The 45,547-nt window shown below is 41.1% G+C and carries 77 protein-coding genes and 2 pseudogenes; 28 read left to right on the forward strand and 51 right to left on the reverse strand.

Annotated elements, in window-relative coordinates:
• A pseudogene (locus V2H77_RS11380) lies at positions 1-185 on the forward strand (site-specific integrase); the annotation flags it as partial.
• A gap of 202 nt (positions 186-387) precedes the next feature.
• Here the strand turns inward: V2H77_RS11380 and V2H77_RS11385 are convergent.
• The 14 genes from V2H77_RS11385 to V2H77_RS11450 form a co-directional block, all read right to left on the reverse strand.
• The gene (locus V2H77_RS11385) at positions 388-1,014 is read right to left on the reverse strand and encodes a tail fiber assembly protein (protein WP_341498866.1); all 627 of its coding nucleotides are present in this window, start codon (positions 1,012-1,014) and stop codon (positions 388-390) included.
• Positions 1,014-2,354 (reverse strand): phage tail protein, encoded by a 1,341-nt coding sequence (locus V2H77_RS11390; RefSeq protein WP_341498867.1) that lies wholly within the window; start codon positions 2,352-2,354, stop codon positions 1,014-1,016. The genes V2H77_RS11385 and V2H77_RS11390 overlap by 1 nt, the downstream gene beginning before the upstream one ends.
• Positions 2,341-2,997 carry a DUF2612 domain-containing protein gene (locus V2H77_RS11395; protein WP_341498868.1) on the reverse strand — a complete coding sequence of 219 codons (657 nt, stop codon included), beginning with the start codon at positions 2,995-2,997 and terminating at the stop codon, positions 2,341-2,343. The genes V2H77_RS11390 and V2H77_RS11395 overlap by 14 nt, the downstream gene beginning before the upstream one ends.
• Positions 2,990-4,114 (reverse strand): baseplate J/gp47 family protein, encoded by a 1,125-nt coding sequence (locus V2H77_RS11400; RefSeq protein WP_341498869.1) that lies wholly within the window; start codon positions 4,112-4,114, stop codon positions 2,990-2,992. Before V2H77_RS11400 ends, V2H77_RS11395 begins: the two co-directional genes overlap by 8 nt.
• Positions 4,098-4,460 (reverse strand): hypothetical protein, encoded by a 363-nt coding sequence (locus V2H77_RS11405; RefSeq protein WP_341498870.1) that lies wholly within the window; start codon positions 4,458-4,460, stop codon positions 4,098-4,100. Before V2H77_RS11405 ends, V2H77_RS11400 begins: the two co-directional genes overlap by 17 nt.
• Positions 4,457-5,128 carry a Gp138 family membrane-puncturing spike protein gene (locus V2H77_RS11410; protein WP_322192476.1) on the reverse strand — a complete coding sequence of 224 codons (672 nt, stop codon included), beginning with the start codon at positions 5,126-5,128 and terminating at the stop codon, positions 4,457-4,459. The genes V2H77_RS11405 and V2H77_RS11410 overlap by 4 nt, the downstream gene beginning before the upstream one ends.
• On the reverse strand, positions 5,103-5,948 hold the full coding sequence (locus tag V2H77_RS11415) for a phage protein (protein ID WP_341498871.1): 846 nt from the start codon (positions 5,946-5,948) through the stop codon (positions 5,103-5,105). The genes V2H77_RS11410 and V2H77_RS11415 overlap by 26 nt, the downstream gene beginning before the upstream one ends.
• The gene (locus V2H77_RS11420) at positions 5,923-6,261 is read right to left on the reverse strand and encodes a phage baseplate plug family protein (protein ID WP_322192478.1); all 339 of its coding nucleotides are present in this window, start codon (positions 6,259-6,261) and stop codon (positions 5,923-5,925) included. Before V2H77_RS11420 ends, V2H77_RS11415 begins: the two co-directional genes overlap by 26 nt.
• Positions 6,261-7,037, reverse strand: coding sequence for a phage baseplate protein (locus V2H77_RS11425; protein ID WP_341498872.1), 777 nt, complete (start codon positions 7,035-7,037; stop codon positions 6,261-6,263). Before V2H77_RS11425 ends, V2H77_RS11420 begins: the two co-directional genes overlap by 1 nt.
• A gap of 53 nt (positions 7,038-7,090) precedes the next feature.
• A complete protein-coding gene (locus V2H77_RS11430; RefSeq protein ID WP_341498873.1) occupies positions 7,091-7,375 on the reverse strand; it encodes a hypothetical protein in 285 nt (94 codons plus the stop codon).
• 174 nt (positions 7,376-7,549) lie between these two features.
• Positions 7,550-7,747 (reverse strand): type II toxin-antitoxin system HicA family toxin, encoded by a 198-nt coding sequence (locus V2H77_RS11435; protein ID WP_341498874.1) that lies wholly within the window; start codon positions 7,745-7,747, stop codon positions 7,550-7,552.
• 1 nt (position 7,748) lies between these two features.
• Positions 7,749-8,003 carry a DUF1902 domain-containing protein gene (locus V2H77_RS11440; RefSeq protein WP_341498875.1) on the reverse strand — a complete coding sequence of 85 codons (255 nt, stop codon included), beginning with the start codon at positions 8,001-8,003 and terminating at the stop codon, positions 7,749-7,751.
• 89 nt (positions 8,004-8,092) lie between these two features.
• Positions 8,093-8,869 carry a phage antirepressor KilAC domain-containing protein gene (locus V2H77_RS11445; RefSeq protein ID WP_341498876.1) on the reverse strand — a complete coding sequence of 259 codons (777 nt, stop codon included), beginning with the start codon at positions 8,867-8,869 and terminating at the stop codon, positions 8,093-8,095.
• A gap of 427 nt (positions 8,870-9,296) precedes the next feature.
• Positions 9,297-9,563 (reverse strand): Arc family DNA-binding protein, encoded by a 267-nt coding sequence (locus V2H77_RS11450; RefSeq protein ID WP_341498877.1) that lies wholly within the window; start codon positions 9,561-9,563, stop codon positions 9,297-9,299.
• Positions 9,564-9,655: 92 nt separating this feature from the next.
• Here V2H77_RS11450 and V2H77_RS23640 point away from each other — a divergent pair, with 92 nt between their 5' ends.
• The gene (locus V2H77_RS23640; RefSeq protein ID WP_041382206.1) at positions 9,656-9,838 is read left to right on the forward strand and encodes an Arc family DNA-binding protein; all 183 of its coding nucleotides are present in this window, start codon (positions 9,656-9,658) and stop codon (positions 9,836-9,838) included.
• 30 nt (positions 9,839-9,868) lie between these two features.
• Entirely contained in the window at positions 9,869-10,648 is a 780-nt protein-coding gene (locus V2H77_RS11455) for a phage antirepressor N-terminal domain-containing protein (RefSeq protein ID WP_341498878.1), read from the forward strand.
• 20 nt (positions 10,649-10,668) lie between these two features.
• On the opposite strand, the gene V2H77_RS11460 is transcribed toward V2H77_RS11455, so the two are convergent.
• The 3 genes and pseudogenes from V2H77_RS11460 to V2H77_RS11470 form a co-directional block, all read right to left on the reverse strand.
• Entirely contained in the window at positions 10,669-10,917 is a 249-nt protein-coding gene (locus tag V2H77_RS11460) for a DUF6694 family lipoprotein (RefSeq protein ID WP_445935479.1), read from the reverse strand.
• 284 nt (positions 10,918-11,201) lie between these two features.
• Positions 11,202-11,549 (reverse strand): annotated as a pseudogene (locus V2H77_RS11465) (BRO-N domain-containing protein); the annotation flags it as partial.
• A 210-nt stretch (positions 11,550-11,759) separates the two neighbouring features.
• Positions 11,760-11,924 (reverse strand): Arc family DNA-binding protein, encoded by a 165-nt coding sequence (locus V2H77_RS11470; RefSeq protein ID WP_341498879.1) that lies wholly within the window; start codon positions 11,922-11,924, stop codon positions 11,760-11,762.
• A gap of 101 nt (positions 11,925-12,025) precedes the next feature.
• Between V2H77_RS11470 and V2H77_RS11475 the strand changes: the two genes are divergently transcribed.
• Entirely contained in the window at positions 12,026-12,271 is a 246-nt protein-coding gene (locus V2H77_RS11475) for an Arc family DNA-binding protein (RefSeq protein WP_341498880.1), read from the forward strand.
• 40 nt (positions 12,272-12,311) lie between these two features.
• On the opposite strand, the gene V2H77_RS11480 is transcribed toward V2H77_RS11475, so the two are convergent.
• The 34 genes from V2H77_RS11480 to V2H77_RS11645 form a co-directional block, all read right to left on the reverse strand.
• Positions 12,312-12,986: a DUF7424 family protein gene (locus V2H77_RS11480; protein WP_341498881.1), complete on the reverse strand. Its 675-nt coding sequence runs from the start codon at positions 12,984-12,986 to the stop codon at positions 12,312-12,314.
• A 78-nt stretch (positions 12,987-13,064) separates the two neighbouring features.
• The gene (locus V2H77_RS11485; RefSeq protein ID WP_322192468.1) at positions 13,065-14,867 is read right to left on the reverse strand and encodes a phage tail protein; all 1,803 of its coding nucleotides are present in this window, start codon (positions 14,865-14,867) and stop codon (positions 13,065-13,067) included.
• Positions 14,830-15,015, reverse strand: coding sequence for a hypothetical protein (locus V2H77_RS11490; protein ID WP_341498882.1), 186 nt, complete (start codon positions 15,013-15,015; stop codon positions 14,830-14,832). Before V2H77_RS11490 ends, V2H77_RS11485 begins: the two co-directional genes overlap by 38 nt.
• The gene (locus tag V2H77_RS11495; protein WP_322192467.1) at positions 15,012-15,407 is read right to left on the reverse strand and encodes a phage tail assembly chaperone; all 396 of its coding nucleotides are present in this window, start codon (positions 15,405-15,407) and stop codon (positions 15,012-15,014) included. Before V2H77_RS11495 ends, V2H77_RS11490 begins: the two co-directional genes overlap by 4 nt.
• Complete coding sequence (locus V2H77_RS11500) at positions 15,407-15,841, reverse strand: phage protein (RefSeq protein ID WP_088374846.1); 435 nt, start codon at positions 15,839-15,841, stop codon at positions 15,407-15,409. The genes V2H77_RS11495 and V2H77_RS11500 overlap by 1 nt, the downstream gene beginning before the upstream one ends.
• A gap of 11 nt (positions 15,842-15,852) precedes the next feature.
• The gene (locus tag V2H77_RS11505; protein ID WP_322192466.1) at positions 15,853-17,364 is read right to left on the reverse strand and encodes a DUF3383 domain-containing protein; all 1,512 of its coding nucleotides are present in this window, start codon (positions 17,362-17,364) and stop codon (positions 15,853-15,855) included.
• Positions 17,365-17,367: 3 nt separating this feature from the next.
• The gene (locus V2H77_RS11510) at positions 17,368-17,862 is read right to left on the reverse strand and encodes a phage neck terminator protein (RefSeq protein WP_341498883.1); all 495 of its coding nucleotides are present in this window, start codon (positions 17,860-17,862) and stop codon (positions 17,368-17,370) included.
• Positions 17,786-18,124 (reverse strand): hypothetical protein, encoded by a 339-nt coding sequence (locus V2H77_RS11515; protein ID WP_322192464.1) that lies wholly within the window; start codon positions 18,122-18,124, stop codon positions 17,786-17,788. The genes V2H77_RS11510 and V2H77_RS11515 overlap by 77 nt, the downstream gene beginning before the upstream one ends.
• A complete protein-coding gene (locus V2H77_RS11520; RefSeq protein ID WP_341498884.1) occupies positions 18,114-18,617 on the reverse strand; it encodes a hypothetical protein in 504 nt (167 codons plus the stop codon). Before V2H77_RS11520 ends, V2H77_RS11515 begins: the two co-directional genes overlap by 11 nt.
• Positions 18,614-18,976: a DUF4054 domain-containing protein gene (locus tag V2H77_RS11525; protein ID WP_341498885.1), complete on the reverse strand. Its 363-nt coding sequence runs from the start codon at positions 18,974-18,976 to the stop codon at positions 18,614-18,616. Before V2H77_RS11525 ends, V2H77_RS11520 begins: the two co-directional genes overlap by 4 nt.
• 14 nt (positions 18,977-18,990) lie before the next feature.
• Positions 18,991-19,962, reverse strand: a complete 972-nt coding sequence (locus V2H77_RS11530; RefSeq protein ID WP_341498886.1) for a major capsid family protein — start codon at positions 19,960-19,962, stop codon at positions 18,991-18,993.
• Positions 19,962-20,450, reverse strand: a complete 489-nt coding sequence (locus V2H77_RS11535) for a structural cement protein Gp24 (protein ID WP_341498887.1) — start codon at positions 20,448-20,450, stop codon at positions 19,962-19,964. The genes V2H77_RS11530 and V2H77_RS11535 overlap by 1 nt, the downstream gene beginning before the upstream one ends.
• A 2-nt stretch (positions 20,451-20,452) precedes the next feature.
• Entirely contained in the window at positions 20,453-21,610 is a 1,158-nt protein-coding gene (locus tag V2H77_RS11540) for a DUF2213 domain-containing protein (protein WP_341498888.1), read from the reverse strand.
• 2 nt (positions 21,611-21,612) lie between these two features.
• Positions 21,613-22,476 (reverse strand): phage head morphogenesis protein, encoded by an 864-nt coding sequence (locus V2H77_RS11545; protein WP_341498889.1) that lies wholly within the window; start codon positions 22,474-22,476, stop codon positions 21,613-21,615.
• A complete protein-coding gene (locus tag V2H77_RS11550; RefSeq protein ID WP_322192481.1) occupies positions 22,460-23,758 on the reverse strand; it encodes a phage portal protein in 1,299 nt (432 codons plus the stop codon). The genes V2H77_RS11545 and V2H77_RS11550 overlap by 17 nt, the downstream gene beginning before the upstream one ends.
• A complete protein-coding gene (locus V2H77_RS11555; protein ID WP_322192482.1) occupies positions 23,758-24,987 on the reverse strand; it encodes a PBSX family phage terminase large subunit in 1,230 nt (409 codons plus the stop codon). Before V2H77_RS11555 ends, V2H77_RS11550 begins: the two co-directional genes overlap by 1 nt.
• Positions 24,984-25,385, reverse strand: a complete 402-nt coding sequence (locus V2H77_RS11560) for a DNA-packaging protein (protein ID WP_341498890.1) — start codon at positions 25,383-25,385, stop codon at positions 24,984-24,986. The genes V2H77_RS11555 and V2H77_RS11560 overlap by 4 nt, the downstream gene beginning before the upstream one ends.
• Before the next feature lie 177 nt (positions 25,386-25,562).
• Positions 25,563-25,763: a hypothetical protein gene (locus V2H77_RS11565; RefSeq protein ID WP_341498891.1), complete on the reverse strand. Its 201-nt coding sequence runs from the start codon at positions 25,761-25,763 to the stop codon at positions 25,563-25,565.
• 10 nt (positions 25,764-25,773) lie between these two features.
• The gene (locus V2H77_RS11570; RefSeq protein ID WP_341498892.1) at positions 25,774-26,217 is read right to left on the reverse strand and encodes a lysis protein; all 444 of its coding nucleotides are present in this window, start codon (positions 26,215-26,217) and stop codon (positions 25,774-25,776) included.
• Between the two features lie 9 nt (positions 26,218-26,226).
• Positions 26,227-26,628, reverse strand: a complete 402-nt coding sequence (locus V2H77_RS11575; protein ID WP_341498927.1) for a structural protein — start codon at positions 26,626-26,628, stop codon at positions 26,227-26,229.
• Positions 26,621-26,956: a phage holin, lambda family gene (locus V2H77_RS11580; RefSeq protein WP_139655476.1), complete on the reverse strand. Its 336-nt coding sequence runs from the start codon at positions 26,954-26,956 to the stop codon at positions 26,621-26,623. Before V2H77_RS11580 ends, V2H77_RS11575 begins: the two co-directional genes overlap by 8 nt.
• A 184-nt stretch (positions 26,957-27,140) precedes the next feature.
• Entirely contained in the window at positions 27,141-27,716 is a 576-nt protein-coding gene (locus tag V2H77_RS11585) for a hypothetical protein (RefSeq protein ID WP_341498893.1), read from the reverse strand.
• A gap of 14 nt (positions 27,717-27,730) precedes the next feature.
• Positions 27,731-28,651, reverse strand: coding sequence for a hypothetical protein (locus tag V2H77_RS11590; RefSeq protein ID WP_341498894.1), 921 nt, complete (start codon positions 28,649-28,651; stop codon positions 27,731-27,733).
• Positions 28,652-29,144: 493 nt separating this feature from the next.
• A complete protein-coding gene (locus tag V2H77_RS11595; protein WP_341498895.1) occupies positions 29,145-29,531 on the reverse strand; it encodes an antiterminator Q family protein in 387 nt (128 codons plus the stop codon).
• Positions 29,524-29,739, reverse strand: coding sequence for a hypothetical protein (locus V2H77_RS11600; RefSeq protein ID WP_341498896.1), 216 nt, complete (start codon positions 29,737-29,739; stop codon positions 29,524-29,526). The genes V2H77_RS11595 and V2H77_RS11600 overlap by 8 nt, the downstream gene beginning before the upstream one ends.
• Positions 29,723-30,322, reverse strand: a complete 600-nt coding sequence (locus V2H77_RS11605; protein ID WP_341498897.1) for a recombination protein NinG — start codon at positions 30,320-30,322, stop codon at positions 29,723-29,725. The genes V2H77_RS11600 and V2H77_RS11605 overlap by 17 nt, the downstream gene beginning before the upstream one ends.
• A complete protein-coding gene (locus V2H77_RS11610) occupies positions 30,294-30,482 on the reverse strand; it encodes a NinE family protein (protein ID WP_341498898.1) in 189 nt (62 codons plus the stop codon). Before V2H77_RS11610 ends, V2H77_RS11605 begins: the two co-directional genes overlap by 29 nt.
• Complete coding sequence (locus V2H77_RS11615; RefSeq protein WP_341498928.1) at positions 30,442-30,663, reverse strand: hypothetical protein; 222 nt, start codon at positions 30,661-30,663, stop codon at positions 30,442-30,444. The genes V2H77_RS11610 and V2H77_RS11615 overlap by 41 nt, the downstream gene beginning before the upstream one ends.
• A complete protein-coding gene (locus V2H77_RS11620) occupies positions 30,660-31,103 on the reverse strand; it encodes a YbcN family protein (protein WP_132348801.1) in 444 nt (147 codons plus the stop codon). The genes V2H77_RS11615 and V2H77_RS11620 overlap by 4 nt, the downstream gene beginning before the upstream one ends.
• 378 nt (positions 31,104-31,481) lie before the next feature.
• A complete protein-coding gene (locus V2H77_RS11625; RefSeq protein WP_341498899.1) occupies positions 31,482-31,664 on the reverse strand; it encodes a DUF551 domain-containing protein in 183 nt (60 codons plus the stop codon).
• 1 nt (position 31,665) lies between these two features.
• Entirely contained in the window at positions 31,666-33,072 is a 1,407-nt protein-coding gene (locus V2H77_RS11630; protein WP_341498900.1) for a replicative DNA helicase, read from the reverse strand.
• Entirely contained in the window at positions 33,069-33,878 is an 810-nt protein-coding gene (locus V2H77_RS11635; RefSeq protein WP_341498901.1) for a replication protein, read from the reverse strand. The genes V2H77_RS11630 and V2H77_RS11635 overlap by 4 nt, the downstream gene beginning before the upstream one ends.
• A 105-nt stretch (positions 33,879-33,983) precedes the next feature.
• Positions 33,984-34,319 (reverse strand): CII family transcriptional regulator, encoded by a 336-nt coding sequence (locus V2H77_RS11640; protein WP_341498902.1) that lies wholly within the window; start codon positions 34,317-34,319, stop codon positions 33,984-33,986.
• Positions 34,320-34,452: 133 nt separating this feature from the next.
• Positions 34,453-34,644, reverse strand: coding sequence for a Cro/CI family transcriptional regulator (locus tag V2H77_RS11645; RefSeq protein WP_341498903.1), 192 nt, complete (start codon positions 34,642-34,644; stop codon positions 34,453-34,455).
• 105 nt (positions 34,645-34,749) lie between these two features.
• On the opposite strand from V2H77_RS11645, the gene V2H77_RS23645 reads away from it, so the two are divergent.
• The 24 genes from V2H77_RS23645 to V2H77_RS11765 all read left to right on the forward strand — a co-directional run bounded on the left by V2H77_RS23645 (position 34,750) and on the right by V2H77_RS11765 (position 45,496).
• A complete protein-coding gene (locus V2H77_RS23645; protein WP_445935480.1) occupies positions 34,750-35,220 on the forward strand; it encodes a helix-turn-helix domain-containing protein in 471 nt (156 codons plus the stop codon).
• 74 nt (positions 35,221-35,294) lie between these two features.
• Positions 35,295-35,624: a hypothetical protein gene (locus V2H77_RS11655; RefSeq protein ID WP_341498904.1), complete on the forward strand. Its 330-nt coding sequence runs from the start codon at positions 35,295-35,297 to the stop codon at positions 35,622-35,624.
• 12 nt (positions 35,625-35,636) lie between these two features.
• Positions 35,637-36,113, forward strand: a complete 477-nt coding sequence (locus V2H77_RS11660) for a hypothetical protein (RefSeq protein WP_341498905.1) — start codon at positions 35,637-35,639, stop codon at positions 36,111-36,113.
• Positions 36,114-36,778: 665 nt separating this feature from the next.
• Positions 36,779-37,063 carry a hypothetical protein gene (locus V2H77_RS11665; RefSeq protein ID WP_341498906.1) on the forward strand — a complete coding sequence of 95 codons (285 nt, stop codon included), beginning with the start codon at positions 36,779-36,781 and terminating at the stop codon, positions 37,061-37,063.
• A gap of 19 nt (positions 37,064-37,082) precedes the next feature.
• Complete coding sequence (locus tag V2H77_RS11670) at positions 37,083-37,352, forward strand: hypothetical protein (RefSeq protein ID WP_341498907.1); 270 nt, start codon at positions 37,083-37,085, stop codon at positions 37,350-37,352.
• A 141-nt stretch (positions 37,353-37,493) separates the two neighbouring features.
• Positions 37,494-37,655 (forward strand): hypothetical protein, encoded by a 162-nt coding sequence (locus V2H77_RS11675; protein WP_341498908.1) that lies wholly within the window; start codon positions 37,494-37,496, stop codon positions 37,653-37,655.
• Positions 37,656-37,658: 3 nt separating this feature from the next.
• Positions 37,659-37,865 (forward strand): hypothetical protein, encoded by a 207-nt coding sequence (locus V2H77_RS11680; RefSeq protein ID WP_341498909.1) that lies wholly within the window; start codon positions 37,659-37,661, stop codon positions 37,863-37,865.
• A gap of 4 nt (positions 37,866-37,869) precedes the next feature.
• Entirely contained in the window at positions 37,870-38,103 is a 234-nt protein-coding gene (locus tag V2H77_RS11685) for a hypothetical protein (protein WP_341498910.1), read from the forward strand.
• 1 nt (position 38,104) lies between these two features.
• Entirely contained in the window at positions 38,105-38,248 is a 144-nt protein-coding gene (locus tag V2H77_RS11690) for a hypothetical protein (protein WP_341498911.1), read from the forward strand.
• Positions 38,249-38,289: 41 nt separating this feature from the next.
• A complete protein-coding gene (locus V2H77_RS11695) occupies positions 38,290-38,415 on the forward strand; it encodes a hypothetical protein (protein WP_341498912.1) in 126 nt (41 codons plus the stop codon).
• A gap of 3 nt (positions 38,416-38,418) precedes the next feature.
• Positions 38,419-38,676 (forward strand): hypothetical protein, encoded by a 258-nt coding sequence (locus V2H77_RS11700; protein ID WP_341498913.1) that lies wholly within the window; start codon positions 38,419-38,421, stop codon positions 38,674-38,676.
• 1 nt (position 38,677) lies between these two features.
• Complete coding sequence (locus V2H77_RS11705; protein WP_341498914.1) at positions 38,678-38,932, forward strand: hypothetical protein; 255 nt, start codon at positions 38,678-38,680, stop codon at positions 38,930-38,932.
• Positions 38,933-38,935: 3 nt separating this feature from the next.
• Complete coding sequence (locus V2H77_RS11710; protein WP_341498915.1) at positions 38,936-39,754, forward strand: PD-(D/E)XK nuclease-like domain-containing protein; 819 nt, start codon at positions 38,936-38,938, stop codon at positions 39,752-39,754.
• On the forward strand, positions 39,747-40,586 hold the full coding sequence (locus tag V2H77_RS11715) for a hypothetical protein (RefSeq protein WP_341498916.1): 840 nt from the start codon (positions 39,747-39,749) through the stop codon (positions 40,584-40,586). The genes V2H77_RS11710 and V2H77_RS11715 overlap by 8 nt, the downstream gene beginning before the upstream one ends.
• Positions 40,567-40,779 (forward strand): hypothetical protein, encoded by a 213-nt coding sequence (locus V2H77_RS11720; RefSeq protein ID WP_341498917.1) that lies wholly within the window; start codon positions 40,567-40,569, stop codon positions 40,777-40,779. Before V2H77_RS11715 ends, V2H77_RS11720 begins: the two co-directional genes overlap by 20 nt.
• 21 nt (positions 40,780-40,800) lie before the next feature.
• A complete protein-coding gene (locus V2H77_RS11725; RefSeq protein WP_341498918.1) occupies positions 40,801-40,983 on the forward strand; it encodes a hypothetical protein in 183 nt (60 codons plus the stop codon).
• 14 nt (positions 40,984-40,997) lie between these two features.
• Positions 40,998-41,444 carry a zinc-finger-containing protein gene (locus V2H77_RS11730; protein ID WP_341498919.1) on the forward strand — a complete coding sequence of 149 codons (447 nt, stop codon included), beginning with the start codon at positions 40,998-41,000 and terminating at the stop codon, positions 41,442-41,444.
• A gap of 180 nt (positions 41,445-41,624) precedes the next feature.
• A complete protein-coding gene (locus V2H77_RS11735; protein WP_341498920.1) occupies positions 41,625-41,921 on the forward strand; it encodes a glutamyl-tRNA amidotransferase in 297 nt (98 codons plus the stop codon).
• A gap of 49 nt (positions 41,922-41,970) precedes the next feature.
• The gene (locus tag V2H77_RS11740) at positions 41,971-42,141 is read left to right on the forward strand and encodes a hypothetical protein (protein WP_341498921.1); all 171 of its coding nucleotides are present in this window, start codon (positions 41,971-41,973) and stop codon (positions 42,139-42,141) included.
• 1 nt (position 42,142) lies between these two features.
• Positions 42,143-42,397: a DUF5405 family protein gene (locus tag V2H77_RS11745; RefSeq protein WP_341498922.1), complete on the forward strand. Its 255-nt coding sequence runs from the start codon at positions 42,143-42,145 to the stop codon at positions 42,395-42,397.
• Between the two features lie 98 nt (positions 42,398-42,495).
• Positions 42,496-43,356 carry a DNA adenine methylase gene (locus tag V2H77_RS11750; RefSeq protein WP_341498923.1) on the forward strand — a complete coding sequence of 287 codons (861 nt, stop codon included), beginning with the start codon at positions 42,496-42,498 and terminating at the stop codon, positions 43,354-43,356.
• The gene (locus V2H77_RS11755; protein ID WP_341498924.1) at positions 43,319-43,567 is read left to right on the forward strand and encodes a hypothetical protein; all 249 of its coding nucleotides are present in this window, start codon (positions 43,319-43,321) and stop codon (positions 43,565-43,567) included. Before V2H77_RS11750 ends, V2H77_RS11755 begins: the two co-directional genes overlap by 38 nt.
• Before the next feature lie 361 nt (positions 43,568-43,928).
• Positions 43,929-44,186, forward strand: coding sequence for an excisionase family protein (xisR, locus tag V2H77_RS11760; RefSeq protein ID WP_088373637.1), 258 nt, complete (start codon positions 43,929-43,931; stop codon positions 44,184-44,186).
• Positions 44,186-45,496: a site-specific integrase gene (locus tag V2H77_RS11765; protein WP_341498925.1), complete on the forward strand. Its 1,311-nt coding sequence runs from the start codon at positions 44,186-44,188 to the stop codon at positions 45,494-45,496. The genes xisR and V2H77_RS11765 overlap by 1 nt, the downstream gene beginning before the upstream one ends.
• Positions 45,497-45,547: the final 51 nt, after the last annotated feature.

Here is a 45,547-nt window from a genome sequence, read left to right on the forward strand (position 1 = left end):
GAGCGAACCCATCATTTATTGCTTCACAGATGGGTCACACTTCCGCTCAAATGATTTTCACCGTGTATGGCAATTGGATGCCTGAAAATAATGCAAGCCAAGTAGAACTTTTGAATGCCAAATTTAGTCAAAGTGCCCCATCTATGCCCCACAATAAAACCATGAATAAAAAAATACTTTATTAATCAAAGAGAATAGCATAATGGCTCAATATGTTTACACTGAGTTGTAATTAATCCTTGTAAGTATGCATAAGTGTGTTTATTCGTGATTTAACAGCTAATTATGAAACTGATATCACACCAGATGTGCTTATGCATGCTTAATTATGTCATTACTTTGCCCCATCTATGCCCCACAACAACAAGGGCCAAACGGCCCTACTCTTCACTTCGGCACTTCCGGCCACACCACATTCGGCGCCTGATCAACATCTACACGAGTCAGCAATACCCGGTATTTTTTCCATTCCAACAGAGCCGCTTTCTCTGAGTCTGTAGCGACTTCTAAGTCAACAGAGTCTTGTAGCAATGAAAGTGTTTCATTTGCTTGCTGTAACAGTGCTGCTTGTTGTTGCTTAGCTTCATTAATCTGATGAGATTTGAGTAAGTCTTTATCAACTACCCAGTCTTTACCATCCCATTTGTCAAAATCAGTGGGCGGTTTTTTGAAGGTTAGTGTTGCGGGTAATTCCCCAATTTCTGTGATTTCAATCGGTTCTCGCGTTAACGTGTCGTAAGCGATTTTTCCACGATAGTCTGGAAGAATTTCCCAACACTTTCCATCTATGCTACGACACACCGCTTTATCGTGAGAATCGGGAAGCTTCGGTGCGTCAGGATAAGCGCCAGCCGATAAGCTGACACCCAACATGACATATTCAATATCAGAGTTTGTGAATTCTCGTGTGATTTGATTCGAATGATAAACCTTTATCCAGCCTGCTTGAGTCGCTAGTCCATCTTTACCCAACACGGCTGTTTCATGTTCTAAAGAGTATTTCTGTTCTGTCATTATGCTGCTCTCACTATGTAGTTAAATGCGATGTTGCGGGGGCGGGTTTCGTCGCCGCCTGTATTGTTAGCAATTGATGTAGCGGTGGCGCCGCCTGTAACATCCCTACCAAGCGGATATCGGTATCCGTCTAGAGGTCCTTGGTTTATTGACAAATGACCACTACTACCAGCGTTACCGGCGGCAAGTTGTATTCTTTTTGTACTGTCAGCTTGCCACGTTCCGCATACGCGCCCCGGATCTACCCCTCTACTATCATCCCACCCCCGGATAAATTCCCCTCTTAAATCGGGTACTCTACCGTCAGGATAGGCTAAGGCTAACTTCGGATATAAAGATTTATCGAATGTTTGGCCGTTGCATGTAAGGTAACCTGATGGGGTGTATCTGTGAGGATACGGCAGCGGGACTCCTACAGGGATGTTGTTATAAAGCAGATCGTATGCGTGCTGACTATGAATAATCCAATCTTTCAGTTTTTCACTTCCGGGGAATGCTTGACGCACAGCGATTTCACCAAGGTGCGTTGTGTACCTTTGTGATATTAGAGGCCCTTGCTTGTACACTTCAAGTACGCCATATGTGTACATCGGCTCACTCGTTGAGTAACGCGGGAAATCTGCAACAGTATTAACATTTACGCCAAAAACGTGATAGAAACCACACTCGCGGCAATCTGAGAATTTACCTCCATTTTGTAGTTGTCCAACCGGGAGTGAAGGAAAAGCCCCTACATCCCCGGCATTCAGACTCACATCCCCAGTCAGCGCCTTCCCGTTCACTTTCCGGCTACTCGGAACGGCATTATTCGCCTTATTCACCGTCTCCACCAATCCGAGGTTTTTCACAAAGGTATTTTTATCGGGAATGTCTGCGCCGTTTTGGTTTTTGGACAATTTGCTATTAGCGTTGTCGTTGACAGTCTTCAGCGCTGAATTAGTTGCATAGTCTCCCTTGTCTTGCTTTGTGTTTAGTGCGTCGAGAATGGATTTTGGTGCCCCGATAAAATCTGCTATTGGTTTCCATGCTGATTGTGAATGATCTGGCTGTTGTTCCCTATTTTCATTTATTGCAACATAAAACTTCCCGGCATGCTGGATAGCGGAATACTGAGGATAATCTACAGTTGAATCCCATTCAGCCAACCCGCGTTGTGAGAGATACATCAGCCATTCGTCAACTCGTTTACCCACAGAATTGAACCATTCAAGCGGTGGTTTGCCTGCCGTTCTGTCTAGTGTGACACCCCATCCTCTCAGTACATCGGGAAAAGTTTCAATCTCGCCTGATTTGGCGTCTTGTGCAAAAACTTTATAGTCTGGTTTGTTAATTATTGACATCTACAATCCTCGTGAATTTTCCGTCACCAAAACCGAACGCATGGGGATCATTAGCCCACCCAAACGGCTGGCGATCTGTGATTACGATATATTTATATTGCACACCGATTGGACGAGATAATATGTCCAATTTTTTTATCGCGTGCAGTCGGAAAGGGGTTAAGTAACTTGAAGGAATAACAATATTCATTGTCATATCGTAATTATCGATAATGAATGCCTGTTCTCCCAACAAATAAGAAATCGATAATGTTATATTTTCAAGAGTCGGATGTTGGTAATTTTTAATAATTTTGGCTTTAATAAAAAATCGATAATCCTCGTCATCAAGATTTGTCGAATCATTCAGAGAATCCCCGTATCTATAAAAAACGCCAGCATTAAAACCCAGTGCGCTCTTTATTCCCATCCAGCCAAAATAACTTTTTGGGACAAAAGACTTCATTATCCGACTAATACCGACGTGCCGACCAATTAAATCTAACCCCCATTTTGTTGATTTATCAATATCAAGTATTTCAGTTAACTTAACTGCTGATTTGAAAACTGTCGCACTCTCAGAAAGCAAAAGCCCGACAGTCTGCCGGGCCTTGGGTTTTCCTCTATATTGCCAGATTAGGAAGTCTTTTCGTTTTTTATTCAATCAGCACCTCCACATTTTCATGTTTAATGCGAGCACATTGTCTGACACCAATAATGGCTTTATCGGAGCTATTAACTGTGATTGATTTAATGTAAAAACCTGAAATGGAATTAACTTGGCATGTTAAGCGCATGGCATAAACAGATTGACCGATTTCAAATTCAGTAGCAGCAAGTGACTTTTTAATGCCGTCAGTGTCAATATCATGAAAACCGTTTATGCGCTCTACAAGCAAACTAACTTTAATATCAACAATTTCTGCACGGTCGAATTTTACTTGCCGTGATGTGCCTGAATATCCACATGAATATGAAATATTCCCCATTAACCCACAACCACCAATTTTCTTTTTCAGGATTGTCACGGCGATATCTTCATCTTTACCGCCAATAACCACGGCATTCATTGTATGACATGGTACGCCTTTATCATCCGTTTGATTAGTGTAGTTCTCATATACTCGCGCTTGCTTCACATCGGGTAAATCAAGTAAAGCAGCTTCGATCCCCTGTCTATCATCATGATTGTTGATTGAGTGAGAACGCATAAAGCGCCTCAAGAAGTTACCGTCTGTTTCTTCATCATCACCTGGCTTTGCTTCCTTTGTCGTTACAATTTTATCAATACCAACAATTACGGTTTCACTCTGTAGCTCTTTATCTGCTTGCAGTGAGAAAACCCCTAATTCATTGCTACGTAAATTAACGCGGGCAGATCCTTTCTCATTCAGCGTTACATCATTCAATATCACCCATTTGACACGATTATCATCAATTAATACCGTATCTTTGGGTAGTGTTACGCCAGTATTGCCGGAGATCACTACATCATCAATGTAACTAAATTCCGCACCACGACGCACAAGTCCAGCATACATCGCCCTTTGTTCAAGAAATGAGCCTGTGGCTTCATATGGATCTAGCATCTGTACGATAAATGCAATCACTTGATTAATATTCGCCAGTTCTTGCGAAAACAGACCTATCATCTGCCCGTCCGGCGTATCTGCATCAAGGTTGATATCTTCACCGTAAATACTCTTAAACCCATCTGACAGCCGCTGGTGGATGTCTGAGAGTTGGTCAATGACTATTCCTTTATCAGTTATTTGGAGCATCAGCATTGACCTCTTTTTTATTGCCGTAAATATCAATATAGGTGACAGTTACCAGAGATTTTCGGCTATCTTTATCAATTCTGATGTCAAAATTGGTAATTTCTGTCACTCCATGAGTTTTCAGAACTGTGGTTTTCAATTCTGATTCCATTTGCATTAAATTTGGATTTTTCTTTAGATAACCAAACCATCCCACCCCATGATCGGGATTTAAAAACCAGTCATTACGCAAAGACAAAAGCCGAGTTTGTACCGACTGAGCGATAGCTTCTGACTTAGTAGCGTAATCACTGCGACCATTACCAAAAGTCCAATCGTGATTGCTATCTAATCGCCGTACTCTCATTTGGGTGCCCCCGTGTTGCTACCACCCGGCTGTACACCGCCGTGTACGTGGGTTTGTAGATCAATGCCACCACCTACAACCTTCGCAGCACTAACAGTCCCGCTTGACTCGCTGTTGCCGCTAGTCTGGCTCCAATCGCCAATTTGTTGATGCTGTCCGGTCTGCTGGCTGTTACCCAAATGCTCAATATCGCCTTTAATGGTGATTTTCCCGTTAGCCATGCGAATGTACGTTGAGCCGTCATCAGTCTGCATAGATGCCCCGCCCGAAAAAAAATCAGGTATTTTCTTCGGCCGACTGCAAACTCCAGGAATAAAGAAAGCATCAGAGTAATCATGTAAGCGAGCATCAAGAGGAGCGGATTTATTGCCTGTTGCATACCAACCATCAATGCACCGTTCTGAAAAGATAGCCAACCCCTCGTCACCAGCTTTCACTGGAACAGTGAAACAGAATCCACCAGCACGAGGAAACTGGACAACAACGTCAACAAGCGGCGGTAATTCGATAACTTCACCGTTACTTAATGTCTGAGTGATCATTAGCTCTATTGTTGCTGTGTGGCCGTTAAATGAAACAACGCGGGCGGGTAATGCGGTGTGAATATCTAAACGCTCGTTTTCTGCTTTTTTATTGAGTACATCAAGTAGAGTTGGATTTTTGTTCATTATTCACCTTTTGATATTTTCCACCGGTGCACGTTATCAGCGTATTCCAATCGTCTGACATAAAATCGCCTGAATGTTCTAATTCAGTGATTTTGTAGTCACCGTTGTATTCGGGAATAATTGACCGAATCCGAATCAGTCCGCCTATTCTTAATGCTGGATTACAAAGGCAGGTGATTTGTAGTCCATCATCTGTTTTCTCAGGGCTGCCTATCATTCCGGTTTCTTGTGAAAGTACAAATCCTTCATTATCTGCCAGCACTTTGTTTTTCGGCAGAACAACCATATTTCCGTCTTGAACAGACCAATCAGCACCATTGTTACGAGCTATCTTGTGCATTACATCACGAGCATTGCCTGTTAGTACTTTGCCACGCGGTAAGGCCCTATCTTTAGGCAAATCAATCACACCGTTACCGGCTTTCATTGACTTTGTAGCTTCAGCTAAAATATCAGCATCAGTCGCACCGGCTTTCAGAGTTTTATTAACTAATGCTCCGGTATAAGCTTCATAGCCATCACCGCACGTCAATTCAATAATGAAATCCAGGTCATCACGAAGAGTAACGACCTCAATAATATCGCCGGTATAAATTACCCGCAGTTCCTCATAGCCAATCGCCAGTGATATCTTGTTATAGGTTTTACTGGTAATTAGATTTCGATGTGATTGATTGAGGTTATAAACTCGAATTGTTGCCGGGTTGGGTTCGCTTGTGATTGTCTTTGATACTTCGAAAGCCACTCTTAAGTTTGTTATTTCAATACTTTCTTTTTCGTTGCCAATATTAAGTTTAAGTTGTCTCCCGAATTGTTTCACGCCACAACTCCTTATCAACAAAATATACCTTCAATCTGGTTCCTAATTCAGAGCGTCTAACAGAATTAAGTCCAAAGCCGGAGCTATCACCCATTACAATTACAAACGGTAAGTTCTTTGTTATCAATGTCGGGCTATTGACTGTGAGTCCATACATCTGAGCAATGTACTGATCTGTGTTTGTATCAAGCAAATCAAACTGCCAGCCATTAGAAATAGGGTTGAAATAGAGTGTGAAACGCAAGTTCATGTCGAATAATGTAAAAGACTGTTCTTGTATTTCTTCTGTTGATACTGGAATTTCGTATATCATTACGCTCCCCAACCTAAAAATTTTTTAAGCCCCCCAAGTGGATTACCAAATGCCTCATTGCCACTCTTGAGCATTGATTTATTATCACCAGCTTGTTTGGGTTGCGTTTTTCCCATCTGCTTTTTTTTGGGTGATTTTTTCACGCTCAGTCCTTTTGCTGTCTGAGTTTCGACAATGAATATCTCGCGCAATGTAAGCGAAAATTCGGCTGAACCATCGTACATCTGAGAAACACTGACACTCACAATCATCATATTCTCATATTGCTTTAAGCCAGTTTGAGCTGTGATTGTTTCGCCTTTTTTCTGTAAGTTAAGCAAGTCGTTATAAGCTTTCCCCACCCTATCAAGGGTCTGTGAACTATCGCCAGCTAGCCCTTGATAATCAGGTAAAAACGGCGCTATTGCTCGTTGGGATTGCTCAATAACGTTATCAGCAACAGAGATATAGCGGTTTATCATTGCTTCCGCCTGCTTTGTTTGAGCACGAATTTCAACAGGTAAGGGAAATGTATCAATCACGCTAGAATCAAAATCTGCAATATCTCTTGAGTATTGTGGCGGTTCATAACCAACAATGATCCCAGTTATCGTGATTTCTTTCGGCTCAAGAACAGCATGATCGGCAATTGCGGCCCCGGACTCTACCGGGTTCTCAGTAATGCGTAAACTTGAATCGTGATTTTCAACAGTCACGCAGTCAAACTGAAACTCACCGACTGAACGAGTTATTACCGATGCTGCCTTTGTTGTGTTAAAACCGCTGAGTAAATCCATACAGTACCTATAATAAAAGGCCGCTCAATGCGGCCTGTGATAACTTAGAGTTATTAGCGGCTTTTAATCCACTTCATAGTGCATTCACCGGCTTTTTCCGCCCACTTGTTGTATTCACTGACTAAAATGACAAGTTCGGCGTTTGCCTCGTCTAGTTCTTTGAATTTTTCATGGAAAAACTCCATATTTATCTCATGTATTCTGTCAAACGGGCTTGGGTCAGCATGGTATTGATTTTTCATGTCGCGAAAAGCATCATCCCTCTTGCGAAGGGCTTCAAGTATTTTACTCTTCAGATGATGGCAGCGACCCAATGCTTCAAAATCAATTTCAGACATAAACGTATAATCCTTATTCATTATTAAATTGCTCATAAATTATACCCATTGATTAACCAATAGAAACATTGGACGTAAAAAAACCGCATAAGCGGCCAGATATAAAAAACCCGCTCTGATGGCGGGTTATCTTTTGGTAACATGAGGGTCTTCGGTCTGGCATAAGCAAAATCATCAAATTTTTTCTTTGATTCCTGCCTGTTTCAGAATTGCATTAGCGGTATACTTAGAGACTATTGTATATGGCACACTAAATGCTTTATTGGTTATATCACTACGCCATATTTCATGACTGCCTTTACCTTGTCTAACGAAGTAACACCCATGCGCCAATAAGATTTCTTTAAGTTGTGGATATAAGCCAGATCCCATGTTAGAGCGCTATCCTTGAATCGTAAGATTGTTCCTGAACGAAACTAATTTTCATCCCATCAGGATTACCATCCAGGTTCATCTCGTATAGTTCGGGAGCTATCTCCCACACTCGTTCTGTCAATTCATCATAGGTTTTAGCTTCGGTCACCAACCCTAATTCATCACACTCGGCAATCCACATATCATCATGGATGACATTCACAACAAAATTAACTTGTTGATCACAAAAATGTGCTTTGTAAACTGTGTTCATAACACCCCCTTGCTTGCTACTAGTTAATAATAACCCACACAATAATGTAAGAAAAGGTGATTATTTGAGCCATCCTTGGCATAAATTCGTTAAACTATTGCGTTATTCAGAATCTTAGATACTTTGGCTATACCCTTGGCAGTAACTAAAACCTGTTCACACACTCTTTCTGTACCATCGTCTTTAGTAACAATAGTTACTTTATGTTCAAGTAAACCCTGTTGGATTTTATCTTGATACCCAAGCCAGCTTCTTCCACCAGCACGCTTATAAATCCAATGCTTCTCAGACAGAGTTTTGAACAACAACTTAGGCTGAATCTGCAAATGTTTAGCTGCATTGGTGATGCACATACTACCCTCGGCCTTTTTAGCAATACGATCATATGCTTCAACATCTGGCTTCATCTCAACTACCAGATTTTCTAGCTGAGCTTTTTGTTCTGCTAAGTCAGCAGCAAGACGCAAAGCTTCTGGAAGGGATTGAGGAATCATAGATTGAACAACACCAGACTCAAGCGCATACCAACGGTCGATTACTGCCGCACGGCGTTTAATATCATATCCTGTGATTAATATTTCAGTGTGACGGCGATCAAGCAGGAATTCATAGACATATCCCCTATCATCAAAAACTGGGTTAATACCCTGAATATTATGATGATCCAAAAACTGCATCATCTTTTTCTTATTAGTGTCCCACTTGTATGACTTAACGTTCTCACCCTGTTCAACTGCATAAATAGCAGGAACCATTGCGCGAATATCACGATGTACATGAGAAACTTCTTTCCCGACCAATTCCGCGATCTCACGACTTGACATAGTGACAACTGATCCCTGATTTGCTACATTCATATCAAACATATTTACTTTCCCCTTAAAAAGGTTCCATAAAAAGCCAGTAGCGAAAATACTGGCTTTTTTCTTTTGTTGATTAGATGAAATTTAGAAAAAATCCATGCGCAAAAGCCCCATGCAAAAGTTGCATAGGGTTTATCGCGTGAATTCAGGCGATGAAATTAAAATTGATTAATACAAAAAATAATTTCTACTTTAAATTAAAATAGATAATTCATTTTTGTGATGTTACTTATGTGCTTTTCAGCACAGCGGTGTTAAAGAGCGGACTTACTAAGACTCCCCACAAGGGCAGGGCATTCATTGTGTAAAGAGCAATGCACATTTTAGTGCCTCATAAGATGACAAATTAGCATACCCCAAAATAACATTCCACTTATTGCCACATGCAAAATTTTTGTAAGTACCTACAAAAGTCCCTTACGGGGCTGCTTCACTTCTTTACAAGCTTTACTGCGTTTTCTGCGGCAAGCTTCGCAATTTCTTCTAATACCTCTCGTTTAATGAGGCAATCTATTGTCTTTAGTTGCGTTCCTGATGATGATTGGCTCTGATTACTTAGCTCATGCTTTCTTACTGCATCTAACAAAATGGCAACAATTTCGGCATTTACAGACCTCTTGTTGTCTGATGCCATGTTTTGCACTGCCTCTTTGAGGTCTTGGGGTAAGCGAATGTTTATCTGTGGATCACGACGCATAAATAGAATCCGGCATAATAAATTGTTGACATGGTAGCCATTAACTACTAGCCTATCAATGGTAGCCAATGGCTATATTATATGGAGGAACCATGAGTAATATAGGAAGACCACCACAAGTAAATATCAGGATGCCAAACGAAGTAAGAGAAAGCTTGAAATGTATTGCAAATACACAAGATAGATCCATGAATTATGTAATCGTTAAAGCACTTAAGGAATACATAGCCAGAAATAGCGAAGCCCCAACTACTCGCAATAGTCAGGGCCTCTAATTTGTCCAAAACCGACTAAGGAATATAGACATGTCAAGTATAGCAACAATTAACGTCCCATTCCACGGCGATAATTTGTATGTAGTTAACCACAACGGCGAGCCATACGTTCCAATGAAACCCATAGTTGAAGGTATGGGAATGGCTTGGGGCGCTCAATTTGTTAAATTAAAACAAAGGTTTGCTAAAGGTGTTTCGGAAATCGAAATACCTACATCTAGCGGAATACAGATAATGACCTGTCTAGCTCTTCGCAAGTTAGCTGGCTGGTTAGCAACTATTAGCCCCAACAAAGTTAAACCTGAGATCCGCGATAAGGTTATTCAATATCAGGATGAATGCGACGACGTTCTTTATGAGTATTGGACTAATGGCGAAGTAACCAGGAAGAAGAAAACCACAACAGACGAACGCACCCCGTTACGTGATGCCGTTAACATGCTGGTGGGTAAGCGTGGGATGATGTACCCAGAGGCTTATAGCTTCATCCACCATCGTTTTAATGTATCTCACATTGATCAATTGCCATCTGAGAAAATCACCGAAGCTATCGAGTATGTTCATAAGCTGGCGCTTGAAGGCGAGTATCTTGGCAAAGAAACCTCACTTTCGTTAAACGGAATTCAATTCCCCGAAAATGGCAAGATCCTCATCACGATGCGAAACAATACGGTCGATAGCTGTCAGTTAGTTACTCCTGACAGCCATGTCTTAACCCTAAATACGTTCATGGAGTTAGCCCAAAAGGCTGGCTATCTCATTATTCATAGAGAAAACTTTTTGAGCATGGAAAACAGTTGGAAGTACTAATCTCATAGGCCAAGGATGGTCTACTTCTTCTCATCCATAGCAATGATCTCTTTAGCGGTTTTGCCGCCTATCAGTTTGTTGATTATTTGAACTTTTTCGTCTTCCTTATCGGTTATCATTCTTGCTGCCATTGCTACATTTAAAGTTGCTTCTTTAAACTTAGCGGCTTCCTCACCTTTCAGGGACTTATAAATAGCCTGAGTTGAAGACTTCAATGATTCAGGACTAGAAGCATCAATGGTCAGCTCCTTTTCACCGCAGCCCGCCAAAAATATACCAAAGTGAAATATATATATCTATATATTACATTACGCTACTGAATTTATTTACAGTACGCCATCCTTGGCTTGGATAACTACCAGCGGTTTTCCATGTTCATAAGGTCGTTTTTATGAATGATGAGATAGCCAGCTTTCTGAGCAAGAAACATGAATTCGTTAAGTGTTAAGACACGCTGATCATCTCTCAGTTTCTCAGCTTTAACTGTTACGCCGTTTTCAATAGTTGAAAGAATTTGCCCATTGAATGACAAATCAGCAACTAATGATCTATGGTAACTACCCGTTTTACGAATTGCCGGTAATACTTCACCAGTCACCCACTTGCGAAAACGGTAAGGTAAAGTTCCTGGCTTAATGGCGTCACGACAACGGATTGTTAGGAAATACATTCCTGACTCGCTGATAATGTTTAAATTTTGCTTTCCGCCTAGGGTGTCGGTTAAAGCGACATCCTTTTCGTCATCATCAAGTTTTGCGATAGCATCGCGACTATTTGCGATTTTCAGAGCATCACAAATATCTTGTGCAACAAACCAAGGTTCACCGTTCTTAACCAAGGTACGTATTTGTTTATCTTGAAAAGTGAATGGAGTTATGGCTACATTAATAGTGTTATGCATTTCATTAATTGCTATACTTATCATGTCTATATTCCTCACGCGGATTGTGACAATTAGAGGCCCTGACTATCCCCACGATAGTTGGGGCTTCGCTACTTTTGGTGGACAATATCATCTTTTTATTCTCGTGGAATTAGCAAACCCAGTACTTTGCTCTGTTTTTTACGTATTCTTTCCCCTTCCAACTTGAGCGATTCATCCTTTCGGTTCTTACCGATCTAGTACTCTCTCATCATTTTTCAAACTCCGCACTAACCGCTGGACTATTTCTGAATTCAAGGATCTACCTTCTTCCTTGGCTATTCGCTTCAATATTCCTTTCAGCTCAGACGGCAACCTTACTCCAGTTGGTGGAATTTCCCTTATCTTTTCCATTTATCACCTCATCAAAAAACTACACCGTGTTGAATAAATACTACACCGTGTAAGTATTAAGTCAACACCTTTTTAACTACACTGTGTAGCATTAGTTTCTTATGAGATTTTTTGCTATGCGTGGAATGAGAAATATTGGACCAACCGGCGTAAGAATTCCTGATGATGTAAAGGAAAAATTAATAAATCAAGCAGACAGAAACGGAAGATCCCTTAACGCTGAAATAGTTAGAATTCTTGAAAAATCCGTCAATGAAGAACAAAAAAGTGAGCAGCCAGTAAATTTAACTCTTGAAATAATAAACCGTCTAGATCGTTTAGAGAAGCTGATAGAGTCCCAAAAATAACAGATAAAACAGCCCCGCCACCGAAGCGGGGCTGTTTACTTTAGCTTTTTTTTGAATCAAAAGTATTATTTTCAACCAAGAATGGAACAGATCCATTTCTCATTAATGATTCTATTGACACATCCGATAACGAAAACGTTATAGGGTCCTTACCCTTCCATTCCAAATTCTGAACAATCGCTGGGTGATTGTTGAAATTTTTCCCTTTCATAAAAGCGCCTATTACTTTTAGTGTTTCCGGCTTTCCATCTGAATTAACTTTAACTGAAATACTAAAGTCAAAGCTACCAATGGCGTCTTTCTCGTGCTTTTTGATTTTCTGGATTAGATTTTTATCCATATAAACACCAGCCAGAATATCACCCTGAGAAAAGATATAAATATCAGCATCCTGTTCTTTTGCCTGTTCTCCAAATCTACCAACCCCAACAGGAACAGTGAAATGAGCAAAAGAATCCATCCTCTTGTCGTAACACTCTACGAATTGAGCGCCACGGAAAATTGATGGAATAGTCTCTTTTAATTCTTTAAGACTTTTTGATTCAATTCTTGAATCCTCAAAATCTTTACATGAAGAAACCTCGAAATTTATATCTCCCTTAGCTAGCTTATGTTCATGTGATTGTACATCATCAAGATTTACTTCAGTACTTACGTCTACTTTGCAGCCAGAAAGAGCTAGCACAGATAAGGCTACGAATGTTAGTTTTTTCACAAAACACCCTCATATAAAATAAAAACTGAATGGTAAGTTTACCTGTATAAAACACATTCATCCATTCATCTTAATGTGTCAGCCAGTAACTGTCCCTAGCTGGTTATATGCAGTGCGTTTTAATTCCCTACCAAGACCATCATTAGCGTAACGAGCGGCTTTTTCAGGTGATGGAGCAGTAATGTGCTGTGTGACATTTACATCCCCATGATTAACTGTTGTCTGATTACTGCTACTGGTAGTTGAATAGGCAACAGACTGACCAATAGTGGAGCCATCACCAGCATTGATTGTAGCTGCAATCTGCTCTAGATTAGCTACCTCATCTTTAACACCTCGTAATTTGTTTATCAACCCAACGACCTTTCCTACCGTTTTATCGTAATAGCTCATCACCCAGTCAAACGCTGCTTTAAACGGTGCCTTTATGCGCTCAATCACACCATCAAAGGTCTTACCGATATTGGATATATACTTATCAGCCTCGCTCTCGTTGACACCAAACAATCCAAGCACAAATTTGAATGCTTTCTTAAACGGGGCGGTGATGTAACCCCAGATAGCAGAAAAAATTTTCTCGATTTTTTCAGTAAAGGTTAGGTTATCATTAGTCGCGATATCAATGAGTGATTTAACAAACTTAAACGCGTTCTTAAACGGCTGAGTAATAAAGCCCCATACAGCACCAAATATAGTACCTATGTTGCTCACAAAGCTTTTAGCCTTGCTCTTTATCCAGTCAAACGCCCTGACAGCCAGTTTCTTTATCGAGCTCCAGGCTTTTGTTGCCAGTTTTCCCGCAATACCCCACATCACCCCAAAGAAAGCAAAGAAAGTTTTAAGATAAGCAATCAGTCCATTCCATATTTTCATCAGCGAGACGGTCATCCCGGCCCATGCCTTGTTGACCAGATCCATATCGCCGGTAAAGAGGCCGACAAATAGCTTAATGACGTTCCAGATATATTGGAAAACTCCGCTAAAGATAGCCCAAATCGCTTTAAATGACTGACTCCAAATCGACACCAAGTTATTGATAATGCCCTTGTATTTAGCGTAAAAGTCCTGCCCCCATTTGATGACGTCTTTTATCCACTTGATACAGGCACCCCAAAAACTACCAAACAAAGAATCACCGCCGTCAAGATAGACCATCAGATCATCTATGATGAGCATTAACCCTACTATAGCGGCGATAATCCAGGTGATAGGGTTAGCAATGAACGCCACTAACATTTCACGCTTAACTATTGCAAGTATGGTCACAAGACCAAGCAAAGCATTTTTCCACCCTCCAACAGCTTTAATGTTATTCAAGATAACCTGAACAACCTTTCCCCCAAATTTAATGATTTTTGTTATGCCATTGGTGATCAATGCCTTGTTTGCTGTCATCCACTCATTGAAACCATTAACGGCCTTGGTCAGAGAGGGCACAAGATTGAGCGCTATCTTTGTCTTGATTGAATCGATAGATAGTCCCATTTTCTTCATTGACTTCTCATACTCATCAGCCTGTTTTAGTTCTCGGTCTGATATCTTATAGAGTAGCCCTTTTTCTTTCGCCAGATCCTTAGCGCCCTCGATAGAACTATTAATAAAGCCAAGCACTTTGGTAGTCGCAACACTAACAGCCGCTACAACCCCTACAGCAAGCAATTTTAATTTACTGATTGATGCTCCGGCCTCATCCGCTTTTTTTGTGGCTTCCTCTGTACTTTGGACGGATTGCTCGCCAACACCATCAAGCGTCTTGTTAACTTTGTTGGCTTCGTTTGCAATCTGCGTGGCTGCTACACCAAGAGCAACAATGACCTCTTTAATTTTGGCCGCCTGGGATGTATCAACGCCGATAGCCACCAGAAGTTCGTCGATCTGCATCGTTTGCCCTCTTTTCAGATAATAACGTTTCAGCTATCGCTTCATGCATATCAATAACATCAGAGAGTGAGTAGACAGTGCGGAGTTCATGAAGGGTGCACATGTTTCTCATGATGGGCGTCCACACCATCCAGTCAACGTCACTCACTGTAGATTCAGAGCCGCCAAGTTCGGCATACTTACCACAGAGGCGACCCCACCGGGCAAAAAATCCGCAAAGTGGAATTTCACCCCGTCAATAATTAGCTGGAAGTAGTGAGATCGATAAGTATTGAAGTGCTGGTTAAATACATCGGGTTTTTGCAGCAATACTGTATTACCGTCTGCATCAGTCACCGTGACATATTTCAAAATAAACTGTTCAATGCCCTGCATTTCTGGTGAGCCGATATTAGAAACAATAGCGCCAATATCAATATCAACTTTATCACCGTCCAGCCTGATGCAGCCTTTCAGTAAGCCAACCAGCTTCAAAGCGTGATTTTTGGCTTCGATGAAATTAGATAATCTGTGTTCATAGTTGATGTTATCGATAATCATTAGTTATACATCCCCTTGGCTAATTTAGTGACTACACGCTCAAATTGAATGACGAATGTCATTGCGTTATGCCCGGTACCGCGCGAGATTGTCGGCGGCGTTGTAAAGAACCCGCGCGAACCCATAATTTCATCTCCGTTAAGCGTATCTTTGAAATACATCTCAATGGGCGTAAATGTTTTTGGGTTGTTAATCATCAGGTTACGCAAATCCATCAGGAATTTGTTATCTTCCGAATGCTGCAACAGTTTAATTGTTAACGTTCCTGATTCGTTACCCGTAAAGACAAAGACACCTCGCCCAGAGGCCCCAATCGTATAAGTGCCATCGTCCCCAATTGGCGCAATCGCGACCGAATCCGCCGACTCATCAAACGCAGTAATTTCGTAACCATTGAGCGTCAAAATGCTCTGGTGATGTTTGTATAAAGCCATGACTTACACCCTTAGCGATTAAATTGGATTGATATATCAACGGAGTGAATAGCGCCAGCCAGCTTAATAGCACACATAATCGGCATGGCTTTACGCGCTTCCCTGTCAGCAATAGACTGCAAATCGTAGCCATCTGAGTAGAAGTAAAAACCCTCGTCTAGCCGATCACCGTAAGTCAGCTCACCTACATCATTACCGCGCCAGAGGCCACCCGCTAAAAATCCATTGCGCACGAATTCAGCACCAATAACATTTAGCGCACCAATTAACATGGCCTGACCTTTATCAGTCTGTGGGATTTTCGTCGGGTTGGCTTGTAATGTGGTGAACGCTTGTTTCTGACATGCATCAATGAACGCATCAAGACCAACAATTTCATCAATGAACTGACCGCCAATCATCGCGCCCTCAGCAAGCATGCTCACACCGTCATAATCGGTGTAGAAGTTCACACCCAGACGCTTACATTTTTCTGCTTCTGATTGAGTAATCCGATCATCAGAACGAACGGTTGTTTGCTGCTTAAATTTGACTGTCTTAGCTGAGCTCTGCGCGTTCCAGTTTGTAGACAGTGCGATAGACAACAACGCTACGGCGGCATGATCATCCCCGGTCTTGTTGAACTGAACCATTAAGCGGCCACTATTTTTGTCATACAGCTTTTTAAGGATATTGTCGTTGTTCCACTCGATTTGTTCGTCACGCAAGGCAGTATAAGCAGCCACTTTCATATCAGCAGACACTACCCAGGTGTGAACATCATCTAATTGCTCATCAGTGACAGCATCAGCGAAATAGACGCCGTACCAGTCTTGGTAGATATTTTGTAACCTGTGTAAGGCTTCTGAGGGTAATTCTTTTTCGACTGTGATAGCAGCTTTACCAACAACAATTGTTGCTTGCCCGTCTCCAAGTTTCAGCATCTTGCCGATATAAGTACCGGCGTCCAGTTCCGTGACATAACCCAATTTTGTTGCGGGAGACGCACCGGCAGTTTGCGCCTGGATAATGACGCGGTGGCCGACTGCATCCCAGATTGCTTGTAAATTACTGTCTTTTGGTAATGCTGCTTGCAGAACGCTAGCAATATCAGAGAAATCAATCGCTTTGCTGAAATTCAGACCGGAGAGCAGAACATCTTTACCACCGACATTCAGCACCATTGATCCATCAGTAATGGCTTTGAATGCATTGATACCCACAGAGATAGTTGATCCCTTAAGCGCATTAGCAGTGGCCGGAATTTCTTGTTTCTCTTTCGCCCAACGTGCAATAAGAGCGCGTTTAGGCGTGGGACGCACTGAGAAAAGCGCCTGTGATGCTTTGTAAGCTTCTGATTTAGTACCGAATAAGTTTGCTACGTCCTGAGCGCTTGACACAATGACATATCGTGTCGTGTCATCAGTAAATGCATTACCCACTTCGGGAGTAAAAATAGCTATCATGCTCAAATCACGACGCTGTGCAGCCATAGCCTGCGGCATGATCTGAGCATTGACCACCTGATTAATAGATAAGCTCATTTGCTAATCCTTATGTACTGTAATATCAACCGTTTTCGCCTGATATAGCGGCGTTTCAATACGATGAATATGAGAGAGTGTTAAGTCAATTTGTGCCCGTTGCTCTTTGCCACCAGCAATGGCTGTTGGCAGGTTGCGAATTTGGGATTTTCTGACTAGCCCAACACCGATACGTGTTAACAGGGATTGCGCGTAACTGGTGCTCAGAACGCTAGCCAGTTTTTCGATTATCAGATATGAGTTTTTGCCAAAGGCGTTGACAGAGATAAGCGTTTCGCGGGTGAGAGTGATAATTTCGACTTCTTTCTTAGCATTGAACTTATATTCTTCACCCATCAATTCCGATGTGACCCGATTGACAGTGATAAACGAGGTCATATCAGACACATCTGTTTCACCGTCACTATCCAAGACCTGAGACTCAGGTAATTTCAAAACCGTCGCTATCGTCTGTCTGACTGCCCTCATATCGAGTTGCGAGAGAGTCGTAGTATCCATAATCATTCCAACGTGCATTGCTAATAATGCGCCAGCGGTGGCCGTTCCATGAGAAAAGATCCTTGGCTTTCACTTCTTCTTGGGTCATCACCCTGACTGTCGGGTTATAGCGATCACCTTCTGGCAGAATTTGGAGATCTTCCGCTCCCGCTGGCTGAACGATACAAACAAGCACCTGGCTTTGACCGTCAGATGTTTTGAACTCCAGTTCTTGCCGAAAGAAATCATCGTCGAAAATTTCATTAACAAAATCATCCTTCATCTCGTACCTCATACGTTATTGCAGCTAAGAGATTTCCGGTATCATGAAGTGGTGTCATCTTTCTGCCCTCTTTTGCTTTTGCTGACTTATTTTTCCGCCTTCTGGCTGCTTTTGTAGCTTCGCTTAAAGGTGGGCTTATCCCTGCCTCTATCTTTTTGCCAATCTCCCCAACAAGATTTTGACCAACCATTATTAACGGCATGGTTACGTTACCGTCAGTTGTTAATGCTTCTTTTAGTTTTCTTGACAAGAAGTCAGCGGCCTTCTCTTTATTTTCGTTCAAAGTAGAACGCAAAAAAGAACGCTCTGGGATATGCCCTGGAACACCGAACTCATGAGCCGCCGCAATAGTGGCATTACTCAATCCATCTTTGCGGGCGTGGTTAGCTGACGCAGGCACGCCGACAACCACCTTCTTTTTACCTAAAGCCCTGATTCTAGCCTCCAGAGCCTTAAGCCCTGCCCCTTTGAAATTGCCAGAGTTCTTAATCATCGCACCACCAGCATATGCCGAGAGACCAATTTACGCAGGCGCAAATACTCTTGTCCGTAAGAACTGGATGCATAACCATCATGATTAGTACTAAAGCCCGCGTCAGGCGCAGAATAGCCGATGGAAATCCCACCAGCCGATTTACTTGTCGCTATTTGTACGGGCTTTCCGTTGCTGTTACCGCTGCGGGTTAATGCTCCAGAGACATAGAGAAGGTGGGCGGCAAGAGCCTGTCGCCCCTGCTCATAGAGTTTGCCCCACACTTTGCTACTCATCTGATTAGCAGCATCTTGCAGAGCTATTTCTATGCGATTTTTGTCAACTTTGGCAAATTCAGGGTAACGTTCGATAAATTCCATGCTACCCCCTGCGGTTACTGTGGTGGTGAGGATTTGTAATCGACATAAACAGCGGACTGCGGTTGTTTCCACATTGCGCCGCCGAATGCCGAACGATACCCGCACTCGTAGGTCAGCAGGTCGCGCGCACGAACCGCAAGTAGCTCAGGCATGTGTACTTCCATTTCAACATAATCTGCTTCGTAGGTGTAAACCGCCAGGCGGGTTTTGCCGTTTTTAATTCCAACAGCGTAATTGCTTGGGATTTTCACGAACGTGATGCTGAACTTTTCGTTCCCGGAAGCTTTGCGCAGTGCCGCCATGATGCGATCCATCGCCGCAATGGGCAGTAAATCAGTACCGACAACAATCGGGTTCGGATCGAACTTTTGCATAGCAAGCATAAAATCGCTTGCGTCCATTGCGATGTGCGTCGGCTGGATGCGGTAGCTGGATTTACGCCACGCGACGTTATAGGCATTAAGCACAAGTTTAACAAATTCGTCAGACGTCATGTCCTCAATTGTTTTGTTGGTGCTGTCTGTGATCACCTGGACTTTGGAACCCGTTAGCAACCCTTCCTGCCCTTTCACGACTTCATGACCGACATAACCCGCATACTGGATAGTTGCCAGCGCGTTGGCGTACAAATCATCCTGTTTTTTGGTTTTCAGGTTGATGTTGAGTCGGGCGATCTTTTCCAGTTCCTGTTGCGTCCATGTTGCGGTTTTGGCCCACTGACCGACCGGCGCTTTCAGCCATTCAATTTCTGAATCGATGGTTTTCAGGCTGTTGGTCTTGTTGCCGACGATACCGTCTTTGACTGAGCCAACAACGTTAGATACGCCAAAATCCACAAATTCAAGTGCGAAATCCAGTCCCTCTTTAACCGGGAGGGCTTCCCCAATGTTGATTTCCGGTAACTCTTTTTCCTGCAACTGCATATCGCGTTCTGTCAGTGCTTCCTGTAGCACTTCTTCGAAATCTGCGGTTTCCATAGCCATCATTACTCTCCTGTCTTCTGTGCGTTCTGAATGTAACCGAGAGTGATAGCTACGCAGTGATTACCCGCGCTAACTTCTTCAACCCAGTAGCCCAAATCAATATTGCCTTTCGCTGTGTTGGTTACTTTGCCCGCGTCTTTGCCTGTTGCAACGATGTAAGCCTTGTCACCACGGGTGAATGTATCTTTTTCAACAGCCAACGCTCCCACGCAATCGCCGTGCGAGAAATGCCCTACGTTGACGTGTTTGTTGTGGGGTGATTTATCACCGTAGATATCACGAACCACAATACCGTGAATAACATCAGTTACTGATGCGATTGGCTTTACGCCGCCCTCTGAATTCACCGCAACGAAAGTACCGTACAACAAATCTGTATCAGTGCGGTTTTCTTCACCCCAAACTTTATCGTCTGAGCTTGATGCGCGTCTGATAGATCCGGGCTTAAACGTGCCAGTTCCGGCATCCCAATCTGTAAAACCAAATGCCATAATTATTTACCCCCTAAACGTTGAGATGCTGATTTCTTAGCTTTTGGTGCTGAGTCATTTAGCAAGTGAAATCCGATATTGCTGCGCGGCTTAGATGTGGCTTGTACCGCAGCATAAGCCGCACGAATTTCATCATCGGACATAACCTTGACTTGCGAGTCATTGAATGCACCGCAATTGAGCAAAACACGAGAGCGAACATCACGCGCGGATTTAGCATCGTTGAAGTTCACTTTGGGAAAGCGTGCTTTCGCATCGTTCAAAGTAGTCTCGGTATCTTGTGAACTTTTCAGTTTTTCCAGTTCTTCTTTAAGCGCCTGATTTTCTGCTTTCAGTTGCTCGTTCTCGGCTTCAAGTGCTGCGATACGGGCGTCTTTGTCATCGCCACCAGCAGGATCGGGATCGGCATCATTGGGAGGCGGTGCTCCAGCCCCTTTTGACTGCTCAAGCTGAGCTTTAAGCTCTTCAAGTTGCGCCACAACTTCTTGGGCTTTTGCTGTGGCCTCTGGTGTTGCGTTGCCCTCCAGCTCTTGCAATGTTTTCTCCAGTGCTGTAATCATGCCAATTAATTCTTCCTCAGTTAGAGGTTGCCCATCGGCATCGTTAGCTCGCTTACCTTTGAGCAACGCAATGACATCTTTCAATGAGAGTTTCTTCATTGGTCTACCTTTTTTATCGTTTAATCTACAATCAGCGCCTTTGCGCCCTTCCGCTACAACGGCAGTGTGATTGCCGAGGATGTTGATTTGATATAACTCGCCGTTTTTCTCGACTATTTCCGCAGGTTCATAACCGACTGAAAGTTCTCGAATACCTTTCTCTTCCAGCACCTCAATAGCCGCTGCATCTTTGATATAAGCATCACAAACGATGTACTCACCGTCCGCTCTAACATTCTGGATGTGACCAATAGTTTTATCCTTCCACTCATCAGCATTAACCTCGCCCCTATCTGGATGGGTTAGCGTCAACGTCATGCCTTCAAATGATTTCAGTGTTTCAGGTTTGGAAAGTTCTTCGATAGTGCGGTGAATGGTGATCTTTTTGTTGATATCTTTGCCGGTTAACCCGACTTCATGCCCGTAATATTCAACCGGACCTGCACGGGTAATCGTCGCAGGGGTCACAACATACCCCTGCGGAGTTTTTTTCCATGCCATAATTAATCCCAAGATATTTTCGGAAGAGCTATGCAGCGACATTGATAGTCGTCACCGGGCTTACCCTCAAATGCCCCAATGCTTTTACGCTTCTTCCAGGTCTTCCCCTCATCATCTGAATAAACTGTAGGGTCTGAGTATTTGCATGTCATATTGTTCAATACGAAATGACTGTCACGCTCTCGCTCATCACCCGCGCCGCCCCAATCGTACAAGTCAATACCAAGCGCTTTTTGCCGCTGCTCTGTCAGTGCCGAATTCAGTTTTGCCGTCTGATCACGAGCAATAAGCTTTGCTCGGCTTTCTGTTACTTGCCCGCGCTCACGAATGAGAGAAACAAGGTTTTCGTGACGTCCGCCATCAAACAGATTCGTGAATACTTTAGAGCCGATATCATTGATAAAATCAGTCTGTATCGACTTGATTAAATCAACGTTTTCTTTCACAGAATCATCAATCTGTTTTTTCACAACTTCATCACCGAGCATCCCAGTTAAATCAATGCCAAACGCCGATTTGTATGTCGATTGCGTCTGTGACTTGTTTTGCTCATTCGCACGCTTGACCATGCCGAATGACAAGCGTCTCGCCATATCGAGAATGGACATGTTCGCCAGTTTCTGAATTGCTCGTGAAAGTCTTGAAGTGATTGAAAGTGATGGGGTGTTGGGTGCGTCGTTTAAAATTGGCTTTTGCAAGTCATCTATCACAACACCCTGCATCATCTTAATAAATTCGATGAGCCTGTCGCGATACCAGACCTCAGTTCTCTTGCTAGGAGTAGGGGGACGCATTAGCCGATTGCGAGCCTTCAAACGCCCCTGCTTGTTCTCCAGCATTTGTTTCAGACTAATACCACTGTCCATTATTTACTCCAGCCATAGCTTCTATTTCCTCATTAGTCACAGTAGTCAGCACGCCCCGCGCCTGCATTTCACGTAATGCAATATCTTCTGTAACAACGCCAGATTGAACTAAAGAAGTAAATCCTGTTGCATACTGCGAAAAGCGAGCCGCTTCGTCAGCTTCGTTGATGCTGTCAATGGACGGGTATTCGTAGCTGATTGTGTCTATGCTGACGGCGAGTTTGTCGAGAATGAACTGATCAACAAAGTCCTGCATTGGCCGCAACCGCGTTTCTTGTAACCCGTTTGTTGTTTCGTAATACGATTTATTATCTTCTTCACCAGAGTTAAACCCGCTAGCAGACTGCCCGAACAAAATATTGATAGGTCTGTCAAGCGCTCCGGCCAGAACATTAGCTATCTTTGTGATCACATCAGAGAGACCGGAGAACTGAGCAGTTTTTTGCTCATAGCGACTTTGCATCGTGCTATCGCCGGCATCCATTAACATTAGGCCAGTTGACGATTTAGTTTGCTTCATCACGCGAGCATATTCGATAACTTGTGCTTCTTGCCCCGCATCAATCTGATTGTTTAGACCCGGAAGGAAAATAACATCGACATTGGCCTCCTGGATTGTGTCACCGGTACTGATGATTGCTGTGTCAAATATTTTGATAGCGTTATATGGCGCTTGCAGATCTGAGGTCCCAAATTTAGTCGCATCCTTCAGACTATGTTTACCCAGTTTTGTGCGATGACAGCGCGAGTGATGAAACTTAAGCTGCTCACTACCGATATCAAGCTGATATGTATGTGGCTGTCCGAAGTGCGGTGATGCAATATCCGAGATAACATCACTAGCTGGCGTGTACTCTCCCTTTCTCAATACCAAGAACTTAATGATGTCTTCTGACTGGAGATTAAGCGGCTCACTAATCATCTCATCAGAACAGTCAGTTATTGCAACAATTAACGAATCTCCCAGTAATGACGCCCAAGTTAGCGCGTCACGGAATATCTTGTAGACGCCTAATACTGTTTCTGCGTCTTTGATGCGTTGAACAAGAGAGCCATCAATATCACCGGAAAATTCGCGGGGTAGTTTCAACATATCATCGGCTGTCTTATCTATGTACTTTTTCACCACCCATGAGTTTTTGTACATAGCGAGCAACTCTTTGTCGGGGATATCCCTTTTCTCATTGCTCGCATATTTGATTGCAGCCACCCGTTCGCCAAGTGATGTCATCATACTGTGCAGGCCATCAGTCAGGCGGCCTATAAATGTTTTCTTTGCCATTACATGATGTCCCATACTGTTGTGCGACTCTTGATATATCCGTCCAATCCATACCTGACCGCATCCCAGCAGTGGTTATGCGCATCCGCAATGACGGGAAGTATCTCACCGGTGATGCGATCTGTTTTGTAGGAATAGAGTCGGGCTTCTTTTGCTGTCTCTTTGCAACGGGGGTGAATGATGATCTGCTTAAAGCCCCGCAGATACGTGATGCCATCCTCTACGCTACCTTGCCACTTCTTAGCGGCGGAGATATTGAAACCTTGTCGCTTGAGGTAACTGATAGTCTCCGGTCTGGCTGAATCAGCCTTGATAGGCCATTTGCGAGACTCTGGCACTTGGTCATAGAACGTGGGCATATGGTCGAGTTCCACCCCAACGCCGTGCGCCTCATATTCGATATACAGGCAGTTATCTAGAATGAACATGCGAAGCAGCGTGCTGGGGTCTTTGGCAAAACCGAAGTCGCCACCAAGCAGTAACCTGTCCGCCTGTTGCCAAAGGTTATCGGGGAATTCCTTGATAACGTATTTATTCGCCAGCACTTGCTTATCAGAGTTCTCCAGATAGGCACCTTCCCATATCCAAGCGTAACTGGCGGCATCCAGTCTTGCTCGATCGTTTACTCGTTCTTGTTCCAGTACATCAGGAAACCACGGGTTATCGCCGTAATTCATTTCAACAATGCAAGAATTATCCGGTGGCGTTTTGCGAAAGCGCTCATCAGTCGGGCTGCCGTTAATTTCAGGGTTCCACGTTACCCAAATCTCTGAGCCTTCTTCACGCACGGTTGGGATTAATTTTCTCCATGCCGTTTCAGAAACTGATTCCGCCTCATCAATCCACGCTATCAAGATACGGGCCTTTGATTTGATGCTGTCTAAATTATGGCGTAGACCACAGAACACATAGTTGACTAACCTATTCTTTGTGCGAATGTATTTTTCGCCAATATCAAAGTAATCATCCAGCCATTGAACGGAGCGGATCGCTTGCTTGACTTCCTCCATTGATGACTCTTCGAGAGAGTTCATAAACTCGCGAGCGCACAAAATAACCCCGCTGGTACCAGATTCAGCGGCTTGATAAGCTCTAACCGCACTCATCATTGCAAATGTTCGAGTTTTAGCGCTGCCCCTGCCACCGTGCGCACCGCGGTAACGGACATTTTCTTTTGTAAACACAGGTACGAGTTTTGCGGGAATCGGCAGGTCAACTGCTACCGTCATTGTTTTGGCTCGACTCCAACGAGCCTGATAGTAGTTGGATTTTGAGACATAGAACCATCCGGGGAACGGTGATCGATTTCTTGTTTATCTGAGTAGCCATGATTAGCCAGCATCAGCTTAGTGATTGTGGCATTAAATTCACCCACCAGTCCCTTGTTAATCAACTTGCTTTCTTGTAACGCCAAAATCCCTTCTAACGTGTCCGAAAACTCACTTGATTGTTTTGCATATTCGTAGACAGTAGAGCGTGCAATACCCAAATAACACGCCAAACCTGCCACGCTTGGAATAACAGCTTCGTGCTCAACATAACCACCGTATAGATATTCCTTTGCCCTATAAATCAACTCATCGTTTAGTTTACTAGGGCAACCAACCTGATTTGTTTGTTGTCCCATCTCTTTCCCTTAAATAAAATTTAGAATTTCCTTCTAAAAAGTCGGTATCCGCCCGCCGGGCGCCCACAATGAAATCACTACTATCGAGCACTCTGTCAGCAGAATGCTCTGGATTAGCTACTAGTCTTCATTGGTTAGCAACCGTAGAGATATGTCTATTGTTGATTCATGCAAATATCAAACTAAATTGTTAATGACAATAGGCTTTGGCCGCCAGTCTTTCCACTCAATCATCGTCATTTGTGTCGAATTGCTCGCTTCTATGCTGCTACGAAGTTGATCTATGGCATCAAAAATTTGCTTACACTTACTGTCAATATCATCGTTGCCCGAATTGAAAGATAAACATACTGCTTTTTGACCAAATGTTTTCAGCATAATTCCCCCATCATTGACACTGGTTTTTGATGTAGTCCTGCAAGTATTTGGTTTGCTGCTCGTTCTCAACAATCATTCTTCGCAGATCGAAATAATCTTGTTCAGTTGCCGGGTCAAGTCGTGGGGTGGCTGCATTGACCATGCCGCGGGTGGAACTGGCTTCGCCTTGATGACAGGTGGCCGCGATACGCAACCGGCGACGACCAGCGGCAACATCATTGCGAAGGCCATCAATTTCAGATTTCGCATGAGCAAGTTCCTTTGTATGCTGATTATCCAGTTCAGACAGGCGCTTTATCCTCTCTTGCTGATTAACGATTTCATTCTGTTGCTCTAGTAATGCATTCTGTAGCTTAATGCTCTTATCAAGCTGGTCTGTATATTTACTCCGATAGTGATAAGCAATAAGACAGACAAGCGCTATGAGCAGGAACCATTGAGAGTTAAACTTCATAATATCGCTCTACAAAAGTGAAAAGGCTTTATCAATAACCGAATCGCTATAAGGTTGATTACCATTTTCCATGGTAATAATGGATTTAATCAGCTTTGCCATGAATACTTTATTAAATACATCAACAACCTGATCACCAGTCACTTCCGTGTCTTTGCATACGTGGTTAATATAGGCATCAGTATTATTTTCATTATGGGGAGCCCATCGTGAAATGATACCTTTCACTGTTTTAAGGCCATGTTTTCGATTGTAATTATACAAAATTTTAATCATTGCCCGAATACCATATTCAGGACTGACAAACTGACAGAAAGATTGGTCGGTACGTTGTGATTCCGGTACCAAGCCTTGCCAATCATCACCCCAACGAATGTTGCCAGGGTTGTTATTGCGAATACCTCTACTGATTTGCATCTGATACTCCCGCTTTACGATTCAAAGTCCCGCGCATCAACTGGCCGAAAAAGTCAGTCCCCAAATAACCAATAATGACACTGCCGATGTAGGCTAAGTCGGTACTTAAATTTAAGAAGACGAGCAAGTCACGAATGAACCACGCAATCAAAGCACACATCATCGCGTCAATAATCGTCTTCCAGAACTTACCGCCGTTATAGCGACCTCTGAGATAAGCCATTGTGGCCGCCAGTGCCGCACCTATACCCTGTTCTTTGACTGACAGCAGCCATAACCATAGTTGCATCCATATATCAGGCTGTTTATCCATGAGTTTCATATCCACCCCCATAAAATGGGCGTCCGTGGGGGTGAGCTATGTTCGCCCCTGTGAGTAAGTTAAAAGTTAGTGAGAGATACCATCTGCAACACGCAGGATGTGCTAAGAGTGATTTCAGTGGTAAATACGAAATAACCAGCACTTGGCTGGTTATTGTAATAATGATTTTAGATTATAATCTAAACTAAATATCACTTTGATGTATTCTAACAGCAAGAAAATATAAACCTAACAAAGTAGTAGTTACAATATTTAATAACACAAAAAAATAAACAAAAACAAAAATAACTTTTAGTGCAGTCAAGCTCCACAATGAAGATATGCCCGCAACCCAAACGGCAAGGTTTTGCCCAACCAAAGATGTTATTAATCCAATACTAAATAATGCAAAACTTACAAGAGCTAAATAACCAAATAGATAACAAATAAAACGACGTCTCGTTAGCTTCACTGACGACATCTTTCCACGAAAACTCTCTTTTAATGTAGGTGGTGTTCCCGCCATTACATCATCAATTGTGGTATTCCCAAAGGTCGATACAGCCGCCAAAGCTGCAATATAAAAACCTATTAGAACTTGTAGTAAACCATTTACTTGTGAAATCAGACCATTATTCCCAATCAACTTGAATTGATTAGGTAGGTAGCAATATACTATTGTGATAAATATAGCACCAAAGAGCGGGAGATATAGATCGTACCATTTTTTCTCCTCATGCTTTATTTTCAAATAGTTAAGTGGCGATAAAAGCTTCATCATTTATCCCTCGCTACTCACAAAAGACCCTTCATCTTTTGTTCTAGATCTTTATGAATATTTTCTTCACATTGATTAATACCATCTGGAAGAATCACTTTTTCACTTTTTGTAAAAAGTTTAGTAGCGGCATCTTCATTTCTATCTAATTCTAAACTAGACTGCTTCCCATCTTTACTATAACTTATAGAAACCTTGTTATAATCTTCTTTGAAACCCTTCCTGCGGAATATGTCCAGTAAGCGACTTCTATCCTTGGTTGAAGGTTGTTTTACTACTTTAAATTTAACAACCCTTTCTATTAGCTCAGTGTAAGCGGTTTTATCCAGTCCTCCCTTCCTCTTAGTGCTAACAAGCCTAACATTATGAATTTTACCACCTTGTAAAGCATCTATGATTGTCTGAGAACCATGCGAAAATATTTCTAACCTAGGTCTAAGTTTACATTTAGCTCGAGTAGCAGGGTTTACAAACTCTGAACCCTCGAATGCATCTTTCAAAACCGCATTCATAAATGGCTCAATGACTGACTTGCTTATTCCAGGAACACTTTCAACCAAGGTTTTAAAATGATCGACCGTATTCGCGGATGGAGTAGTTGAAATGACCACATGTGAAGATACGGCAATACCTTCTCCATCTAACTTAGGCTCTACTCGCAAAGTTCCTGTTGCCAGATTTGCAAAAACCGGGTCAGAAGCATTTTGATCACATAACTGTACTAAAAATGTAGCGTTAGTATCCCCAGAAACGTATCTGGATTTTGATATGCGAATTACCCTTGTTCCTTTATTGTAGGTTTTTACTGCCCTTCCTTGCTGCACTAAGTTATCAACTCTGGCAAGAATGTCAGTAATTAGAATATCTGGTGCCTCTATATGCGTAGGCTTAAAACAAAAATCAAACGTCAGAACCCATCTTTCTAAGTTTGAAAGCACAATAGTCAGCCTCTTAAGATAAATTTATATGATAAATCTACTATTAATATTTAGGTGCCAACAAGTCCGTACTTCAAACAAATTGATCTATACTCCATTTAGATACGAATTAACTGTATGCAAACACAGTATCATTCGCATAGCCGACTGAAAAGAAGATTTTACCTATCAATGCAAGTGTCAACACATAAGCGTGGACTATGAACAAGCCCGGATTCAGTTCCGGGTAATCCTCGTCGTATAAACAAAAAGGCCATGCTATGCACAGCCTGGAAATGATGCGGTGTGGTGGCTGGCGCTGTTGCGACTTAGTGCATCAGCCTGCACATTCACCACGAATTTTAATTTTGAGCTACCGAGTAATCCTCAGTAGTTGAAATTGAATACCAAAAACCCGCATATTTGGCGGGTTTTAGCTGGATAAGTCAGGTGACATAGCTATCACTCTTATCATAATATTCAGTTTTTTACGTACGTAAACTCTTTTATTAAATTAGGCTGCAATTTTTTGAACATATTTATCCATTTCCAGTTCTACATCTAGCATCATCAACATCCCTTCAACAACACCCTCCGCCTTTTGTAATTTTTTACCGATATGACCGTCAGAGCATTTATGCTCATAAGCTAGTTGAATAAATGTTTTACCAAACACATAGTAGTCAAATAACAAATCATGGATATCGCTATTCTTTTGATTCAGCTTTGCCATGCAGCTAGAAATAACAATAGCGTCATCTTCGCAGCATTGCGTGCGAGATTTAACTTTACTGGGAATTAGCCCTTTAAATCCTGCTGCAATTGACGACCAATAGACATCCTCCCTATTATCAGCCACCCATGCCCCCCAGCGCTCTAAAACTAACTGAATATCACGCATTATCTATCTCCGGCAATACTGTTGCAATACGACAATCGTAACGAGTGCTATAAGCTTTACGTAGACGACTCTCTTTATTTATTCCGACTTCTTGTCTGACTGTGAGAGTTCCATTTCGTTTTTGAGTGATAACATGATGATGCTTTGTTTGCTGTCGTAAGAATCTCGCTTCTTCAATTGCTGCCGATATATCAGTGAAGATTGTCATTGCTTAATCTCCTGAGTTTTGCCCGATACTCATCACAAATACGTTCGTAATCTTCACGCCGCCATTTCATTAGCGGCTTTGGCATCATTAGAGCATCAAACCTTTCTTGACCAATTTTCTCAATCAACCGGGGTTTATAGTTAATTATATTTCCCGATAAATAGTTATTACATGCAGAGCATTGTTTATGCGTATTATCTTCATCAAATCTCAATTCTGGATGAGCCTTAGTTGTTCGATAATGTCCCGCATGATATTGTCCCTTATGAAATCTCCCACAGCTAATACACGGAAGGTCTTTATCTCTTTCTCTGATAAATGCATTAAATGTTTGCTGTGCCTGATTTCTGAAATATGAGATGTGCTTGACTGCTAATCGACGGGCTTTGAGTTTATCTTTCTTTTCTACTAATTCTTGTCGTTGTTTCTTTTTGAGTGCCCGCTCTGCTTTTTCTTTGTCTCTATTATACAATTGTTGTGATAATTTTTCTCCACATTCTGGACTACAATAATATTGATGCTCAAACTTTGGTATTAACCAAGCACCACATATTTTACATTTCCTTCTCGCTGGCTTTTTCATTTCTATTTCTCCTCCGATCCCATCGTGCACGCAATAGTTCATAAACGTAATCAAACGTTTTAACTTCGGACTCTGTAGGAATTGGCTTTGATTTATTAGACGGGACTTTATAGATTAGATTATTGATGACTCGTTGAGTCTGTGATGTTTGTTGACTCATTTAATTTCACCATATCTTTCTTTATTTTCCTGATAGCATTCAGCGCCCTTTTACCCCGCTTAAGTTGCCATAGTGTATAAATACAAAGTATTCTCGCAGCACACGCGAGCCACACAAGACCACAAACAAATGTTGCTACGATGCCAGCAAAAGCATAGAAATAGAGTATCCAATCATTCATCTATCTTGCTCCTGTTTTAATTTCATATACTGTGAATTATTTGGAATAGTCACTAAACACCCAATATCTAGCGCCCATTTCTCTACTTGCGTCATGAAATAGAACATTTCACCTGTATCTAATTTCGAAGTCTTTCTGAGTATTCTTACTCGTTCCGGCGACTGAGTATTTAAATCAATAATATCTATTGCTTCATAACCCAAGAATGTATGCTTAAGGGCTTCTTTAACTTCCTCCGGCGTTAATTTAGAATTATGTAAATTCAAATAACGACTTATTTCACCGCACCACATATGAAATGTAGAATTCTGTGGAATCGATCTGATATCTTTCCACGGCTTTATGATAATTCGATGTGGCTGTTTCGTTTGAAGTGTTTCTTTCAATATTTCCCATGCCTGAGATTTATTTGATTCATGAAAACAAAAATCAGCTTCCATTTATCCCCCCTTTCACTTTCTTGATATCGTTCTCAAGATACAATGTTTGGCTTCTTGCGCTCCTCAGTCTAGCTTTTGTATTTTTCTCTTCCTGCGCCAATTTGTCACAAGATGATCTGAGTGTATCCCGCTGTTTTAATAGCTCATCAATCTCGCGTACAACACGCTCACCGTCGTACGCACATCGCAGAACAAAATCAAATACATCAATATTGCAGCGACATTGATTACACGTTAGAACACGGAGCTGTTCGTTAACTGTTATTGCAGAATGTTTACATCGTGATTGTTCGGAAGTTTTAGATGTGACTGTAGTGTTAATGCTGGGTTTGTTGTCACTATTGAATTTGATAGCTATAACGTTATCTGTATTTTCTGTCATAATTCCTCCGGTGGGTTTGGGAGTGGCATCCAATGCGTGACTTTCCGAATGATGTACCATTTATCCTTAAAATAATCTTCAATATGGACCATATCCATCGATTCGATATCTGAAAACCAAACTAAAACAGAGTCATCTACTAATTCCGGCAGCCGCTCACTACATTTAATCCAGTTCATCTCAAAAATCCTTCTTGTAAGGTTTGCGGGGCTTGTCTTCGTTGCGATTGGCTCGTCGCTCACCTTCAATCTGATCAATAGGGAAGAGACAAAGCCCCTTTTGCTCAACATAAGTCGTTCCTGCTTTGCCGTGGCGATTTAATCTAACAATTAACTCTGTAAGTGTTCGGTCTGCATGTTTGTGAAAAACAGAGTCACGATGAACACCCAGCCAGTAGTCACAATCTTGTTCGATTTGCCCGGTATCTCTGCTATCCGCAGGGACGGGCCGCTTATCTGCTCGTTCTTCAAGCTTCCTGTTTAGTTGAGTCAGCAATACAACTACCGTATCCAATTCTTTCGCCAGGCTCTTTAACCCTTTTGTGATATTGCCATAAGCAAGATCATTCCGGTCAGCTTTCTCTGCTTTCATCAAAGTGAGATAATCAACACCGATAAAACCAATTTTCCCTGCTTTACGTTTTAGCTTCCTGGACTCAGATTGGATATGTGCCAATGACATTGCGGGGGTGTCGTTGATCCAGATATTCGGGTGTTCTTTGAGTTCTCCGATAGCTTTACTGACAAGTGACCACTCATAATCATCAATTTCACCTCCATAAAATGCGTCACCCGATACATTTGACTTCTGGCTGATCATCCGCTCAACAATCTGTTCATCTGTCATTTCCATGCTGAACAGCGCAACTGGTAAACCATCGTTAGCCACGTTTTTTGCTATTTCTGATAAAACTGTCGTTTTACCCATTTTTGGTCTGGCTCCGATAACAAACAGAGATCCATTCACTATGTGACGAGGAGATAACATTTCATCAAGATGCTTAATGCCTGTTTTCAATCCAGAATATAATTCAGGGTCATTAAACCGGGCTTCAACTTTCTCAAACCACCTATCAATAACATCATCGATTCTGACCAGTCCGCTCTTAGATCCGGTTTTAGCATGATCTGCTGCTTCCGTGATTAATACCTGTGCTGCCTCCAATTTCTCTACCGCTGTCATTCCGTTACGGGAATAAAATAATTCGGAGATCTGGTTAGCTTTGCGAATAGCAAACCGCTCGATTGCTCTTTCATGAACAACTTTGGCATACCCAACAATATTAGCCACACTTGGCGTATTTTTACTCAATTCGGCCAGATAAGCAAAACCACCAACTTGATCCAATGTTGAATTGGATTCCAGGCTGTCAGAAACAGTAATCAGGTCTACAGTCTGCTTACGCCGATTCATGTCACTCATGCGTTCAAAAATCGTCTGATGTGGTCTGCTGTAGAACGACTCGGTCTTAAGTGTTGAGAATACTGTCTGTGAATTATCACTCTGTGAGTCAATCAGTAGAGAACCCAAAACACTTTGTTCAGCTTCGATATTGTGTGGCATAACGGATAAATCTAAATCGGTCATAACGCCCCCTCTCGCGTTTTTGTCAGTGTGTCCGGCCTTAGCAGATAATCAAAATTGGCTCTCCAGCCTGAATCGTTTTCACCAAAATAAAATGGCTTCGCAGTAGCGACAAAAGCTTCAAAATACTTCGTCGCTGCCTCAACTGTCTGATGGTTTAACTCACCCCACAGTTTTTTTATTGCCCGTTTTCGTTTTTCATTCAGGCTCTCAGCATTGGGTAACCTATCTCCGATAGCTTCGTTGTATGCCTCCATAATTTCCAAGTACGGAATTTTTAGATTTTTAGATTTAACCGGCCTAATTTCACTAAGCCCCGAATGGGGGTTAGGGGGTATGTCTTTATTGTCTTTTGTAATAGTGTCTTTTGTGTGTCCCTGTTTTGGTGACATCCCTGTCACGGTTTTAGTGACACTTTTTGTCACTGTTTTGGTGACAATGACACTATTTTGGTGACACTCTGGAATTTCCCATTCTGATAGATTCTTATTCGGTCCAATTAATTGACCTTCTTTTATTAACACTTTCATAGCGATAAGCTCATTTTTAGCTTTGTTTACTTTCTGCCTAGGCAGTCTTGTTAACTCAGCTATTTGACTGTCAGCAATCCGATCCATCTTCTTGTTGAAACCGTAAGTTTTTCGGCAAACCGCGTGAGCTACTTTGGCTTGATTCCGTGTCAGATTTGCCCCGATCAATTCCTCGTAAAGCTCATTTGCCAAGCGTGTGTACCCATCATCAACATCAGCCACTTTGACAACCTCCCTAACTTGGGATGTTGGAAAATTAATTACTTCCGCTGTATTCATGTGACCTCCTTTTCAGCTTGATTTATCTTGTGAAATCGCCGTTTTCTTGACATGATATAGACCTATTAGTGGTATATAGGGGAAATGAGAGCTCCCCTGTTTGATTCATATTGATATTTCGATTTGATTAGAAGCCTCAGTGGCAACTGAGGTTTTTCTTTTCGGGTATCTGATAAGCTCTAAAGCAGCTAGTAGCGCTTTAGCATCTTCCCCGGTCATAACAACTTCCTGTTCTGGAATTTCGAATTCAATCGCAACTAAGAATCGAGCCATCTTCTCAATAAAACTGATGTCGTCGATCCGTTGCGGTCGTTGCCAACGCGCAATTTGAGACTCATGAAACCCAATAATTTCAGCGACATTGCGTGCACCTTTCAGCACCAGTTTTTTAATTAACTTGCTTTCCATTTCGCGAAACTTGCGTTCCGTTGCAGTATCCATATGTTAAATTCCTTAAATAAAATAAGTTAATAGCCTTGAAATAAGGCCGCTCCCCGTTTGCAGGGAATCCCTACTACGTAAGCAGGGCACTGGCGGATTGTTAAAGAGCATGCGAGCCAACTCGCGCGGTTATTTATTTACTTACTTGGTTTGGAAACGGCTTAATTTCTTCGGCCTTCACTCTGCCATCCGGGAGCTGAATAACGTAAATACTCCTCCCCATGCGTAGTGCTTTGCTTACTGCTGTTTGGTGACAACCGATCTCATCCGCTGCCTTTGCTTGCCCTTTTTCAAGCACATATTCTGATAATGGGATTGTTCTCACTTTTATTTCTCCTTGTAACCCACGAGACAATAATACTTGCGGTATTATCAAATTGCAATACTTGCGGTATTTTCAATTTAATAACTACGGTATTAAAATTAGGGAATGGATAAGAAAAAATCTTTGACTCAAGAGCAGTTAGATGACTGCATGAGACTAAAATCAATTTACGAATCTAAGAAAAAATTATTACATCTTAGTCAGCAAGCTATTGCTGATATAACTGATATGACTCAGGGAGCGGTAGGCCACTACTTGAACGGTAGAAATGCACTTAATGCAAAAGCGGCATCATCATTTGCAAGGATATTAAATGTTTCTGTTTGCGATTTCAGTCCTTCTTTAGCTGCTGAAATCACTGAATTGTCAACGAATATTGTTGATAATAATGAAAAAAAAGAGTTAACAAAAACAGCTAGATACTTAACGCCAGAGCAAGAAGAATTGCTTGATGTCTATGATGGACTGCCGAACGAAGAAGCACAGAAATTTTTGCGTGAGATGAAAGCCAAGAAAGCACATTTTGATGCAATCTTCGCCGAAATGCTGGAAAAGAGGGGCAGTAAAGCAGGTTAACTATATAAATTTCAAGTGCAAATATTAACGTGTGAAATTGTTACATTTGTCATATTTTTAATAAAGGAATGGAGATGAGCGACAAAAAGCATAAAAAAAATGAAGCTAAAGATTTTAAGCCCTATGTAGATACAGATAACTTAATATCTATGAAGGATTTTTTTGACTATCTAGAAGACAAAGAAGTTAGTTCCATATGCCCCGCATGTGGTAAACCGACTATGTCTGGGGTTGTTTCTGTTGAGAAAGGTCAATCGCTAATATTAAATGCGATGTCCAAAGATGCATCAAAAATCTTAGCACATGAATGTGTCGGTAGAATTTGCCTATCATGTGGAAATATTCAACTATTCTGGACAAACTCTATAAGATCTTGGATGAAAAATCATAAAGATAACGATTAAGGTGTCATTATAGTGAATGATAATCAATTAGCTACCGTATACAGCATCATAGATGCCAAGCCAATAGCGTATAATGCAGCTCCAATTATTGAACTTGCTGATCAAAACAAAAGTGTTATTATCGAAAATAGCGGCAATGTTAGCCATAGAGAGGTAGATGTGGATGCTCGCATGGAAAAACTAGAGAAACGAGTTGACTCTATTGAGTCTACCTTGTCTCGCCTAAATGAAACAATGCTTAAGCTTGATAGTAAGATTGACTTGCAGACATCTAAATTGGAGTCAGCGATAGCTTTACAATCAAACAAGCTTGAATCAGCACTAGCCTTGCAAAGCGCTGAATTGAAATCAACTATTGAAAATCAGAAAGTTTCCTTTGATGGAAAATTGAAGGATATGCGCTTAAGTATAATCCTTTGGATCTTGGGCCTACCTAGTTTGTTCTTCGCAATTTATAAAATTTATGAAGTTCTCAGTATCAAACAATAATTAGCCCTCCCTTGAGGGCTTTTTTACCCCCTTCTCTCGCCCAATCACTCTCAAACTCAAGCCAAGTTCCCCGTTCTGAAAATTTTTTTTAAAATAAATTATCTTAAAAATCAAAGTGATATTAATTTATCGAAATTTTTAATACTTGCGGTATTGATTTTTAATAATACCGCAAGTATTATTAGCTTCATCAAAGGCACACAGACAAGCGAACAGGCAAGGAAAGCCCACGAAGTAGCTGCTACCGGCGCATGAAGAGGTAGATGATTCGCAAGTGCTAAAAAACAAAGCAGTACCAGTAATACCAAATAACACTAAGTAATACCGCTCTTTAACAATATGACGATAGTAATTAGCAGTTAGTAATTAGATCGTCAAACGGAATCGCTCTGAATAAGTGTTAGAGCAACCCATTAACCACAGTAGGTTTTGGGATTGGTGAATGTGCGGGCTGACGCACGGGCTGAGTGGGCCGGATGGTCGTTGGAAAAGACAGGCTGTAAGACAAGTTGCGTAAATACCCGGCAAGCCGTAACGACCAATAAACCTGATGAAAATATTAACACGTATCCCTCGTTTAGAGGTGGCAACTAACATCATGCATAGTCCAAGTAAGAGATCAGCACTTACCACCAATCACCAAAACTTATTTAAAGGGGGTAAATATGGCTAATGAAAATCGTCAAATCCTCACATTAAGAGGGTTGATTGAAAGGCAACCATCGATTGCGGTCAAATCTAAAAAAGACAATGCAAAGTCTCGCAGATTGGCAAAGCAAATGGCGTTTTGGGATAAAAAACGTGCTGAGCACGAAGCAAAACCAAAAAGCCGCTCAGTTAATGAAATTGATGTACTGGCAAATCTGATTATTACTTTAAAGAGTAACGATAAGCCTGAATTTTCCGGCAGTCGTTGCTTACATAATACATGGCTCTATTCAGTCAGATAATTAATATGAGAGTGTGAATGTGGAAATAGTCAAATCAAAACGAGTCATTATTAAGTATCGCGCAGCGGACCAAGTTTCTCGAACAAATAACTCATTAGCGGGCTGTTATTCATATTATGCAAATGGGCAAGATGCACTTGATAGCGGCATGTTTTGTGAAAAGTTAATTCTACCGTACTGGGGAGATGAAAGAATAACTGACTTCGTAGGAAAGCAGTTTGTTATCAAAAACAGGGATGAGTTAACTCCAGATGAACAGTATATTGCCGCGGGATGCGCCAGACCGTGACATAATATTGCCAATTAACTAATTACAGCTCATTTATATTTCGAGTGGGCTGTGGTGAGTTATTTACTTCGCCACACTGGGAATAATAGGGAATTATCAGCAAGGATGCTACTTATTAAATTAATAACAAGGCTTATGAAAATGTACGAAGTTGAAATTATCTATCTCTCAATTAACAGTCAAGCGACAACACTGTGGGTTGAAGCCAATAATGACGATGAAGCAAAACGCGAAGTCGAATTATTAAAAGGTATATTTGATGAAGTTAATGTTGAATTCAGATTAACGGGTGTGAAGAAATAAACTATGAAAACTGAAATCAGGCTATCACAAAGCGAATTCAATCAAGTTATTAAATATTTAAGTGGCCGCAGAGAATTTACTTTTGATATGCATCAGGCAACTTATAGAGATGACATGATAGCTCTTCATCACTTTTTTGAAGATATTCTATGTGATTTCGGACTCGATTTGCCCGATCATCACATTAACATAGAAATAGAAGGTAAATAATAAAATGGTAAAAATACTAGAAACTTATAGTTTTGAAATATTATGTAAAGATGTACAAATTACGTCTTCTGAAATGGGAGGAATCTCAGTTGAGATATTTGATTTAAACGAAGATGATTTACAAAGAATGATTAATGAATTTGATTGCGAGGATATATTAAAAATAATTGATGAGGAAGATATTGTTAATTATTTAGAGGCCAAGGGTTACGTCGTAATTAAACGAGATGAAGAATAACATGACTAAACACGCGCACGCTGAATTAATGTTGCAATATGCACAAGATGCTTTAAAAACTAATGAACCGTGGAAGCTTTGGGAAACCGGAAACGGCAAGGATTGGTATGACTTGAATGATAAAATAAACAGGGGTGAGTTTTAATAATATGGAGTAAAAGCCAGCGGAGGGCATGGAAGTATATTATGAAAATCAACAAACAATTTTTTAATTTAGCTCAGTCTAAAGCAAGAATCGCTTTCAAAATAGAAAGTCAAATTGACTGGGCTATAGCAATGCAATATCTGAGATTAAGCTATGAATATGATTAAAGAATGGCTCTTCGCTATGTTATATCCCGCTTTTTTAATTATCTTCGCAACATTGATTTTAATATTTATGAGGTAATTATGCTTAAGATTTATTGTGACTCTTTTAAAGTTAATTACTCTAATAGAGCAAATGAAATAGAAATGGCTGGGAATATTACTATACAAGGAAATTACGAAGAAGTACTTAATTCAACCAGCCTTTCTTTCAGTGAAATAAAGGAATATTTCGAAAATAGGGGTTATAAAATCGAGGCTTTATAATATGAACCCATACGCTGCTTATGATGAGATTGAAGAAAAGAGGCTGGAAGATGAGCACTACAAGGAAGTAATATTGGAGCAACAAGGCATGGATGCTGAAATAATTTACAATAAACTCCCGGAATCCACTAAAATCTTTTCGGATATAACAAATAAATATTTCGGCAATATATTTGAAGATAACATTGAAGCAATGAATTTGCTTAATGACTTCTTATATTCTGCGTGTTTATTAGTAGTAAAGCAAAAGGGGTAAACGATGAAACCCGGCATTTATTATGACATATCAAATGAGGACTATCACAACGGAGATGGGGTTAGTAAGTCGCAGTTGGACGCGATAGCAATAAACCCCGCTTTTTTGCGGTGGATGAAAAAAGCACCAGTGGATGAGGAAAAAATAAAAGCGCTGGATATGGGAACAGCACTACACTGTTTATTACTAGAACCCGATCAATTCTGTAATCGTTTTATTGAAGCCCCGGAGTTTAATCGTCGAACAAATAAAGGAAAAGAAGATGAAAAGGAATTCATCTCTCAATGTGCGAACACGGGAAAAATCGTGATGGACTACGAACAGCATCGGAAGCTAAAAATTATGCGAGATAGTGCAATGGCTCATCCGGGAGCCAGATATTTACTTGATGCAGAAGGACACTGTGAAGCATCAATTTATTGGAATGACACCGAAACGGGTGAGCTATGCAGGATCAGGCCAGATAAGTTCTTAAGAGAAAAACTTTTGATTGTTGATGTGAAAAAAGTTGACGACATAAATAGGTTTTCACGACACATCGAAGAGTTTAGATATCACGTTCAAGCGGCAATGTATTGTGAGGGATTTAAACAGCATTTTGGACAATCCCCGTCTTTTGCATTTATCGCAGTCAGTGAATCAATAGATTGCGGTAGATATCCTGTTCGGCTGTTTGTTCTTAATGATGATGATCACGATGTTGGTTATTCATTATTTAGACGCGATATCGAAACATATCACAAGTGCAAGACATCAGATAATTGGGGTCTTGGTTTTGAAGTAATTCAACGCCCGGCATGGGCAAGGAACAGAGATGAATAATGTAGTAGCAAACCCATTTGGCCCAGCAGGACAATCAGCTCAACAAGGAACAGGGATGATTGCCGTCGAACAGCAGCGGGCAATACAGGAAGTTCAAGCAGCAATGGTAATCGCCAAGAAATTCCCACGCGACCCAATTGTTGCAATGGATAAAATTTTGCAAGCATGTACTCGCCCCACCCTGGCAGAAGGTGCGCTGTATTCGTATAGCAAGGGAGGAGCAGCAGTAACAGGGCCTAGCATTCGTCTTGCTGAAGCTCTTGCTCAGAACTGGGGGAACATTCAATTTGGCATCAGGGAGCTTGAACAGAAAAACGGTGAATCGTCTGTTGAGGCGTTCGCATGGGATATTGAAACAAATACACGTCAAGTTAAGACCTTTACTGTTCCGCATGTTCGATTTACGAGACAGGGAAAGAAAAAGCTAGAAGATCCTCGCGATATTTATGAGATGGTGGCAAATCAGGGATCAAGGCGTTTACGGGCATGTATTTTGGGTGTAATACCCGGTGACGTAATCGAAGCCGCAGTCGGACAGTGTGAAGTCACGCTAAATAGTCATGCCGATACCTCAGCAGAAGCCATTAAAAAGATGGTCGAAGTTTTTAAAACAGAGTTCGGTGTCACATCTGAGCAGATACAAAAGCGTATTCAGTGTCGCGTAGAGTCAATGCGACCCGCACAGATGGTCCAAATGAAAAAAATATACGCAAGCCTACGTGATGGTATGTCTTCTCCCGACGACTGGTTTGAAAAATCCGAATCAGAAAATACTAAAGTGAACGATTTAAATAACATGGGAAATTCAGCAAATGACAGAGGAAACGAATAAATATATTGGCGATCCTTGCCCGAAGGGACACACTCTCAGATATATGTCAAACGGAAATTGTATTGAATGTCAGATTGCCAATCAAAAGAATAAAGCAAAGAAGCCCAAGCGAGAAAGTAAAAATAAAGTCTATCCCGATGATTTTACTCATCGCGTATTTATTCTCGGAAATCCTGAAAGAGTGAGAAATTAATCTAATCTAATGAGGTGATTTATGGCTGTGAAGTTAGAGATTTTTATCTCGTTTAATGAAGACTTAAATAAACATCATGTTGAATATTCCACTGCTTTTACTTCATGTAGTACGCATGAAGAAAGACAGATTCTTACTGAATTAAGAACAAAGTTATTGGGCGAAATGGACAATGAATATGCTGGCAATCGTTATGTTAATTAGAAAGAGAGGTGAATATGACTCAGAAAACACCCTGGAATCCAAGCCTGAAAGCAATTCAACGGGTTAAAGATCCGCTCCCAATTCCGACAGAGTGTCGATATTGCAATGAAGATGTAACAATAGCTCATCATGAAAAGATATTTGGTAAAAGCTATAGCAAATGGCCGTGGTTATATATTTGTACATCGTGTGGGGCATATGTCGGCATGCACCCATATACAGATATCCCGCTTGGCACATTGGCAGATAAAGCAACTCGTAACGCACGAATGAGCGGGCATAAGCATTTTGAAGAAATGCGGGACAAAACAGGATTGGAACGCACGGACGCGTATAAGTTGTTAGCACAGAAGCTAGGAATTAATAAATGCGAATGTCATTTCGGCTGGTTCGATATTGACACTTGTTATAAAGCAAAAGAAATTTGTGAAAATATGATTATTAAAAGAGGTAACTCATGAGTAATTATTGTGGTATGTGTGGAACCAATAAACACGGCTCTAAATATTGCCCCGGATGTCAAGAAGCAGCTTACATATTTCACGAGCAATACTTAGACCCGAAATTAAATTTGCAATTACCGAACCCGGATAGCGAATTTATGAAGCAAGTAAGAGAACAAACAAAAAGAGGTAACTATCATGAATAAAGATACAGAGTCTTTAATATCAGCATGTCACGAGTTAGCAAGAACAGCGAAATGTGACGATTATTTAATTCTGAATGATATTGCAGATAAATTGAAATCTCTTAGTAAAGAACGTGACAAATACATGGGAATGTTTATTGATTCATGCGCCGGTCTTGCTGCTATAGCTGATGCGGTAGGAATTAGAGAAGAAGATGATACGGGTTCACCGGGTCAGGTAATTGCTGAAATCAGGAAAATTAAGGCAAATGCAATTCAGGAATATGCTAATAAACTAATAAGTGAATAAGTAGATGAATGATTATCTATGCCATTCTTTCTATTTTATATGGAAACGAATGTTCAAGCGTTATGTTGTTAATATACTAGCGTCACGCGGCGCTAGTTTATCAGAAGCAAAAGAAATTGCTGAGTGTGAGATTGAGTCATATTCTAGAAAAGACGGGTATTGGAAATATATTCATCCGCACGATGCTGCAAAAGAATCATTGTCATATTGGAGTGATTAACGTGGAAATAAGATTAGATAAACATGTCATCACATCAGATGAATATCAGTTCATTCTCAATGAAATTAAAATAAACAAAGAAGGTAAAAATGTCGGTCAAGAGAGGTTACAAATAATCGGATATTATCCCCGACTAGAGCAATTAATTAAGAAATTAATTTTATTAGAAATTCGTCGTGATGATATTAAATCACTTCAAGAGATGAGTGATAAAATTAATCAATTTGCAACGGAAATTTCATTGAAAATAAAGTAGCTCAATTTTAAATCGGAGAGTTAATATGAAGTTCTTTGTTGAGATTATCAATCGTTCGAAATCATATGTTGCGAGAGTTAACTAATCAAGAGGCTTGAATGGAAATAAAACATCCAGCTATTCGTTACCACGGCGGAAAATTCAGATTAGCATCGTGGGTTATTAAACACTTCCCACAACACACACATTATGTTGAGCCTTTCGGTGGTGCTGCAAGTGTTCTACTCAGAAAAGAAAGGAGCTATGCGGAAATATATAACGACTTAGATGATGACGTTGTTAATTTCTTTAGAGTTATTCGTGATGAGGACACAAGACAGCAATTAATAGAACGGATGCTATTAACGCCGTATTCGCGGACTGAGTTTTTATGTAGTTATGAACCGATTGATGACGTAATAGAAAAAGCCAGGCGCTTAGTTGTCCGTGCAACAATGGGTTTTGGTAGCGCGGGAGCAACAAAAGGAACCACAGGATTCCGGCTTGATACTAAGCGCAGTTCAGCAACAGCGCAACATTTGTGGGCAAGGATGCCCGATAATATAGCGGCAGTTGGTCAAAGATTCGAGGGTGTTTTAGTTGAGAACAGGGATGCTATTTTATGTATGGAAGACCACGATGCAGTCACTACTCTTCATTATATAGACCCGCCTTATTTGCCAGAAAAACGCATTTTGACATCGAAATATTACAGGCATGAAATGGATAATCAGCAGCATGAAAATTTACTCATGGCCATAAACAAATTACAGGGCATGGTAGTAATCAGTGGATACGATTCAGATATGTATAACGACTGTTTGATTGGCTGGAGAAAAGAAACTAAACAGTCAGCCGCAGCGGGTAAAAAAGGATCAGTTAAAAGACAGGAATGCTTGTGGATTAGTCCTAATATTGAATTTATAAAGGAAATAAAACATCATGAAATTAATCAGCTTAATAAAGCCAATCAAAGTTAACTATCTCGGAATTGAGTTATCAGCTCCGCACTGGACTAAATTTATAGCAACTGATGAAATGGGATTAGTATTTGCATGCAATATGCTTCCGAACATTGAATTTAATTGTTATGAAAGATGGGGTTCTGACTCCACGTCATTTCGAGATGAAGTTATTGCTGTAGTCGATTTAGAAGGAATGGACTGGAAAGAAACTCTCGTTGAAATATGAGTGTAATTAGAGGAGACTTGATTATGTTAACATGTGATATGAAACAATTTGAATTCACGATAGTTGACGCGTGGGATCTCGGAAAAAGATTTGCTATTTTGTTTACTAAACATTTCGATCTTAAAATTCTTATTCTGAAAAATGATGATGAAATATATATTTTTGAGATAAGTGTAACAGATATTGAAGGAATGCTTAAATGAACTCACTCAACTATCGAAATGCGATGACAAAGCCGTCACAACTATTCTCGATAAATATACACAGCAATTCAAATTAATTATGAATGAGCATCAGATGAAATTCAGCGCTAAATCAGTGCTGTCTTATTATATGAGAAATTTACAAAAGGAATGCAATAATGGATAATAAAGAATCAGTTATATTTGTTTCACCCAATGAATGGGTGACAAAAGAAGTTTTATCTTTTTCTACTGGACTAAAGCCGGGTAAGATCCGAAGATGTCGGGATAAAGCATGGAAGCAGGGGAAGGAGTGGTTACTTGTGGCAAGTGATGGACATCCAAAAGATAACAGCGAAGTTATGTATAATCTCCCGGCGATCAATAAGTGGATAGCTAAGCAAGCATCTAAACAACCGATACAGAGGAGACGCTGATGTCGAGTAAAATCGTTTACCCAACAGGTGTAGAAAACCACGGTGGTTTTCTACGTATCTGGTTTATGTATCAAGGTAAGCGATTTCGTGAGTCTACTGGTCTGCCTGATACGTCAAAAAACAGAAAACTAGCTAGTGAGATCAGGCAATCAGTAAATTATGACATCAAAACTGGTAACTTTGATTACTATAAGCGTTTCCCAGAATCAAAAAATGCAAAAAAATTCACATCATCAGCAGTAGAAGCAATATCTGTTGCTGATTTTTTTGACAAGTGGCTTGTTCTGAAAAAACCAGAAATATCACTGAATACGTATAGACGTTATGTTTGCAAGCTGGAAACATGTACAACGTTGATTGGCAAAGATAGGAATTTATCTACAATCACATCAGAAGATTTAATCAAGCTTAGAAATGATCTTCTGTCAGGAAGTCATCGCCCAGCCAGGAAAAGGAAAACCATAAAAAAAGGCAGAACAGTAGCCACTGTAAATGATTACATTACATGTGCAAAGGGTGTCATTAAGTTTGCATTTGAGAACGGGTACATAACAAAAGATCCAACAATATCTGTAGGAAAGCTAAAACGCAGCCGAACTATCCCCGATCCGCTGACTAGTGAAGAGTTTGACAGGCTACTTGATGCATTCACAAACGAACAAGCCCGTAATTTGTGGATAGTCGCAGTTTATACAGGATTGCGACATGGTGAATTATGTGCTCTGGCATGGGAAGACATTGATCTTTATGCAGGCACACTAACAATAAGGAGAAACTGGACAAGTGTAAAAATATACACTCTGCCGAAAACAGAGGCTGGAACCAGAGTAATTACACTCCTTGAGCCAGCTATCCAGGCCCTTAGATCACAACAAGCTCTTACAAAAATGCGACAATCGATTGATGTTGAAGTCAATCTCAGAGAGATAAACAAAACACGAATTGATAAATGTACATTTGTATTTAATCCAGCAGTGAATACAATCGGTAGACGAAATCACGGCGAGAGATATTCCCTTACGTCTATCAGTGACATGTGGGATAGGGCTATGAAAAAAGCAAAATTAAGGCACAGGAATGCTTATCAATCTAGGCACACATATGCATGTTGGATGCTTTCAGCAGGAGCGAACCCATCATTTATTGCTTCACAGATGGGTCACACTTCCGCTCAAATGATTTTCACCGTGTATGGCAATTGGATGCCTGAAAATAATGCAAGCCAAGTAGAACTTTTGAATGCCAAATTTAGTCAAAGTGCCCCATCTATGCCCCACAATAAAACCATGAATAAAAAAATACTTTATTAATCAAAGAGAATAGCATAATGGCTCAATATGTTTACACTGAGTTGTAATTAA

Origin of the sequence: Photorhabdus sp. P32 (genome assembly GCF_038085095.1) — a bacterium.
GTDB classification, from domain to species: Bacteria; Pseudomonadota; Gammaproteobacteria; order Enterobacterales; family Enterobacteriaceae; genus Photorhabdus; species Photorhabdus luminescens.

Coding starts and splice junctions, on each gene's coding strand:
- V2H77_RS11385 (WP_341498866.1), bottom strand. CDS start 1,014: ATGACAGAACAGAAATACTCTTTAGAACATGAAACAGCCGTGTTGGGT.
- V2H77_RS11390 (WP_341498867.1), bottom strand. CDS start 2,354: ATGTCAATAATTAACAAACCAGACTATAAAGTTTTTGCACAAGACGCC.
- V2H77_RS11400 (WP_341498869.1), bottom strand. CDS start 4,114: ATGCTCCAAATAACTGATAAAGGAATAGTCATTGACCAACTCTCAGAC.
- V2H77_RS11405 (WP_341498870.1), bottom strand. CDS start 4,460: ATGAGAGTACGGCGATTAGATAGCAATCACGATTGGACTTTTGGTAAT.
- V2H77_RS11410 (WP_322192476.1), bottom strand. CDS start 5,128: ATGAACAAAAATCCAACTCTACTTGATGTACTCAATAAAAAAGCAGAA.
- V2H77_RS11420 (WP_322192478.1), bottom strand. CDS start 6,261: ATGATATACGAAATTCCAGTATCAACAGAAGAAATACAAGAACAGTCT.
- V2H77_RS11425 (WP_341498872.1), bottom strand. CDS start 7,037: ATGGATTTACTCAGCGGTTTTAACACAACAAAGGCAGCATCGGTAATA.
- V2H77_RS11430 (WP_341498873.1), bottom strand. CDS start 7,375: ATGTCTGAAATTGATTTTGAAGCATTGGGTCGCTGCCATCATCTGAAG.
- V2H77_RS11435 (WP_341498874.1), bottom strand. CDS start 7,747: ATGGGATCTGGCTTATATCCACAACTTAAAGAAATCTTATTGGCGCAT.
- V2H77_RS11440 (WP_341498875.1), bottom strand. CDS start 8,003: ATGAACACAGTTTACAAAGCACATTTTTGTGATCAACAAGTTAATTTT.
- V2H77_RS11445 (WP_341498876.1), bottom strand. CDS start 8,869: ATGTTTGATATGAATGTAGCAAATCAGGGATCAGTTGTCACTATGTCA.
- V2H77_RS11450 (WP_341498877.1), bottom strand. CDS start 9,563: ATGCGTCGTGATCCACAGATAAACATTCGCTTACCCCAAGACCTCAAA.
- V2H77_RS23640 (WP_041382206.1), top strand. CDS start 9,656: ATGAGTAATATAGGAAGACCACCACAAGTAAATATCAGGATGCCAAAC.
- V2H77_RS11455 (WP_341498878.1), top strand. CDS start 9,869: ATGTCAAGTATAGCAACAATTAACGTCCCATTCCACGGCGATAATTTG.
- V2H77_RS11470 (WP_341498879.1), bottom strand. CDS start 11,924: ATGGAAAAGATAAGGGAAATTCCACCAACTGGAGTAAGGTTGCCGTCT.
- V2H77_RS11475 (WP_341498880.1), top strand. CDS start 12,026: ATGAGATTTTTTGCTATGCGTGGAATGAGAAATATTGGACCAACCGGC.
- V2H77_RS11485 (WP_322192468.1), bottom strand. CDS start 14,867: ATGCAGATCGACGAACTTCTGGTGGCTATCGGCGTTGATACATCCCAG.
- V2H77_RS11495 (WP_322192467.1), bottom strand. CDS start 15,407: ATGATTATCGATAACATCAACTATGAACACAGATTATCTAATTTCATC.
- V2H77_RS11500 (WP_088374846.1), bottom strand. CDS start 15,841: ATGGCTTTATACAAACATCACCAGAGCATTTTGACGCTCAATGGTTAC.
- V2H77_RS11505 (WP_322192466.1), bottom strand. CDS start 17,364: ATGAGCTTATCTATTAATCAGGTGGTCAATGCTCAGATCATGCCGCAG.
- V2H77_RS11510 (WP_341498883.1), bottom strand. CDS start 17,862: ATGGATACTACGACTCTCTCGCAACTCGATATGAGGGCAGTCAGACAG.
- V2H77_RS11515 (WP_322192464.1), bottom strand. CDS start 18,124: ATGAAGGATGATTTTGTTAATGAAATTTTCGACGATGATTTCTTTCGG.
- V2H77_RS11520 (WP_341498884.1), bottom strand. CDS start 18,617: ATGATTAAGAACTCTGGCAATTTCAAAGGGGCAGGGCTTAAGGCTCTG.
- V2H77_RS11525 (WP_341498885.1), bottom strand. CDS start 18,976: ATGGAATTTATCGAACGTTACCCTGAATTTGCCAAAGTTGACAAAAAT.
- V2H77_RS11530 (WP_341498886.1), bottom strand. CDS start 19,962: ATGATGGCTATGGAAACCGCAGATTTCGAAGAAGTGCTACAGGAAGCA.
- V2H77_RS11535 (WP_341498887.1), bottom strand. CDS start 20,450: ATGGCATTTGGTTTTACAGATTGGGATGCCGGAACTGGCACGTTTAAG.
- V2H77_RS11540 (WP_341498888.1), bottom strand. CDS start 21,610: ATGGCATGGAAAAAAACTCCGCAGGGGTATGTTGTGACCCCTGCGACG.
- V2H77_RS11545 (WP_341498889.1), bottom strand. CDS start 22,476: ATGGACAGTGGTATTAGTCTGAAACAAATGCTGGAGAACAAGCAGGGG.
- V2H77_RS11550 (WP_322192481.1), bottom strand. CDS start 23,758: ATGGCAAAGAAAACATTTATAGGCCGCCTGACTGATGGCCTGCACAGT.
- V2H77_RS11555 (WP_322192482.1), bottom strand. CDS start 24,987: ATGACGGTAGCAGTTGACCTGCCGATTCCCGCAAAACTCGTACCTGTG.
- V2H77_RS11560 (WP_341498890.1), bottom strand. CDS start 25,385: ATGGGACAACAAACAAATCAGGTTGGTTGCCCTAGTAAACTAAACGAT.
- V2H77_RS11565 (WP_341498891.1), bottom strand. CDS start 25,763: ATGCTGAAAACATTTGGTCAAAAAGCAGTATGTTTATCTTTCAATTCG.
- V2H77_RS11570 (WP_341498892.1), bottom strand. CDS start 26,217: ATGAAGTTTAACTCTCAATGGTTCCTGCTCATAGCGCTTGTCTGTCTT.
- V2H77_RS11580 (WP_139655476.1), bottom strand. CDS start 26,956: ATGAAACTCATGGATAAACAGCCTGATATATGGATGCAACTATGGTTA.
- V2H77_RS11585 (WP_341498893.1), bottom strand. CDS start 27,716: ATGATGAAGCTTTTATCGCCACTTAACTATTTGAAAATAAAGCATGAG.
- V2H77_RS11595 (WP_341498895.1), bottom strand. CDS start 29,531: ATGCGTGATATTCAGTTAGTTTTAGAGCGCTGGGGGGCATGGGTGGCT.
- V2H77_RS11600 (WP_341498896.1), bottom strand. CDS start 29,739: ATGACAATCTTCACTGATATATCGGCAGCAATTGAAGAAGCGAGATTC.
- V2H77_RS11605 (WP_341498897.1), bottom strand. CDS start 30,322: ATGAAAAAGCCAGCGAGAAGGAAATGTAAAATATGTGGTGCTTGGTTA.
- V2H77_RS11610 (WP_341498898.1), bottom strand. CDS start 30,482: ATGAGTCAACAAACATCACAGACTCAACGAGTCATCAATAATCTAATC.
- V2H77_RS11615 (WP_341498928.1), bottom strand. CDS start 30,663: ATGAATGATTGGATACTCTATTTCTATGCTTTTGCTGGCATCGTAGCA.
- V2H77_RS11620 (WP_132348801.1), bottom strand. CDS start 31,103: ATGGAAGCTGATTTTTGTTTTCATGAATCAAATAAATCTCAGGCATGG.
- V2H77_RS11625 (WP_341498899.1), bottom strand. CDS start 31,664: ATGAACTGGATTAAATGTAGTGAGCGGCTGCCGGAATTAGTAGATGAC.
- V2H77_RS11630 (WP_341498900.1), bottom strand. CDS start 33,072: ATGACCGATTTAGATTTATCCGTTATGCCACACAATATCGAAGCTGAA.
- V2H77_RS11635 (WP_341498901.1), bottom strand. CDS start 33,878: ATGAATACAGCGGAAGTAATTAATTTTCCAACATCCCAAGTTAGGGAG.
- V2H77_RS11640 (WP_341498902.1), bottom strand. CDS start 34,319: ATGGATACTGCAACGGAACGCAAGTTTCGCGAAATGGAAAGCAAGTTA.
- V2H77_RS23645 (WP_445935480.1), top strand. CDS start 34,750: ATGGATAAGAAAAAATCTTTGACTCAAGAGCAGTTAGATGACTGCATG.
- V2H77_RS11655 (WP_341498904.1), top strand. CDS start 35,295: ATGAGCGACAAAAAGCATAAAAAAAATGAAGCTAAAGATTTTAAGCCC.
- V2H77_RS11665 (WP_341498906.1), top strand. CDS start 36,779: ATGGCTAATGAAAATCGTCAAATCCTCACATTAAGAGGGTTGATTGAA.
- V2H77_RS11675 (WP_341498908.1), top strand. CDS start 37,494: ATGTACGAAGTTGAAATTATCTATCTCTCAATTAACAGTCAAGCGACA.
- V2H77_RS11680 (WP_341498909.1), top strand. CDS start 37,659: ATGAAAACTGAAATCAGGCTATCACAAAGCGAATTCAATCAAGTTATT.
- V2H77_RS11685 (WP_341498910.1), top strand. CDS start 37,870: ATGGTAAAAATACTAGAAACTTATAGTTTTGAAATATTATGTAAAGAT.
- V2H77_RS11690 (WP_341498911.1), top strand. CDS start 38,105: ATGACTAAACACGCGCACGCTGAATTAATGTTGCAATATGCACAAGAT.
- V2H77_RS11695 (WP_341498912.1), top strand. CDS start 38,290: ATGAAAATCAACAAACAATTTTTTAATTTAGCTCAGTCTAAAGCAAGA.
- V2H77_RS11700 (WP_341498913.1), top strand. CDS start 38,419: ATGGCTCTTCGCTATGTTATATCCCGCTTTTTTAATTATCTTCGCAAC.
- V2H77_RS11705 (WP_341498914.1), top strand. CDS start 38,678: ATGAACCCATACGCTGCTTATGATGAGATTGAAGAAAAGAGGCTGGAA.
- V2H77_RS11710 (WP_341498915.1), top strand. CDS start 38,936: ATGAAACCCGGCATTTATTATGACATATCAAATGAGGACTATCACAAC.
- V2H77_RS11715 (WP_341498916.1), top strand. CDS start 39,747: ATGAATAATGTAGTAGCAAACCCATTTGGCCCAGCAGGACAATCAGCT.
- V2H77_RS11720 (WP_341498917.1), top strand. CDS start 40,567: ATGACAGAGGAAACGAATAAATATATTGGCGATCCTTGCCCGAAGGGA.
- V2H77_RS11725 (WP_341498918.1), top strand. CDS start 40,801: ATGGCTGTGAAGTTAGAGATTTTTATCTCGTTTAATGAAGACTTAAAT.
- V2H77_RS11730 (WP_341498919.1), top strand. CDS start 40,998: ATGACTCAGAAAACACCCTGGAATCCAAGCCTGAAAGCAATTCAACGG.
- V2H77_RS11735 (WP_341498920.1), top strand. CDS start 41,625: ATGAATAAAGATACAGAGTCTTTAATATCAGCATGTCACGAGTTAGCA.
- V2H77_RS11740 (WP_341498921.1), top strand. CDS start 41,971: ATGTTCAAGCGTTATGTTGTTAATATACTAGCGTCACGCGGCGCTAGT.
- V2H77_RS11750 (WP_341498923.1), top strand. CDS start 42,496: ATGGAAATAAAACATCCAGCTATTCGTTACCACGGCGGAAAATTCAGA.
- V2H77_RS11755 (WP_341498924.1), top strand. CDS start 43,319: ATGAAATTAATCAGCTTAATAAAGCCAATCAAAGTTAACTATCTCGGA.
- xisR (WP_088373637.1), top strand. CDS start 43,929: ATGGATAATAAAGAATCAGTTATATTTGTTTCACCCAATGAATGGGTG.
- V2H77_RS11765 (WP_341498925.1), top strand. CDS start 44,186: ATGTCGAGTAAAATCGTTTACCCAACAGGTGTAGAAAACCACGGTGGT.